The sequence below is a fragment of the Microbulbifer sp. S227A genome, assembly GCF_049800935.1.
On sequence record NZ_JBNAFZ010000002.1, the window covers coordinates 1 to 56,773 of the forward strand.

Consider the following 56,773-nt stretch of genomic DNA (forward strand, 5'->3'; position numbering starts at 1 on the left):
GAGAGACGCATATGAAGGTATTGGTGCCTGTCAAGCGCGTGATTGACTATAACGTCAAGGTTCGAGTGAAGGCGGACGGAAGCGGTGTTGATCTTGCGAATGTCAAGATGTCGATGAACCCGTTTGACGAGATTGCGGTGGAAGAGGCGATCCGTTTGAAGGAAGCGGGCCAGGCGGATGAGATCGTGGCGGTTTCGATCGGTGTCAAGCAGAGCCAGGAGACGCTGCGCACGGCGTTGGCGATGGGGGCGGACCGGGCGATCCTGGTGGTGGCCGCGGATGACGTTCACAGCGATATCGAGCCGCTGGCGGTGGCCAAGATCCTCAAGGCGATCGTGGATGAAGAGCAGCCCGGCCTGGTGCTCTGTGGCAAGCAGGCGATCGACAACGACATGAACGCCACCGGTCAGATGCTGTCGGCGCTGCTGGGCTGGAGCCAGGGCACCTTTGCCTCCGAGCTTGGCATCGATGGCGACAGCGCGGTGGTGACCCGCGAGGTGGATGGCGGCCTGCAGACCATCAAGGTCAGGATGCCGGCGATCATCACCGTGGACCTGCGCCTGAACGAGCCGCGCTATGCCAGCCTGCCCAACATCATGAAGGCCAAGAAAAAGCCGCTGGATGAAAAGACGGCGGCGGATTACGGCGTCGACGTGGCGCCGCGCCTGTCGATCGTCAAGACCGCCGAGCCCGAGGCCCGCGCCGCGGGGATCAAGGTGGGTTCGGTGGACGAGCTGGTTGCGAAACTCAAGGAAGTGGGGGCTGTATAATGGCTGTACTTTTGCTTGCCGAGGTTACGGATGGCGAACTGGCGCTGGACGCGACGGCAAAGGCGGTGACCGCCGCAACCATGCTGGGCGATGTGACCGCGCTGTGCTGTGGCGCCTCAGCCGCCGCCGCGGGTGAGGCCGCCGCGAAGATCGCGGGGGTATCCAGGGTTCTGGTGGCCGAGGATGCCAGCCTGGGCCACCGCCTGGCCGAATCGACGGCAGCGTTGATTGCCAGCTTGGCCGGAGAGTATGAACATATCGTTGCCCCGGCCACGACCGACGCCAAGAACGTGATGCCGCGGGTGGCCGCGCTGTTGGACGTGATGGTGATTTCCGACGTTTCCGGGGTTGTCGACGGCGACACGTTCGAGCGCCCGATCTATGCGGGCAACGCGATCCAGACGGTGAAATCGGGCGATGCGAAAAAGGTCGTGACGATCCGCACCTCGACCTTTGACGCGGCGGGTGACGGCGGGTCGGCCACGGTTGCGACCGTGTCGGCGGCGGCGGATCCGGGCCTGTCGGAATGGGTCGAGGACAAGGTTGCCGAGAGCGATCGCCCCGAGCTGACCTCGGCGGGGGTGGTGGTTTCCGGCGGCCGCGGCGTCGGCTCGCAAGAGGATTTCGCGCTGATCGAGAGCCTCGCCGACAAGCTGGGCGCCGCCGTCGGAGCCTCGCGCGCGGCGGTCGATTCGGGCTATGCGCCGAACGACTGGCAGGTGGGCCAGACCGGCAAGGTCGTCGCCCCCGATCTCTATGTCGCGATCGGCATCTCGGGCGCCATCCAGCACCTCGCCGGCATGAAAGACAGCAAGATCATCGTCGCCATCAACAAGGACGAAGAGGCCCCGATCTTCCAGGTCGCCGATTTCGGCCTCGTCGCCGACCTCTTCACAGCCGTCCCGGAACTCACCGGGAAACTTGGCTGAGCCCGGATTGCCGGCCCGACAGATCGCGGCTCGGCCCCCGCTCATCAAAGCCCCCGCCACCGGCGGGGGCTTTTTCATGAGAGCTCAGCCCGCGAGGCTGGCCCCCGGGCGGAATGCGCCAAGAGACTTGGCGAGGTCCACATAGCCATCGACGCTGCTGAAATAGGTCTTGAGGTTGCTGCCGACTGAACTGGATTTGTAGTATTTCGAGAACTCCTCGATTTTGACGCCGAACTCCTTCAACTCCTTGCACAGGCGCTCGCCCTTCGCGGCCACCGCGCTGGCTTTCTCGATCTTCTTGCCGATGCTTGCCGCTTCCTTGCGCAGGTTGGCGAATTCCGCGGCGCGCTTTTGGAACTCCTTGTTATTGAACAGTTCCTGCGTGCTCTTGTTGGCGGCGAGGTCGCGGCCCGCCTTGACCTGGGAATCCAGCATGACGATGGTTTTCTTCAACTCCATCCTCAGCCCCGCCAGTTCCGAATTGCGTTGCTTGACGATGGTTTCCAACTCCATGACATGCTTGCCGATCGAACTGCTGCCCAGCGGGTCGAGCGCCGAGGAAATCTGTTTCAAATCGCTTTCGACATTCTTGATCACCTTCTGTTCAAGATCGTTGTCGCGCACCACGGTCTTGGCAAAGCCGACCAGCCCCCCCGCCCCGGTCAGGGAGGCGGCGGCAATTCCGAGCCCCAACACCAGCGGCGTTGCGGTTCCGGCGCTGGCGACCAACGCAACAACCCCGACGGCGATTGCCGACACGAGCAATATGCCCTTGACCACCTTGCCCAGCACCATCCGGGTTTTCTTGTCTTTCAACAGCTTGGCACCGGCCTGTTTTTTCGCCATCACGATGGCGATCTCGGCCTGTTGATCCACGACGTTCTGCGCCCAGTTCTTTGACAGTTCCTCAAAGTCGCGCTCAAGCGTCGCGACGTAATCCTTGAGCTTGTCCAGCTTGTTGAGTTCGCCGCCCAGCTTCTTGAAATCCCCCTCGGTCTTGGGGGTCATTTTCTTGATCGCCTTTTGCAGCGCCTTTGCCTCGTCGATCTTTTGCTGCTTTTCCTTGAGCCATTTCTCGAAATGCGCAAGCTGACCGTTGATCAGTTTTTCATATTGCTTGGCAAAATTCTTCTCGATCTTCTTGGCAAGCGATGCCTCGGCCCCCTCCAGCGGAAAGGCGCAGTCGAGCTTGACATCCAGCGTCGGTGTCAGGTCGGCGGTTCCCTTGACCTTGAATTTCTTTTCGAATTTGAACGTGTGGTTGACCGTGGCCATGCCAATCTCCTGCCATGCATTTGCGATGCTTCAGGCGAGACTGTAGGACGGCCACGGTTGCGGTTCTATAAACTCGTTCACATAACGCGATAGTTGTGCGATCAGACCCCGAGGCACCAGCGCATCACTGCCTTTTGCGCGTGCAGGCGGTTCTCGGCCTCGTCGAAAATCACCGAATTGGGGCCATCCATGACCTCGGAGGTGACTTCTTCCTCGCGATGGGCCGGCAGGCAGTGCATGAAGAGCGCGTCAGGCTTGGCCTCGGCCATCAGCGCCGCATTGACCTGATAAGGGCGCAGCATGTTGTGCCGCCGTTCGCGCGCCGATTGCGCATCATGCATCGACACCCAGGTATCGGCAACCACGAGGTCCGCACCCTGCACCGCCGCGCGGGCATCGCGTTCGATGGTCACGCGGGAGCCCTTCTGGCGGGCAAAGCCGACAAACTCGGCCTCGGGATCAAGCTGTGGCGGGCCTGAAAAGGTGAAATCGAACCCGAACTGTCCGGCCGCATGCAAAAAAGAGGCGCAGACATTGTTGCCATCCCCGGTCCAGACCACCTTTTTTCCGGCAATCGGGCCGCGATGCTCTTCGTAGGTCATGATATCGGCCATGATCTGGCAGGGATGGGTGCGGTCTGTCAGCCCGTTGATCACCGGGACGTCGGCGTATTCCGCCATTTCGGTCAGCACCGATTCATCGAAGGTCCGGATCATGATCATGTCGACATAGCGGCTGAGGACGCGCGCGGTGTCGGCGATGGTTTCACCATGTCCAAGCTGCATGTCATTGCCAGACAGCACCATGGTTTGACCGCCCATCTGGCGCACCCCGACATCGAAGCTGACGCGGGTACGGGTCGAGGGTTTCTCGAAGATCAGCGCCACCATGCGCCCGGCCAGCGGTTGTTCGTCATCAGGCGCGCCCTTGGAGCGCCCGAGCCGCGCCTGTTTCATCTGGCCGGCCTTGTCGATCATCTGACGCAATGCGGCCGGATCGGTTTGGTGAATATCCAGGAAATGGTTCATGTCAGTTACTTTTTCTTCTGTGTTGCCGGGGGGAAAGCGGTGGGGGCCAGCCCCCACACCCCCGGAGTATTTCGCAAAGATGAAGGTCAGGCGGCATTGAGCGATGCCGCGGCGCGGTCAAGGCGGGCCACGGCCTGGGTGATTTCCTCGGCGGTGATGGTGAGGGGGGGCAGCAGGCGGATGACGTTATCTGCCGCCGGGACGGTGATGACCTCGGCCTCATAGGCGGCGTTCACCACATCGAGATTGCTCTTGCGGCATTTGAGGCCGAGCATCAGCCCGAGGCCACGCACCTCCTGGAAGGTATCGGGATGGGAGGCGACCAGACCTTCGAGTGCCTGGCGCAGCAAGCCCGCCTTGCGGTTGATCTCGGCAAGGAAATCGGGCGTGGCGACAATATCCATGACGGCGCAGCCCACGGCGCAGGCCAGCGGGTTGCCGCCATAGGTGGAGCCGTGGGTTCCGGCGGTCATGCCCGAAGCCGCGTCTTCGGTAGCCAGCACCGCGCCGAGCGGGAAGCCGCCGCCGATGCCCTTGGCGACCATCATGATGTCCGGGGTGATCCCGGCCCATTCATGGGCAAAGAGCCGCCCGGTCCGTCCGACGCCGCATTGCACCTCGTCCAGGATCAGCAACAGGTCATGGGCGTCACAGAGGGCGCGGATGTCCTTGAGTTGCTGATCGGACAAGGGGCGAATGCCGCCCTCGCCCTGCACCGGTTCGATCAGGATCGCGCCCACGGTATCGGTGATGGCCGCGCGCAGGGCATCGGCATCGCCCCAGGGCAGGTGCACGAAGCCGGGGAGCAGCGGACCGAAGCCCCGGGTCATCTTTTCCGAACCGGCGGCGGCGATGCCGGCGGCGGAGCGCCCATGGAAAGAGCCGTCGAACGTGATGATGTCGGTCTTTTGCGGCTGGCCTTTGTCGAACCAGTATTTGCGCGCCATCTTGACCGCAAGCTCGCAGGATTCCGTGCCGGAATTGGTAAAGAATACCGTGTCGGCAAAGCTGGTGGCGACCAGCTTGTCGGCCAGGGCCTGCTGTTCGGGGATCTGGTAGAGATTGGAAACGTGCCAGAGTTTCTGCGCCTGGCTGGTGACCGCCTCGACCAACGCCGGATGGGCATGCCCCAGGGCATTCACCGCGATGCCCGCGCCCAGGTCGAGAAAACGTCGCCCGTCCGCCTCGATCAGCCAGCTCCCTTCGCCTTTGACAAAGCTGAGGGGCGCGCGGTTATAGGTCGGCAGAACGGACGGGATCATGGGATCATCCTTATCAGGCAAGAAGCCCTGTGAGTGACTCACTTTGGGCGGTTTCGTCAACGATTTTATGGAGGGCGGCACCCGTTGGGGCGCACGGGAACAAACAGGCCGGTTACGCGAAAACGCGTCGGCGTCGCAAGCGGAGGATATCTGCGTGTTTGTTCATGGTTTGCCTGATAACGCAGGAGCGTGGGTTTGCCTAGCCCCGAAATCGCGCCGGGGCGGCACACCCGTCCCGTTGCGTCATCGGGGCATCGGCAGCGTTCCGCGATGCCGGGGTTTCTGCCATAGTCGGGCGGAATGCGACCGGGGAGACCGCCATGCCACCTCTGGGCACCATGTCTGCAACGCCGCCGGGGCCCGATCTTGATGTTGTGATCATCGGCGCGGGGATCTCGGGGATAGATGCCGCCTATCACCTTGTGACGACGCGGCCGGAGCATCGGTTTGCGGTGCTGGAAGCCAAGCCCGACATCGGCGGCACATGGCACACCCACCGGTTTCCGGGCATCCGTTCGGACAGTGACCTGTTCACATTTGGCTTTGGGTGGAAACCCTGGACCGGCGTTCCCATCGCCACCGCGCAAGAGATTCTCGCCTATCTGAACGAGGCGATCGACGAGAATGACCTGCGCCGGCACATGCGGTTCGATCACAGCGTCGAGCGGGCCGACTGGAACAGTGAAACGTCATTTTGGTCGCTGACGGTGCGGCGTGCGGGCGGCACCGAGACGCTGACCTGCCGGTTTCTCTGGGTCTGCGCGGGGTATTACCGTCACGCCGCCGGATACCAACCACGCTGGCCCGGGATGCGGGATTATGGCGGCAGGATCGTCCATCCCCAGCAATGGCCCGACGACCTGGACCATGCGGGCAAGCGCGTTGTTGTCATCGGCTCGGGCGCGACGGCGGCGACGCTGATCCCCGCGCTTGCGGAAACGGCGGCGCATGTGACCATGCTGCAACGCTCGCCGACCTATTACTATCCGCGCCCGGCGCGCGATGCGTTCATCGACACCCTGCGGGCGCTGGATTTGCCCGCGACGTGGGAACATGAAATCCTGCGGCGCAAGTTCCTGCATGAACAGCGTATCGTGACCCGCCGGTCCTTTGAAGAACCTGATGCGCTTGCCGCCGACCTGATCGCCATGGTGCGAAGCTGTCTGGGAGAGGATTTCGACATCGCCACCCATTTCACGCCGCGCTATCGCCCGTGGCGTCAACGGCTGGCGGTGGTGCCCGATGGCGACCTATTCGTTGCGATCCGGTCGGGGCGCGCGTCGGTTGTCACCGACGGCATCGTGCGGTTCACCCCCGGCGGACTTGAACTGGCCACGGGCGAAGCGCTGGAGGCGGATATCATCGTGACCGCGACGGGGTTGGTGTTGAACGTGCTTGGCGATATCTCGCTGCGCGTGGATGGCGCGCCGGTCGATGTGTCGCAATGCTGGACCCATCGCGGCGTCATGCTCAGCGGGGTGCCCAACCTGGCCATGGTCTTTGGCTATCTGCGATCCAGCTGGACCCTGCGGGCCGACCTGGTGTCGGCCTATGTCTGCCGCCTGCTGGCACATATGGCGGCGCGTCCGGCCACGTCGGTGGTTCCCCTGCTACGCGCCGGAGAGATCGGGATGCCCGCCCGCCCGTGGATCGACCCCGAGAATTTCAACGCGGGCTACATCCTGCGGGGGCTCGACATCATGCCCAAACAGGGCGACCGGCAGCCCTGGGTGATGACACAGGATTATTTCGACGACCGCGAGACCCTGCCAGCGGCCGACCTTGAGGACGGCACGCTGGTCTATGGGCAGAGCGCGATCAGAAACGGATCTTGAAGTTCAGTGCCCCGACGAATTGCCCTTCGGGCTGGCTGTCGAATTCGCGGCTGAGATAGGTCAGGCCATAGAACATCGAGGCGCGCTTGCCCTGCCACTGGCCACCGGCGCGAACCCGGTAGCGCCCTTCCTTGAACGCGAGGTCGCCGCTATTGGGCAGATAGATGCTGTCCGCGACATAGGCGGCATCGGCACCAACCACAAAGCTGAACCCCGCTGGACCGCTCGCCATGGCGCGGTAACGGTGACCGGTGGTGGTGTCGCGCACCAAGAGCTCCGAGCGCCCGACCATGCCAAAGGTCAGGTCGGCGCCGATCCGCACAAGGCTTTCATCACCGATCCGTGCCTCGGCAAAGGGGCGCAGACGGGTCGAGGGGCCGAGATCATAGTCGCGACCGACTTCGGCTATTACCGTCGGATAGAACCCGTCGTCGATCTGGTTCTCGCGCGTCAGATCGCTCACCCGCTTGGACCCGATCGCCTCGTGGAAAGCCGATTGCAGGCTTGCCACCCCGGTTTGCTGCCCCGTCGCGACCAGTTGGGCTCCAATTGCGTAATCCAGGTGGTTGCGGCTGAAATGGGTATGCAGGCCAAGACCGAGGATGCCTGCATAGTCGCGGTCATTCGGGCTTGGCGTGGTGATGTCCTGCGGCGAAATCGCAGCGAGATCGACGCGCACCTCCAGCAGTTCACCAAAGGTTGCGGGCAGATGCCCTTGCCAGTCGCGGCCAAACACCCAGGACATCGCCAGCGAGCCGGTGCGCCAGCGGTCGTAATCGTCGCCAAGCAGATCGTCGGTGAACAGCCAGCCAAACCCCAGCAGTTGGCGCGAGGTATCGGCGGCCCGGTCATCCTGGGCAATGGCGGGGGCGGCGCACAGCCATGCGGCAGCGGCGGTGATAAGAGCGAGAGAGCGTGTCATGTGAGCGTCAATTCATTGTTTGGGAATCAATCTGGGCGCCCGTCTATTGCCTGAAAAACGGGCGTACAACGAACTTTCTCCGAGACTTGCACGGGGCAGAACTCGGGTATGATCCCAGCGGATGTGATCCAGCAATGCGGCGCACCATGGCAGGCCACGCTGTGGGAGGGTTAAACCGGTCCACCCGGAACGTCCAGACACGAAAGCGCTTGCGCCGCCCGTCATTCGCCGCCAAGGCTGCGCCATGTTCGAGCCAAAGACACAGAACCCTGCGCTCGCCGCCCTGCTGATCCTGACCGCGACGGCCTTTATCGCGGCCACGACGCTGTTTGCCAAGGCGCTCGGAACCGATGCGCTTGGCCCGCCGCTGCATGTCCTGCAAATCAGCCATGGTCGTTTCCTGTTTGCCTTTGCCGCGCTGGCCAGCGTCGCGGCAATCCTGCGCCCGCGCCTGGGACGTCCGAACTGGGGCCTGCATATCGGGCGGACCAGTTTCGGCTGGCTCGGCGTGACCATGATGTTTGCCTCGGTCGCCTATATTCCGCTGGCCGATGCCACGGCGATTTCCTTTCTGAACCCCGTCTTCGCGATGGTCCTCGCAATACCGTTGCTGGGCGAACGGGTCGGCCCGGTCCGGTGGAGCGCCGCCGCCATCGCCCTTGTCGGAGCGATGATACTGCTGCGCCCGACTCCGGACAGTTTTCAGCCCGCCGCGCTGCTGGCCTTTGCCGCCGCGATGTTGATGGGGATGGAGCTGATTTTCATCAAGAAACTCTCGGGGCGGGAACCGATCTTTCAGATCCTGCTGATCAACAACATGATCGGTCTTGGCATCGCAACGCTTGCGGTGTTGCCAGTCTGGACACCTCCGACGCCCCTGCAATGGGCCGCGCTGGCGGGTCTGGGCACGCTGATGGCCTGTGCGCAGACCTTGTTCGTCAACGCCATGGCCCGCGCCGATGCAAGCTTTGTCGCGCCGTTCAGCTATGCCACGCTGATTGCCGCGGCGATTTATGATTTCATCGGCTTTGGCGTGGTGCCCGACGCGATTTCGCTGATCGGGGCAGCGACGATCATTGCCGGCGCCCTGCTGCTCGCCCTTCGCGAGGCCCGCGTGCGGCCGGTGGCTGCGCAAGACGCCTTGTAACTCGGGCCACAGTGATTAAAATAGAGCGGCAAGTGAGATCAAAAGCGGCCTGTCCAACGGAGGCCGCTTTTTAGCTGGAAAGGTTGCCAATGTCCTGGACTGACGAGCGCGTCGAAACACTCAAGAAAATGTGGGGGGAAGGCCAGTCGGCCAGCCAGATCGCAAAAGAGCTTGGTGGTGTGACCCGCAACGCGGTGATCGGCAAGGTGCATCGCCTTGGCCTGTCCAACCGCAATTCCGGCACCCCCGCCGCTGCTGCCGCCAAGCCCGAGGTCAAGGCCAAGCCGGCACCCGCCGCGCCCAAACCGGACCCCAAGCCGCGCCCGATGCCCAAGACCGAAGCGGCGAGACCCGCCCCCGAACCCGTGGCGGAAACCAAGCCGGTGGTGCCGGTTCGCAAGCAGATCATTCCCGCCGGTCAGCCGCTGCCGCCGCAGCCATCCGCCAACGAGATCAGCCCCGAGGCGCTCGCCAAGGTCAACGAAGTTGAGAAAAAAGCCAAGAAGATCAGCCTGATGGAACTGACCGAACGGACCTGCAAATGGCCGATCGGCGACCCCGCGACCGAGGATTTCTGGTTCTGCGGCCTACCGGTCCAGGCGGGCAAACCCTATTGCGAAGCGCATGTTGGCGTCGCCTTCCAGCCGATGAGCGCGCGCCGCGACCGCCGTCGCTAGCGGATGTGACGTTGCCACGTATCCCGTGGCAACGCCTTGTGCGGAATGCCGGCGAAATGGTTTGATCCCCTTTCCGACGCCGCTTCGAAAACAGACACCTGCCGCCCTTGCCGCCTGACCGCTTCTGCGCGACAGGCGGCAAGGGCTTTGGGTGATCCGATCAGTTCGTGGTCGGTGCCGAAGAGGTAAAGTTCGGGATCGGGTTTTCCGACGCGGCGTTCGGCTCGATCTCGGGCCAGTTGCCCTTGGCAAGGTTGAGATTACCCGGAATGTCCTCTTCCCAGAAGCCCACGACGTTCTCGGTGATGTTCAGGTACAGCTTGTCGTCAACGATCCGCCACAGGTTCGGATTGCCCGGCACCTTGCCGCCCTTGCTTACCCCATAGGCGCAATGCCCGTCATATTGCGGCGCGAATTTGGCGGGGTCGGTCAGGAACAGGTCGCGGTTCTCTTCGCTGGCAAAGGCAAAGGTGGCACCGTTGTAATCCGCCGTGATGTCCGCCCGCCCGGGAACGCCCGCGGGCTGCTTGGTGCCGACCGGGTTTTGGGTCAGGCTGCGATAGGCGACCACGTCATAACCGGATACCGCAAACCCGGTATTGTCCACATATTGCTCACCGGCAAAGGCCGGAAGCGCCAGGGTGGTGGCGGCGACAATGGCCAAGGCGAAACGTTTCATCGCAAGTCCTTTCATGCTTCGCGCCGGCCCAGTGCCATCCGCGTGAGGCCAACCTAAGCGGTAGGTTTCAGGTTGCGCAGCCCCCCTCGCGCGGGTGTGAGCAAACCGGATATGCCGTGAGCGCAACCCCGTGAAATGTTTCAACCGGCGCGCCGATCAACGCAAAATCGGCGGTTTGTCCGGGTCCGAGCCCGGGGCACGCAGCTCGATTGTTTCGGGTTCCGCCGGCACCGGCAGGTCAAACCTCAGGCCGAACCGGTCCAGTTTCGCGGCAATGCCATCGGTTTCCTCGAAAAACGCCACATCGATCGAACCTGCCTCGATGCCGGAAAAGGTCAGCGCCTCACCCGCGGCCTTGGCCAGGGCCGCCTGGGTTTCCGGGCGGGCCGCGACAAAACCCAGAAGATGCCCGCGCGATCCGTTTTCGTGCACCACGCCGACCAGATAGGCCGCCCGCGCATACCCCGCCGCCGTTGCGAGCTTGGCGTCCAGCGCCGTGATCACCGCCTCGGGCAGCCCCAGGGGCGCGGAAACCTCCGCGATCCGCGAGGTGATCTGATCCGGGGCATTGCCCAACGTATCGGACAGCCAGGCCAGCGCCTCGGCCGGGATCAGGATCGAGGATGGCGCGACATCCAGGTTGAGCCCCATGCCAACCCCCTGCCCGGCCAGCATCTGCGCCAGGACCCGCCCCGACAGCGCCGCATAGGGGGCCGGGCGTCCGGTGAACTGGGCAAGCCGGGTCTCGCGATCAAAGGCCAGCACGAACTGGCCGTCGGCCACATCGAACACTTCCGGCGACAGCGACTCGTCCTGCGCTTCTTCGGTCAGCAGCAGGAACAGCTCGTTGTCGCCCAACCGCTCGTAGAAACGCAGCCGCGCGGCATCGTCATCCGGGTTCGCCTCCATCGCGGCATGGGCGGTGTCCAGTGGGGTCGTCTCGTTCATTGCAGTACCTCGCGCACCCGGCTGCGCAGGACCGGCAGCAGGTCGGATTCAAACCAGGGGTTCCGTTTCAGCCATGCGCTATTGCGCCAGGACGGATGAGGCAAGGGAAAGGTCCGCGGCGCATGGTCTCGCCACCCCTGAACGAGTTCGGTCACCGGCTGGCGCGTGCCAAGGTGCCATTTCTGCGCATGCCCGCCCACGAGGATGGTCAGTTGCACTTCGTTCAGATGCGCCATCACCTCGTCCCGCCAGGTGCGCGCGCAGATTGGCGGCGGCGGCAGGTCGGCCTTGCGCGCGTTATAACCCGGAAAGCAGAAAGCCATCGGTACCACCGCGACCCGGTCGCGATCATAGAAGGTTTCGTCATCGATCCCCAACCAGTCCCGCAGGCGATCACCCGATGGGTCGGTAAACGGCCGCCCCGACGCATGAACCCGCGCGCCGGGAGCCTGCCCCGCGATCAGCATCCGCGCGCCCGGACGAAACCAGACCACGGGGCGCGGCCGATGGGCCGTGGCCGTGACGGCAAAGCGGTCGGCGCAGATGGTGCATCCCGCAATCCGCTCGGCAATCGGTGGTCTTTGGCCTGTGGAGTCCGTATCAGAGCGCATGCGCCATCCGGACGACCAGACAGCGCAATTGTCAACCGCATGACCAACGCACCCACCCATGCGTGAACAAGACATGGATAATTCTATCGCAGTTCGACATAAAATGGCCTAACTCGCACATATATGTCGTTAAGATTCCTCTGATACCCGAGAGGAAGGCGCGCAAATTCAGGCAGAACGCGGCGCGGGCCGCGACAACAACAAGGCACCGATGCTAGAGTTCGATAATGTCAGCAAGTCTTTCTGGACCGGCACCCGTCGCAAGGTGATCCTGGATCAGGCGACATTTCGTGTCGAACTTGGCAATTCCCTCGGCATCCTGGCACCTAACGGCACCGGCAAGACGACGCTGATCAACATGATGGCGGGGCTTGAAAAACCCGACGAGGGCGAGATTAGGCGCGGCTGCAAGGTATCGTTTCCGCTTGGCTACATGGGCGGGGTGGAAAAACGCGTGTCGGCGATGGCGAACTGCCGCTATATTGCGAAAATCTATGGCATCGACCCGGATTATGTCGAATCCTACTGCCGTTGGCTCTGTAATCTGGGCGAATATTTCGAGCAGCCGCTAGGCACCTATTCCTCGGGAATGCGCGCCCGACTGTCTTTTGCCCTGATGCTGGCGCTTGATTTCGATATATACCTGATCGACGAAGGCATGCCCGGCAGCACCGATGTGGAATTCAACAAGAAGGCGGGCGACATTCTGCGCGAACGGCTGGCCACCACCACGATTGTCATCGTTTCGCACCAACCCGCCGTGCTTGAGCAGTTTGCCCGCTCGGCGGCGGTGCTGAGCGACGGGCGGCTGCATATGTTTGAAACCTTGGAAGAGGCGAGACATCTTTATGACTACCAAACCCAAGGCTAGCAAATTCCGCATCCGGCGCGCCGCCGCCGGTGCAAAGGGGGCCGACACGGCCAATCCGGACGACCTGCCGCCGCCGGACCTCGCGGAGGCCGCCGCCAATGACGCGCCCCCCCAGACCGACGCCGCCAAAGACGAAACCTCGGCGGACCCCGGCTCGGCCGAGGCCGAGATCGAGGCAATCAAGGCCGAGGGGCTGACCGGCAGGCAATTGCGCATGGCGCGGCGGGTGGCGCAGAAACACAATCTGCAAGCCGCCAATGACCTGGATGCGGTGCGCCTGCTGCGGCAGAATGGCATCGATCCGTTCAAACGCTCGAACATGCTCGAACTTGTGGTGCCACGGGCCGAAGACGCACAGGACAACGACGCCGCGCCGCGGGTCCAGCTGCCGCAAACCGTACCAGGTGACGCACCCTCCCTGCCCTCGGTCGAGCTGAGCCCGGCCGAGCGGCGGGAATACGAGATCGGCAAGATCCAGCGGGACATGATGCGGCGCCGACGGCGCAAGCTGTTGTACCTGCTGGGCCGGCTCAGCTTTTTCGTGCTCTTGCCGACCCTCCTGGCGGGGGTTTATTACTTTCACTACGCGACGCCGATCTACGCGTCGAAATCCGAGTTCCTGATCCTCAAGGCCGACAATTCGGGTGGCTCGGGGCTTGGCGGCCTGCTTTCGGGTACCCAGTTTGCCACCAGCCAGGATTCCATCGCCGTTCAGTCCTATCTGCAATCCAAGGATGCGATGCTGCGGCTGGACCGCGAAATCGGCTTCAAGACACAATTCAACCAGGACTGGATCGACCCGATCCAGCGTCTGAGCCCGGACGCCACCAACGAAGAAGCCTATCGCACCTACAAGAAATACGTGAAGATCGGCTATGATCCGACCGAGGGCGTCATCCGGATGGAGGTTTCGTCGCCCGACCCGCAGGTCAGCACCGAATTCTCCACCCGCCTGATTTCCTATGCCGAAGCGCGGGTCAACAGCCTGTCCCAGCAAAAGCGCGGTGACCAGATGAAAGACGCCGTGGACGGGTTCGAGGCCGCGCAGGAGGAACGCCGCAAGGCGCAGGAGGCGCTGGTCCAGCTACAGCAACAGGGCTCCCTGCTCGATCCGGAAGGGGTGATCGCAAGTTTGCGCGGGCAGATCAACAACGTGGAAATCCAGTTGCAGGAAAAACAGTTGCAGCTGGCCGCCCTCATGGACAACGCCCGCCCGAACCAGGCCAAGGTCGATGGTACCAATGGCGACATCCGGCGGCTGGAAAACCTGCTCGCCTCGCTCAATGCCCGGATGATCGATGCGTCCAAGGGCGAAAACTCGCTGGCGCAGCTTTCGGTGAACATCCAGATGGCCCAGGCCGATCTCGCGGCGCGGGACATGATGTTGCAATCGGCACTGCAACAGGTCGAACAGACCCGGATGGAGGCCAACCGGCAGGTGCGTTACCTGACCGTCTCGGTCGACCCGGTGCCCAGCCAGGAACCCAGCTATCCCCGAGGCTTTGAGAATACGCTGCTTGCATTCCTGATATTCTCGGGCATCTATCTGATGGTATCACTTACAGCATCCATCTTGCGCGAACAGGTAGCATCCTAGACATGACCCAGATTGACATTGCCGGTTTGAATGTTGGCAACGATTGCCCGCTGACCATTATCGCCGGCCCCTGCCAGCTTGAAAGCGCGGATCACGCCCAGATGATCGCGGGCCGCATGAAAGAGGCCTGCGACGCGGCGGGCGCGCAATACGTGTTCAAGGCCAGCTATGACAAGGCCAACCGCACAAGCCTCGCGGGCAAGCGCGGGCTGGGCATGGATGCGGGTCTTGGGGTGCTTGCGGGCATTCGCAGCACGATCGGCGTGCCGGTCCTGACCGATGTACATACCGAAGCGCAATGCGCCCCCGCCGCCGAGGCGGTCGATATCCTGCAAATCCCGGCCTTTCTGTGCCGGCAGACCGACATGCTGCTTGCCGCCGGCAACACCGGCGCCGTGATCAACGTCAAGAAGGGGCAGTTTCTCGCGCCCTGGGACATGGCCAATGTCGTCGACAAGATCGAGAGCACCGGCAACAAGCGCATCCTGCTGACCGAACGGGGCGCGTCTTTCGGGTATAATACGCTGGTGGCCGATATGCGCAGCCTGCCGATCATGGCACAGACCGGCTATCCGGTGGTGATGGACGCCACCCACAGCGTCCAGCAGCCCGGCGGGCGCGGCGGCAGTTCCGGTGGCCAGCGTGAATTCGCGCCGGTCATGGCCCGCGCCGCCGCCGCCATCGGGGTCGCCGCCATCTTTATCGAAACCCACGAGGATCCCGACAATGCGCCCAGCGACGGGCCCAACATGATCCATCTTGACCAGATGCCGGCGCTGATTGACACGTTGATGCAGCTGGACAGGGTTGCTAAGGCAGACCCAGTTGTAATCTGAACCAGCATCCGGACCTTTTTCATGACCAAACCTGCAGCCACGGTGACGCCGAACACCTGGGACTTCCTGCGCGACCCGATGATCGCCCCCACCGGGTTTCGCGAATATGACGCCCGCTGGAAATTCCCGGACGAAATCAACCTGCCGGGCATGACCGCGCTTGGCCTGGGCCTGGGAACCCAGATGCAAAAGCGCGGGATCAAACCGGAAATCGCCGTCGGGAACGATTACCGCGACTATTCTCTCAGCATCAAGAACGCGCTGATCCTCGGGCTGATGCAGGCGGGAATCCAGGTCAAGGATATCGGTCCGGCGCTGTCGCCCATGGCCTATTTCAGCCAATTTCACCTGAACGTGCCCGCGGTTGCGATGGTCACCGCCAGCCACAACCCGAACGGCTGGACCGGGGTCAAGATGGGGTTTGACCGCCCGCTGACCCACGGCCCCGACGAAATGGCCGAGCTGCGCGACATCGTGCTTGGCGGTCTCGGCGAAGCCCGGCCCGGCGGCGGCTATGAATTCGTCGATGGCGTGCGCGAAGCCTATCTGGACGATCTGGTCGGGGATTTCCGCATGTCCCGCCCGCTCAAGGTGGTCTGCGCCACCGGCAATGGCACCGCCAGCGCCTTTGCGCCGGACCTGTTCGAACGGCTGGGAGTCGAGGTGGTGCCGAGCCACAACCGGCTCGACTATACGTTCCCCAACTACAACCCCAACCCGGAAGCGATGGAAATGCTCCATGACATGGCCGACACGGTCAAGGCATCGGGGGCGGATTTCGCGCTTGGGTTTGACGGTGACGGCGACCGCTGCGGCGTGGTCGACGACGAGGGCGAAGAGATTTTTGCCGACAAGGTCGGGGTGATCATGGCGCGCGACCTGGCCCGGCTGCATCCGGGGTCGACCATCGTTGCCGATGTGAAATCGACCGGATTGTTCGCCTCGGACCCGGAATTGCAAAGGCACGACATCAAGGCCGATTACTGGAAGACCGGCCATTCCCACATGAAACGGCGGGTCAAAGAGCTTGGCGCATTGGCCGGGTTCGAAAAATCGGGCCACTATTTCCTCGCCGAACCCATCGGCCGGGGCTATGATTGCGGCATGCGCGTCGCTGTGGAAATCTGCAAGCTGATGGACCGCAACCCGGGCAAATCCATGTCCGACCTGCGCAAGGCGCTGCCAAAAACCTTCTCGACCCCGACCATGTCGCCCTACTGTCCGGACACGGAAAAATACGCCGTGCTGGAGCGGATCGTTGCCAAGCTGACCGAAATGGCGGATGCGGGCACGCCGATCGCCGGGCGCAAAATCGACACCGTGGTCACCGTGAACGGCGCGCGCCTGATCCTTGACAACGGCGCCTGGGGCCTGGTTCGCGCCTCATCGAACACCCCCAACCTGGTGGTGGTTTGTGAAAGCCCCGAAAGCGACGAGGAATTGCGCGCGATCTTTGCCGATCTTGATGCGGTAATCCGTACGGAACCCTCGGTCGGGGATTACGATCAGACGATCTGAACCCGGCCCGATGCGCCAACCCACCCGCCGGAATCCCGGCGGGTCCTGGTGTTTGCCGCTCAGTTCCGGCCCAGCAGCTTGAAAAGCTGGTCCTTGACCTCATCCTCCAGCCGGTCCTTCAGAACTTCCTTGGCGTCCTGATCCTCCTGGATCTCGACATCCAGTTCTTCGGCGAGCTTCCGGGCCAGTTTCGCCTTGGCCTCGTCCTCGAGCTCTTCCAGCTTGGCATCGGCATTCGCCTTGGCGGCGGCTTCGAGATCCGCCCAGACACGCGGGCTTTCCCATGGCCCCCTTATCCGGATCGGCAAGGACAGCCCCTGACCGCCGCGCGCGCGCAGGGCGACGGGCGTGAAAGTATAGTCGATATCCCGCGCGCCAAGGCCAATCCGCCCTTTGCCATCGGCGCGATAATTGCTGAGCTGAAGCAGCAGGTCGTCGTTAAAGAGATTGCCACCGCCCATGGTGAAACTGGCCCCGAGGCTGTCGAAAACCGTGGTCCCGCCGCTTGCCGCATCGCCGCGCATCAACCGGTCAAGATCAAGGCCCAGGATCACCCCACGGCCCATGCGCAACCCGCCCTTTCCGGATAGCGACCGCATGATCGCTTCGACCGATTGCCCGACCCCGAGAAACTGCACCTCGCCCGCCGCCTTGCCGCGAATGCGCTCCATTCCCAGCAGATCGCGTTGCGCCAGCAGGATGTCGATATCCGCCGCCGTCAGGTTGCCGCCAACAGACAGGCCATTGCGATTATTTGCCACCAGCTGCCCGCGCAACCGGCCGTCAAACACCGACACGTCCTCAAGATGCAGCACCGCGCGCGACCGGTCGATTTCAAGCAGCAGCCGGGTTTCCCCGATGGTCAGATCCGGCGTCCTTATCCCTTCGGCGGTCACACGCACCGACCCGTTCACCCGCGCAAGGGCGCTGGCATCGATCGGTGCGCGGGACCAGCCATCGCCCGCAACTCCCGGAGCCGCGTCACCCCCGCCGCTGGCGCTGTCCCCCGAAGATGCCGGGAACGCCAGTACTCCGGCAGACAACTTGGCGGTGATCTGCGGGACATCCGACAACACCACATCGACAACCCCGTTCAGCCGGTTTTGCCCCAGCTCGCTGCGCAGATCGCGCAAGGCCAGACGGCCATCCGCCGTATAGGTGACATCCGCGATCACCCGCACCATGGGCCCCCATCCCGCCGGCAGGTCAACCGCCGACAGACCAAGGGCCGCCGCACTGGCCCCGAAATCGTCGCTGTCCAGGTCGGCACGCCCGGTCAATTCGCCCGCCGTGTTGACCCGCCCGTCGAACGCCAGCCTGCCCGACGGCATCTCGACCGCCAGCGATACCGGCGACGCGGCCCCCCGGATCAAACCCGCCGGATCGGAAATCTCCGCGTTCAGCACAATATCATGGCTGGCGGGGCGCAGGCTTGCCGCGATGGCCACAGGGCCAGCCGGATCAGGCCATCTGAGGTCGAGATCCACCCCGGACAAGGTGACGGGGCTGGTGCCGGCCTCGGCATAGATCAAGGTGCCGTTTCTCAGTTCCAGCAGGTCAAGCGCAACCGCGGTCTCCGCCTCCGCGGAGGATGCGACGGGCGCGGTCGCAGGGCTGGCCGCACCTGCGCTGGCCGTTTCGAACACCCAGTTCGCCCGCCCATCCGGAGCGGTCTGAAGCCGCAATACCGGATCATCGGCGACGATTCCCGTCACCCGCACCGATCCGGTCAGAAGATCGGTGGCCGACACCCCGATAGACAAGCCGCTGGCGCTCAGCATCGGTTCGGGTCCTGCCCAGTCGGCATTGCCCAGCGTCACCGGACCGGTCTTGACCCCCAGCACCGGCCAGATAGACAGCGACACGTCGCCCGACACGGTCAATTCCCGCCCGGTGCGTGCTTCGATCTGCTCGCTCGCGATCCGCACGATCCGTTCATCGGGCAGCAACAGCACCCCAATCACCCCCGCCACGACCGCGATCAGAAGCGCACCCACTATCCTGAATATCCACCGCATACACGCACCCTCCGTTGCTTGGAGGCGAGTCTATCACCCGTGTGGCGCGACGCAATCGTCGGGGCTAGGCATCGTGCCGCCGCATCTCTATATGCACGGGAATGAGCACCAACCCGCCCGATTTGCGCCCCGACCTCGCCCCGCGCGCCCGCCTGACCGACGCGCCCCGCCCCGGCCAACCCACCGTTGGCATGGTCAGCCTCGGTTGTCCCAAAGCGCTGGTCGACAGCGAGCGCATCCTGACCCGGCTGCGGGCCGAAGGCTATGGTATTTCGCCCGACTACACCGGCGCGGATGCGGTGATCGTGAACACCTGCGGCTTTCTGGACAGCGCCAAGGCCGAAAGCCTGGACGCGATTGGCGAGGCGCTGGCGGAAAACGGGCGGGTCATCGTGACCGGCTGTCTCGGGGCGGAACCCGACTATATCCGCGAGCATCACCCGCGCATCCTCGCGGTTACCGGGCCGCATCAATACGAGCAGGTGCTAGACGCGGTGCATGTGGCGGTGCCGCCCGATCCGGACCCGTTCATCGACCTGTTGCCCGCCAGCGGCGTGTCGCTGACGCCGCGCCATTACAGCTATCTCAAGATTTCCGAAGGCTGCAATCACAAGTGCAAGTTCTGCATCATTCCCGACATGCGCGGCAAGCTGGCCAGCCGCCCGGCCCATGCGGTGCTGCGCGAGGCGGAAAAGCTGGTTGAGAATGGCGTGCGTGAACTGCTGGTGATCTCGCAGGATACGTCGGCCTATGGCACCGATACGCGGGACCGGGAGTACAAGCATCCGATCATCCCGCTGGCCCGCGATCTGGGGTCGCTGGGGGCCTGGGTGCGTCTGCATTATGTCTATCCCTACCCGTTCGTGCGCGATTTGATCCCGTTGATGGCCGATCCGGAAAACGGTGTGCTGCCCTATCTCGACATCCCGTTCCAACACGCCCACCCGGACACGCTCCGGCGCATGGCGCGCCCCGCCGCCGCCAGCCGCACGCTTGATGAAATCGCCGCCTGGCGGGCGATCTGCCCGGAAATCACCCTGCGCAGCACCTTTATCGTCGGCTATCCCGGCGAGACCGAGGCCGAGTTTCAGACCCTGCTTGACTGGATGGACGAGGCCCAGCTCGACCGGGTTGGCTGTTTTCAATACGAAAACGTCGACGGCGCGCGCAGCAATGCACTGCCCGACCACGTGCCCGAAGAGGTCAAGCAGGACCGGTGGAACCGGTTCATGCAAAAGGCCCAGGCGATATCCGAGGCCAAGCTCGCCGCCAGGGTCGGGCAGACCATGCAGGTCATCGTCGACGAGGTTGACGACGAGGCCGCGACCTGTCGCACCATGTCCGACGCCCCCGAGATCGATGGCAACCTGTTCATCGACGAGGGCTTCAAGGCGTTGAAACCCGGCGATATCGTGCAGGTCACCGTTGACGAGGCCGGTGAATATGACCTTTGGGGGCAACTGGTTCCAAGGTGACGCCCCGCTTGTGTCCCGCGCGGTTCCGGCGCTATCCTTGGCTGACACAGCCAGGGAGACCCAGCCATGTCGGACGCACCAACCATCGCCCAGAAAGCCCCCTATCCGATCGAAGTCACCGCCGGGAAAACCTATTTCTGGTGCGCCTGCGGACGCTCGCAGAACCAGCCCTTTTGCGATGGCAGCCACAAGGACACCGGTTTTGCCCCGGTCAAATACACTGCCAAAGCCGACAAGAAGGTCTTTTTCTGCGGGTGCAAACATACCGGCAACGCGCCGCTCTGTGACGGAACCCATTCCAAGCTGCCGGATTGACGGGTTTGCCCGCGACCCCTGCGGCCCCGGTACCCGCTGGCGGTCATGCCCGGTTATCAAGGTAATAGCGCACGGCGTCCTGCACCCGCCGAAACCTGTCGCCACCCAGTTTCTTGCCGCCATACCAGCGGGTCACCACCACGATATGGTCGCGCAATTCGGCGCGTTCGAGCATGCGCAGGATCACCATTCCGGCCCCGCTCTCGCCATCGTCGTTCTTGACCGGCCCCCCGACTTCCAGAACGACGCCCCAGGTATTGTGGGTGGCCTTGGCGAATTTCCGGTCCTTGCACAGGGCCTTGATAAATGCCTGCGCCTCGGCCCGGCAGGACACAGGACCGCCCGAAACGGCGTATTTGCTGCCGCGATCGCTTACCACACCATCGAAAATCTGCACGTTCAACCACCTGTCATTCACGATGCGCCGCCTGGAGTGCCCTGTCTGACAGGTCGGCCCCGCAATGCCAACGGGTTGGCGCGCTATCCGCCCAGTGACCGCACCGTGCTGGCCACCAGGTCCATGCGCGCCTTGTTGGGCGGGTGGCTGGCCAGGAACTTGTCACCGGGATCGGGCAGGCGGGTAAAGAACTGCGCCCCGACCAGCGGGTCATACCCGGCACGCCAGGTTATGACGGTGCCCAGCTTGTCGGCCTCAAGCTCGAACTCCTTGGCATAGCTGCGTGCCCCCACGACCGCGCCGATTTCCCGCGCCCGCTCGACATCGCCCGAGCCGCCGCCTGTCAGCGTTGCCAGCCCGCCGAATATCTCGGCTGCATCGGCCGAGTTCCGGCGCTGCCGTTCCAGATGGTTGGCGATGTGATGCGCCGCCTCGTGCCCCATCACAAAGGCCAGCTCATCCGCGTTATGCACGCTGCCGATCAGCGACGCGGTAAAGGTCAGAACCGGGCGGCCCTGCTCATCCACGCTTTGAAACGCGTTTGGTTGGGCGCGCGGGTTCGGATCAACCGCGATCAGGAAATCGCAATTGCGCACCGTTCCGTACCGCCGGCATTCGCGCTCGGCGACGGGTTCGACCGCCCGCACCACCTCGGTAAAGCCCTGCGCCGCCTCTTCGGGGGTCAGCACCCATTCGCCAGCCCCACCGCCGACCGGCGACGGCAGGTCACAGCCGGCCAGCAACAGCGCGGGCGCAAGCAGCAGAACGGTTATGCGCATGGTCGGAACCAATCCTTTGTCGCGGCGGCGAAACGATACCTGCCCCAACATAGCCACCGGGGCGCGCCCCTGCCAGTGGCGGATGCGGCGCACCGGCAAAGCGGCGCTTGCAAACCCCCGATTGCCGCGTCAGGGTACGCATATGTTTACGATAGAGCATGAATTTGACGCCACCGTGATCACCCTTGTCGACGAGGGCGATGCGCCGTTGCAGGAAGACATCACGATCAACAGTTTTGCGGAATGTGTCACGCTCGAACAGCTCGACCCGCGCACGGATCGTGTCCAGAAAATCACCCTGTCCCCCGAACAGTTGCGCGATCTGGCGGCGGCGCTCGATCTGCCCGAGGGGGTCTATCAACTGCGCGAAGTTCCGGAAGCGGAATAGGCAAAAACCTTGACCCTTGCAGATTGACCACGCAGCAGCGCGAGGTCAGAGGGCGCAACCCCCATCGCGCTCGCCAGCAGGGCGCGCACCGCCGCATTGGCCTTGCCGTTTTCCGGCGGCGCGGTGACGGCGGCCCGCAGCTCCGCGCCCTCACGCATCAATCGGTTGTTCGCGGCCCTGGGGCTGACCCGCACGGTGATCTGCCGCCCCGGCTGTGCCAGGTCGGTCAGGTCGGGCAGGTCTCTGGATTTCGCTCGCGCCATGTGTACAGTCTGCGCCAAAGGTCACAGCAGATGCCATAGGCAAGTGGCAATCAACGGCAAGAGGGAGGCAAGCGCATGGCTACGGGTTTTTTCTGGGACGAACGGTGTTTCTGGCATGCTGGCGGCAACTATGTATTTACCCTGCCCGTCGGCGGATTGGTGCAGCCGCAGGTTGCCGGAGGATTGCCCGAGAACCCCGAGACCAAGCGGCGGCTCAAGAACCTGATGGACGTAACCGGGCTGACGGGCGAGTTGGCGGCACAAAGCGCGGCCCCCGCCGACTGGACCGATCTGCTGCGGGTTCATCCGGAAAGTTACCTGAACGAATTCAAGCGCCTGTCCGATGCCGGTGGCGGCGAGCTTGGCCGCCGCACCCCCTTTGCCGCCGGTGGGTTCGAGATTGCGGCGCTGTCGGCGGGGCTGTCGGTTGCGGCGGTCGATGCGGTATTGACCAACCGTCTGGACAATGCCTATGCCCTGTCGCGCCCGCCGGGGCATCATTGTCTGCCGGACTTTCCCAACGGTTTCTGCCTGCTTGCGAATATCGCCGTCGCCATCGAAACCGCCAAGGCCCGTCACGGGCTGGGCAAGGTTGCGGTGCTGGATTGGGATGTCCATCATGGCAACGGCACCGAGGCGATCTATTACGAGCGCGACGACGTACTGACGATCTCGATGCATCAAGAGGGCAATTATCCGCTGGATACCGGCGCAATCGGCGACCGTGGGCGCGGGGCCGGCGAGGGTTTTAACCTGAACGTGCCGCTCCCTGCCGGCGCGGGGCATACCGCCTATCTTGCGGTCATGGACGAAATCGTGCGCCCGGCGCTGGAGGCATTCAAACCGGACATGATCATCGTCGCCTGCGGATTTGATGCCTCGGCCTGTGATCCCCTGGCGCGAATGCTGGCCACCGCCGATACCTTCCGGCAGATGACCCACCGCATCAAGGACGCCGCGCGCGATCTGTGCGGTGGCAGGCTGGTGCTGGTTCACGAGGGGGGATATTCGGAAATGTATGTTCCGTTCTGCGGCCATGCCACGCTCGAGGCGCTCTCGGGCAGCCATATCACCGCCCCCGATCCGATGGCCGAGACCTTTGCCATTCGCCAGCCCTCCCCCCGGTTCGATGCCTTCCTGCGCGACGTGGTGCGCGATGCGGCCGCGGCCCTGCGCGTCCCGGCGGGTTAGGTAAGTCTCGGTTTTCGGGTTGAAACCCGGGGCTTGAACGCCGACATGTCAGGCAGATTTCAAGACAAGGTTCCGACTATGCCCGATCCCAATTCCGCTGCGCTCGATTTCCTGTTGTCCCGCCGCTCCCGTCCGGCCAAGACCCTGGTGCCGCCGGTTCCCACCCGCGAGCAGCTGCGCCCCATCCTGACAGCGGCGGCCCGCACGCCCGATCACGGCAAGATGGAACCCTGGCGCTTTATCGTGGTCGAGGGCGCGGCAATGGCGCGTCTGGCGGACCTGGCGCAGGCGCGCGGAACCGCCCTCGGCAAGGCGGCGCAAGACATTGAAAAGGCGCGCGGGCAGTTCGACCAGGGGCATCTCGCGGTGGCGGTAATCGAGGTACAGAAACCGTCGGACAAGATCCCGCCGGTGGAACAGACCTATTCAGCGGGGGCTGTCTGTCTGGCGCTGCTGAACGCGGCGCTGGCGTCGGGCTGGGGGGCCAACTGGCTGAGCGGCTGGGTCAGCCATGATCGCACCTTCTGCGAGCAGGGGTTCGGGCTCGCGGCGAATGAATCCATCGCCGGCCTGATCCATATCGGCACCCAGGGCTCGGTGCCCCCGGAGCGGCCCCGCCCCGAGATCGACAGCATCACGGAATGGCGCGACGCATGATTTTTCAATCGTTTTCTTTGGCGCTCGGCCAACTTGGCGACCCGCGTTTTCGGCGGGTCCTGCTGCTTGGGCTGGCGCTGACCATTCTGCTGCTCATCGGGGCCAGCGCCGGATTTGTCTGGCTGATCGGGGCATTGGTGGGCGATGACGCCTCCCTGCCCTTTATCGGTGAGGTCACCTGGCTCGGGGACCTGGCCAGCTGGACGTCGATCCTGCTGATGATGGTGCTGTCGGTGTTCCTGATGGTGCCCGTGGCCTCTGCGATCACCTCGATGTTCCTGGACGAGGTCGCGCAGGCGGTCGAGGACAAACACTATCCCGGCCTGCCCGAGGTGCCCGGCGTGCCCTTTGGCGATGCCCTGCGCGATACGGTGAATTTTCTCGGGGTGCTGATCGGGGCCAATATCGTGGCGCTGCTGCTCTACGTCATGTTTGCGCCGATGGCGCCGTTCATCTTCTGGGCGCTGAACGGGTTCCTGCTGGGCCGTGAATATTTCATGCTCGCCGCCATGCGCCGGGTCGGGCGGGTTCGGGCGAAACAACTGCGCGCGAAATACAGCACGACGGTCTGGATCGCCGGCACGCTGATGGCGATTCCGCTGTCGATCCCGCTGGTCAACCTGCTGATCCCGATCCTTGGGGCCGCGACCTTTACCCATATCTTTCACCAGGTCCAGGCGCGCACCCGGGGTGTTGCAACCTAGCGCCTATTGCAGCAATGCCAGCGCGCGACCGTTCCAATACCAGGTGAACTCGCAATTCGCGCGGCGCTGACAGGTCGGCGCCGTGCCGATGGTGACGACCCCCATATTGCCATTGCTGAGGGGTTGCATCCTGACCCCCTGTGTCAGCAGTTCCTTGGGCTGCACGCCCCGTGCGTGCAGCGAGCTGACAAAGAATTCGGCCGAGCAGGACGATGCCCCGCAGAACGGGCGCGGATAGCCCGCCGAACAGGTGATCCCGTTCCAATACACCACCACGTCCTCGAGCCCGTCACCATCAATGTCACCGCTATGCAGGGCCGTCGGCTCCATCCGGGCCGGGCCACCACAGCCTGACCGGATCGAGGCCTGGGCCACATCGCGCATCGACACCACAGGGGCGGCGGCGGCGGGCACCGATGACCATGGTTTGCCAATAGCCGTGAACATCGTCTGGCAATGGCCGGTCAACGCGCCATGCGCCGTCTGAAAGCCGCGCGCGGTCACTGTCCGCGACCCGGTGCTGCTTCGGATTTCGAACTCCGGCTGGGCCGCGATTGCCGCAAAGACCGCATCCGTCGCGGGCAGATCGGCCTCCCACGAGGAATAAAGTTCGTTCCGCTGCACCACGGGCAGGCGGTAACCGGTTGCCCCGACAACCAACAGCACATCCTGTCGCTGTTGCGTGACGCCGTCATATGCCCCGAGCACGCCCTCGCCAAGATGCAGCCGCAGGCTGTCGCGCCGGGTGATGTCCGGCTCCATGTTGCCGACCTGCTCTCCGCTCAGCCCCCGGGCAGAACGCTCTCCGCACAGGAGTTTCACATCCCGGTCACTGGTGACAGAGATCGCGCCGCTGAAATACGCCCCGTCATCATAGGTCTGGAGCCGCCATTCCGGCGTCTGCGCCCCGGCCTGCCCCCCCAGGACGAGCGCAATCAACCCGATGAACGCACGCAGCATGATGCCCCCCTATGGCGCGAGCAGCCAACGCCCATCCGCAGATTTGCACATTTGCGGCTTCAACTGCACCGGCTTGACTGCGTCCCTGGGATAGACCGAATGCTCGATAAACACGCACTCCCCGCGCACCGCCGCCAGCTTGACATCGCCATGTGCCCCCGTCGCCGGATTGGACCAGGACAGCGTGGTGCCGCTTGCGCGCACCCTGGGCGTGTAGAGTTGTTTTTCCGTGGCCTGCATCATGTCGAAATCCTGCGGGCTGAGCCCGGACCCCGCGAGCAACTTGCTCAGCGGTTTGGCGATCCCCGCCGCCGGAGCGGTCAGCGCGATGACCAGAACCAGCGTCAGTTTCAGTGAAAGTCTCGTGATCGATCTGAGCAATATTCCACACTCCGGTTTCGGGCGGGATGCCCGCTGTTGTCCAACCTTGCCAAAGCAGGCGCGCCCGTGTCCATGGCGAAACCGGCCCGCGGCCGCCAATCTTCAAAAAAACACGATATATCCTACTTGGCCTTGCACGGTTGGTTTGCCCTGCCGCCTGCCGCATTCTGACCGCAACCATTCAGTGAGGAGCCGGATGCCCAATTCCAACTATTTCGCCCCGACCGGTGGGCACCCGCCACAAGAGCAGCTCTTGACCGACCGCGCGATGTTCACCGATGCCTATGCGGTGATCCCCAGGGGAACCATGCGCGACATCACCACCAGCTTTCTGCCCCATTGGACAGCAACGCGGCTCTGGGTGATCGCACGCCCGATGACCGGATTTGCGGAAACCTTTTCGCATTACATCATGGAGGTCGCCGCCGGCGGCGGCAGCGATACACCAGAGAGCGACCCCGAAGCCGAAGGCGTTATTTTCGTCGTTGGGGGGGCGGTTACGCTGACCATCTCCGGAAAGCGGCACGTGATGAATGCCGGTGGCTTTGCCTTTTTGCCCGCGGGCTGCGCGTGGACGCTGTACAACCATGCGGGGGGCGAGGCGCGGTTTCACTGGATCCGCAAGGCGTACCAGCCCGCGCCGGGCATCGATGCCCCCGAACCCCTGGTAACGAGCGACGCGGATGTGCCCCCCACACCGATGCCGGGCACCGAGGGACGCTGGGCCACGACGCGATTTGTCGATCCCGCCGACATGCGCCACGACATGCATGTCACCATCGTCACCTTTCAGCCCGGCGGCGTGATCCCGTTTCTGGAAACCCATGTGATGGAGCACGGGCTCTACGTGCTCGAAGGCAAGGCGGTCTATCGGCTCAACCAGGACTGGGTCGAGGTCGAGGCCGGTGACTACATGTGGTTGCGCGCCTTCTGCCCGCAGGCCTGTTATGCCGGCGGCCCCGGGGCTTTCCGCTACCTGCTCTACAAGGACGTCAACCGCCACATGCCCCTGCGCCTGTCACAACGCTGACGGGCTTGCCCCGGCGGGCGGATTGCGCCAGAGTTGCATCAGGGTGCCACGCATTCCTTGCAGGTTGCCGCGCGCCCGGACCCGAGACCGGAGGCCGATGATGAAACGCGGTGCGTTCCCCCCGATGATGCTTTCCCTGGCGCTGGTCGTGACCGGATGCGCAGATATGCCGCTCATGGCCGAACCCGAGGTGAAACAGGTCGAGGTGCTTGGGCGCACCTGGACCGTGTCCGGCGTGCCCGACCGGCCAAACGCCTTTGTTGCGGCGCGTGACAACAACAACCTGAACCCGTTTGGCCGCCCCGCCGCGCTGCGCACGCCACAGGCGGTTCGGGCGCTTGAATCCGCCACCGGATGCAAGGTCGTGGCGGGCCGCCTGTGGCAGGATACCATGGCGCGCTATCATGCCGACATGGCCTGCCCCGGCTAGGCGCGTTTTGGCCGCGCCGCGATGGTTGAGCTTGGCGCGCAACCCTGCAATACCTCGCCCATGCGTATCGCGATCAATGGATTCGGCCGGATCGGCCGCACGATTCTCCGGCAGGTTCTGAACCTTCCGAACCCCGATGATGTGCAGGTGGCGCTGATCAACGATATCGCGCCCGCGGACATGCTCGGCTACCTGTTCCAGTATGACAGCACCTTTGGCCCGCTGCCCCACGCGGTCGATACCGCGAACGATGTCTTGTCCGTCGCAGGGCGGCATATCCCGCTGACCCGGCAAGGCGACCTGTCGCGGCTGGACCTGTCGGGGGTCGATGTGGTTCTGGAATGCACCGGGATCGCGCGGGAAACCGATGTGGCCCGCCGCGGCTTGCAGGCCGGGGCGCGGTCGGTGCTGATTTCCGGCCCGTCGCCGGCCGCCGAAGTGACACTGGTTCTGGGCGCGAACGAGGACCGGCTGGGCCGCGCGCGGATCGTCTCGAACGCCTCCTGCACCACCAACGCGCTGGCTCCGCTGCTGGGTTTGCTGGACGACCTCTGTGGTGTCGAAACCGCCCACATGACAACGATCCATTGCTATACCAACAGCCAGCCGATGGTCGACGCCCCGCGCGGCGACATGGCGCGCAGCCGGGCAGGTGCCTTGTCGATGGTGCCCACAACCACAAGTGCCACGCATCTGATCGACGAAGTGTTGCCCCAGCTCGCCGGCCGGATCAGCGGCGCGGCGTTGCGTGTTCCGACCGCCAGCGTGTCGGCGGTCGATCTCGTTCTGACCATGCGGCAGGCGATGGGTGCCGACGCCTTTGCCGATGCGCTGCGGGCGAAGGTGGGCAAACAGGCGGTGCTTGGCTGGACCGATCACCCGCTGGTGTCCTCCGATCTGCGCAGCCGCCCGGAATCGCTTGTCATTGCCGGGCCGGAAACCCGTATCGTGAATGACCGGCAGGCGCGGGTCTTTGGGTGGTATGACAATGAATGGGGATTCTCGGCGCGCATGCTGGATGTCGCGGCCCTGATGGCAGACCGGGAAACCGTCTAGCCCCCCGGCCCCGCCATACTCAGGCGTGGTCATCCTTTGGCAGCGATCCGCGGCCATGCCCGGACAACCCGCCCGAAACCTCTTCGGTGGCTTCATCCGCCAGTTCCTCGGGCAGCACGAGGTTCAGGACGATCGCGATCAGGGCGGCGGGCAGGATGCCGGACGCGCCCAGAATACGCAGGGAATCCGGCAGGTTCTGAAGCGCGTTGGCAGCCCCCGGCGCGACATTCATCACCTCGAGTTGCAAGCCCAGCCCAAAGGAAATCGCAACCGCAAAGATCACCATGTTGCGCCGGTTCCAGTTCACGTCGGACAGCATCGAAATACCCGCCGCGACCACCATGCCGAACATCACGATCACGCCACCGCCCAGAACCTCGATGGGAACCGTGCGGATCAATGCCCCGACCTTTGGCACGAGGCCGCAGAAGATCAAGAACAGCGCGCCAAAGGTGACGACGTGGCGGCTCATCACCCCGGTCATCGCGATCAGGCCGACATTCTGGCTGAACGAGGTGTTGGGGAATCCGCCAAAAAGCCCCGCCAGCGCCGAGCCAAGCCCGTCGGCATAGGTCGCGCCGGTGATTTCCTTGTCGGTGGCTTCGCGCCCCGCGCCGCCCTTGGTGATGCCCGAGACGTCGCCCACGGTTTCAACCGCCGAGACAAATGCCATCAGACAAAAGCCGATCACGGCGGCGGCGCTGAACTCGAACCCGTATTTCAGGGGCTGTGGCAGGGCAAAGGCGGCGGCGTTGCTCCAGCTGCTGCCGATGGCCTCGAAGGTCAGCATCCCGGTCAGAAGTGCATAGAAATAGCCGACGATGATGCCGATCAGGACCGCCGAGACCGCCAGCATGCCGCGTGCAAAGAACTTGAGTCCCAGCGTGACGATAATCACCACAAACGCCGCCGACCAGTTCAACATGCTGCCATATTCCGGCAGGTTGCGCGCCTTGGCGGGGACACCCCCGGCGGCGTATTCGATGCCCACCTTGACCAGCGCCAGGCCGATCATCGTCACCACGAGACCGGTTACCAGCGGCGGCAATGCAAAGCGGATCTTGCCGATGAAGGTACCAAGGATCGTATGGAAAACGCCGCCGATGATGATCCCGCCAAACAGCGCGGCCAGCCCGTCAACGCCCTTGCCCGCAACCAACGGGATCATGATCGGGATGAACGCAAACGAGGTGCCCTGAACAATCGGCAGCGCCGCCCCGACCGGTCCGATGGTGATGGTCTGTAACAGGGTCGCGATGCCCGCGAACAACATCGACATCTGGATCAGGTAAAGCAGTTCCGGGAAATCCGGCGAGTTCGATCCAAACCCGAACCCCGCCGCGCCGGCCACGATGATGGCCGGGGTCACGTTGGACACGAACATCGCCAATACGTGCTGAATCCCCAGCGGGATCGCCTTGTAGATGGCGGGTGTGTAATTCGGGTCGCGCAGTTGTTCGGCGGTCCCTAGGGAAGTGTCAGCCATGTTTCTCTCCGATTGGTCATGGGGGTCTTGCCGCTTCTTGTGGCGGCTTCAGGTGTCTTGTGGTCCCTGCCCCGCGCCGCGCGTGGGGTGTGCCGGGCTTCCGGGCCGCGCCCCGGCGCCAGGGGGGCGTCGAGGCGGGGCCGGTCGGTGGTTCATGCTCCCATTCTGCGCGCGGCACCGCGGGATGCACGACATATTCCGCCCGCGTCCGCGCCGGGCCGGCAACAGGGGCGCAACTGCCCGGGATTTGGTCACGGGCCGTGCTGCCTTGTGAAAAGACTAGCGACGCCAGATTTTTCGGGAACTCGGGAAAACGGAAAAGCAGTTTCAAATATTTCCGATGACGGCTGGCAAACCGGCAAGTTCACGGCGCGGTGACAGGTTTGTCGGTGGCGAGAATCCTGTAACTCTCGGCAAACCAATGCTCTTGCAGGTTGGCCCCCGTGCCGATCCGGTCAACCACCGCGAACAGGCCCGGCGCGTGCAGCGGGGTCAGAACCCCGTGCCACGTGCCCTTGTGATAATTCACCGCCTGTCCCGGTTCGGTGCGAAACGCCACGGGCCGCCCGGGCGCGCCGTCCTGGTCCGGGGCGACCACCACCAGAAACGGCACATGGGTCATCGGTACAAAGGCCTGGCTGCCATCCGGGTGGCGTTCGACCATGTCCAGCACCAGCGGCAGGGCGCGCGGATTGGCGTTGAACAGGCTGAGCCCCGCCCGCCCATCGGAAAAATCCAGCCGCGCCCGATCGTGATACCGACCGCATTGGCCCTGGTTGATGATCTTGTCCGGATCACCGGCGCAATCGATCAGGTCGCCAAACGGAGCAAATGCCCCGACGGTGATGGGCTGGATCGTGATGTCACGGCTCATGACGGCAGCATGTCGCGCAGGCGCAGTTCCGCGATGCGTTCAACCTGTCGGCAGGCTTCGGCAAATTCCGTATCCCGGTCATTGCCGATACGCCGTTCAAACGCCGCGCGGATCGACGCCTTGTCATTGTCGCGCACCGCGATGATGAAGGGGAAACCGTGTTTTTCGACATAGGATGCGTTCAGCCGGGTAAAACCCGCGCGTTCTTGGTCGGTCAGCAGGTCGAGACCGGCGCCTGCCTGCTCTGCGGTGCTCTCGGCGGTCAGCTTGCCCGCCGCCGCCAGCTTGCCGGCCAGGTCCGGGTGGGCCCGCAGCACGCCCAGCCGCTCGGCCGCGCTCGCGGACCGGAACATCCGCGCCAGGGCATTGTGCAACCCACCCGCCGTGTCATGCGCCGCGCCCAGCTCCAGCTCATGGGCCCGCTCGGCGATCCACGGCGAATGCTCGAACACGCTGCCATAGGCGGCGACAAAGGCCGCGCGGTCCATGTCCGACGGGCGCAAACGGGGTTGCGGCGGGTGGGTCGCGGCCCAGTGCTGCGCGATCTGCAAGCGGGTGGCGAACCACACATCTTCGTGGCCACGGGCGTAATCCAGAAACCGCTTGAGCGCCATGATCCGGCCCGGTCGGCCGATCAGCCGGCAATGCAGCCCGATCGACAGCATCTTGGGCGCACCCTCTGCCCCTTCGGCATAGAGCGCATCGAAACTGTCCTTGAGATAGGCAAAAAACTGGTCGCCCGAGTTGAACCCCTGCGGCGTGGCAAAGCGCATGTCGTTGCAATCCAGCGTATAGGGCACCAACAGCTGGTCGCGCCCGCCAACGCGCACATAATAGGGCAAATCATCGGCATAGACATCGGCGACATAGTCAAAACCGCCCTCTTCGGCGGCGAGCCGCACGGTGTTTTCCGAGCATCGCCCGGTATACCAGCCGCGCGGGCGTTCCCCGACAACCTCGGTGTGCAGGCGGATCGCCTCGGCCATGTCGGCGCGTTCCTCGGCCTCGGGCGCGTCCTTGTACTCGATCCATTTCAGCCCGTGGCTGGCGATTTCCCAGCCCGCGTCCTTCATCGCCGCCACCTGGTCGGGCGAACGCGCCAGCGCGGTCGCAACACCGTACACCGTGATCGGCACATCCCTGAGCAACCGATGCAACCGCCAGAACCCGGCGCGGGCACCGTATTCATAGATCGATTCCATGTTCCAATGCCGCTGTCCCGGCCATTGCGCCGCGCCTACGATTTCCGACAGGAACGCTTCGGACGCCGCATCCCCGTGCAACACACAGTTTTCGCCGCCCTCCTCGTAATTCATCACGATCTGCACCGCGATCCTGGCCCCACCGGGCCATTGTGCATCCGGAGGGTTCGCTCCGTAGCCGATCATGTCGCGCGGGTATCGATTCATCATGGCCCTCCGAAATTTCTCTCCTTGTAATTCAGAACAATGACAGTGTTTTTCAAAAAAATCGAACAACACTATCTGACAGGCCGGGTTTGCACAGAATCAAACCCTGCGGCACACCGGAACCAGCGACAGGAGACATTTGATGACCGGATATCTGACCACCCATGTTCTGGACACGGCCCGGGGCTGCCCGGCCCGGGGTATCCGGATCGAACTGTTTCGTATCGACGGGGCCGAGCGCACGCATTTGAGGACCCTGACGACCAATGATGACGGGCGCACCGACGAGCAGATCCTGCCGGCCAGCGATTTTGCCCTTGGTGAATACGAGCTGGTGTTTCATGCCGGCGAATACCTGGATGCCACCGGCACCCCGCCCGAGTCGCCGCGTTTCCTCGATGTCATTCCGTTGCGCTTTGGCATGTCGGAACCGGCGCATTACCACGTTCCGTTGCTGCTCTCGCCGTTTGGCTATTCCACCTATCGCGGCAGCTGAACCTGTGCCTCGGCACCGGTCACGGCCTCGCCGACACGCCCGGCGATAAATTCCATGAACAACCGGGTCTTGGGATCCTGGTGGCGGCGGTGGGTATATAGACAGGCCATCTGCACGGGCACCGGCGGAGTGGTTTGCGCCACCGGCACCAGCGCGCCGGAGCGCAGATGTTCCGCGACCTCGAAAACCGGTTTCATGGCAATGCCCTGCCCGCCAAGCGCCCAATCGGTCAACACGTCGCCATCGTCACATTCATAACGCCCGGAAACCGCGAACCGTTGCGGCCCATCCGCGGTCACGAGCCGCCATTGAAACTCGGTTGCGCCGGGAAACCGCAGGTTCAGGCATTCATGTTTGTCATTTACCAGGTCGGCTCCCGAGACCGGATGCCCACGCGCCGCGATATAGGACGGGGCCGCCACCATCACGCGCTGGCAATCGGCGATCTTACGAATGCGCAGATTGCTGTCCTCGGGTTGTCCGAGGAAGAACGCGAGATCGAGACCCTCGGTCGTCAGGTCGACCGAACGATCAGTCAGCCGCAACCGCATGTCGATCTGGGGGTATTGTTCGAGAAACTCCGGCACCTGCGGCGCGACCAGCCGCCGCCCCACCCCCAGCGGTGCCGCGACGAACAATGAACCGCGCGGATTTTCCGTCAGGTTGATCACCCGCGCCTCGGCCTGTTCGACCGTGTCGAGCACCTGGCACGCACCGTCGTAAAATGCTCTGCCCTGTTCCGTGGGCGTCAGGTTGCGGGTGGTGCGCTGGAACAGCCGCACATTCAGATGATCCTCGAGCTGCGAAATCCGCGCCGATGTAACCGCCGGAGAAATACGCAGATCGCGCCCGGCGGCCGACATGCTGCCCAATTCATAGACACGGACAAAGGTTCGGATGTTGTCGAGATAGGACATTGTTCCAGAATTTTTGATACAGCTTGGTACTATATCGGAATACCGAACAAAGGCGGGTTTGCATAGGCTGTCCGCAATTCTATCGGGAGACGTGGCATGTATGATTTTCTGGCCTTCTGGGATTGGGCGGCGTTTGCCCTGCGCTGGCTGCACGTGATCACGGCGATGGCCTGGATCGGGTCGTCCTTTTACTTCATCGCGCTTGACCTCGGGCTGCGCAAGGCGCCCGACCTGCCGCCCGGCGCGCATGGCGAGGAATGGCAGGTGCATGGCGGCGGGTTCTATCATATCCGCAAGTACCTGGTGGCGCCGGAGCAGATGCCCGAACACCTGATCTGGTTCAAATGGGAGAGCTATACCACCTGGCTGAGCGGCGCGGCGCTCTTGATGGTGGTCTACTGGGCCGGGGCCGAACTGTATCTCATCGACGCCGCCAAGGCGGATCTGGCGGTCTGGCAGGCGGTCCTGATCTCTGCCGCCTCGCTGACTGTTGGCTGGATAGTCTATGATTTCCTGTGCAAGTCACCGCTGGCGGAACGTCCGACGCTTTTGATGGTGCTGCTTTTCGGGATGCTGGTGATCATGGGCTGGGGCTATGATCAGGTGTTCACCGGCCGCGCGATGATGCTGCACCTTGGGGCATTCACCGCGACGATCATGACCGCGAACGTGTTCTTCATCATCATGCCCAACCAGCGGGTCGTGGTGGCCGATCTCAAGGCCGGACGCACGCCCGATCCGAAATACGGCAAGATCGCCAAGCTGCGCTCGACCCACAACAATTACCTGACATTGCCGGTCATCTTCCTGATGCTGTCCAATCACTACCCGCTGGCCTTTGCCACCGAGTATAACTGGATCATCGCCGCGCTGGTGTTCCTGATGGGCGTGACCATCCGCCACTACTTCAACACCCGTCACGCGGGCACCGGCAATCCGACATGGACCTGGCTGGTGACGGCGCTTCTGTTCATCGCGATCATCTGGCTGTCGACCGCGCCCATGCATCGGGATGTCGACACCGCCGAGGCGCAACCGCTGACCGCCTATGAAACCCGCATGGCGGCGGCGGACGGGTTTCAGGCGGCCCATGACGTGGTGATGGGGCGCTGTTCGATGTGTCATGCCCGCGAGCCGGTCTGGGAGGGCATGCTCTGGGCACCCAAGGGTGTGTTGCTGGAAACCGAGGCCGACATCGCGCGCAATGCCAAGGCGATCTACCTTCAGGCCGGCATAAGCCACGCCATGCCCCCCGCCAATGTCACTTTCATGGCACCCGAGGATCGCGCCGCCATCGTGAACTGGTATCGCACCGCAGAACGGGATGCCCGGCAATAGCCCGCGCCGGCCCGTAGCGGCAGTGCAGTTTCCGGTTTTCTTGCGACGGGTTCATGCTAGGTATTGGTCAAGAGCGCGCGGAGGTCGCATAGGGTAGCCGCGTCAGTCAGAATGACGATCCGGAGACTTGCCATGCAGAATGCCCGCCGGAGGACCGGCCTCAGCCAAGCCCTGCTTGCCGCCTGTTTTGTGCTGGCGCCCGGAATTGCCGCCGCCCTGACCACCAGCCTGACCGCCCCCGGAGCGTCCGACGAGCTGCGCAAGCGATTGACCGAAGCCTCTTCGATCATGAACGCGGAAACCAACGGGCTCAGCGATGCGCAGGAATTGCTGGCCGCGTCGCTCTCGGACTACACGACGCTGGTGCAAATCCTGTATGACGAGGGCTATTTCAGCCCGGTGGTCAACATCCGCGTCAATGGGCGCGAAGCGGCGAATATCCCGCTGCTCGACCCGCCCGCCACGGTCAGGACCGTCGCGATTTCGGTACAGACCGGGCGTGCCTTTACCTTTGGGCAGGCGCGGGTTGCCCCTCTGACACAGGGCACCGAGCTCCCCGAGCGATTTGCCCCCGGCAAGACGGCGACCACCGGGGCGATCCGCGATGCCGCTTCGGCCGGGGTCCAGGCCTGGCGCAATGCCGGCCACGCCAAGGCCAATGTCGGCCAGCAGCGCATCGTCGCCAACAACCGGCAGGCGGTTCTGGATGCGGATATCACGCTGGCACCGGGGCCAAAGCTGCGCTTTGGCAAGCTGCACATCCCGCGGGATTCAACCGTGCGCCCCGAAGCCATCGGCAGGATTGCCGGCTTTCCCACCGGCGAGGTCTATGACCCGGAAAAGGTGCAAACGGTCGGCACCCGACTGCGCCGGACCGGGTCGTTTTCCTCGGTCACGCTGAACGAGGCGGAAACTCCCAACCCGGATGGCACGCTGGATTTCGATGCGGTAGTGGTCGACCAGGTGCCGCGCCGCGTGTCTTTTGGCGCCTCGGTCTCGTCAAGCCAGGGCATGGAATTGTCGGCAAGCTGGATGCATCGCAACCTGTTCGGCAACGCGGAACGTTTCCAGATCGAAGGCAATGTCAGCAATATCGGCGGCGATGAACCCATCGATGGCGGCCTGTCAATCCGGTTGGATCAACCTGCCAAGCTCGGCCCGGATGACAGCATTTTCTATCTTGGCCAGATCGGTACGGACAACCAGGAGCATTACAAGCTGACCCGGTTCTATCTGGGCGGCGGTGTGCGCCGCGTCTTTTCGGACAACCTGTATGCGGAACTGGGCGTCAATGCCGGTCTCAGCCGGTCGGACGATGTGTTCGGCGAGCGCGATTTCTACATGATGACCTTCCCGCTGCGGGTGAACTGGGACAGGCGCGACAGCAAGGTCAGCGCCACGCGGGGCTTTTTCCTCGACTCCTTTGTCACCCCCTATCTCGGGCTGAAAGACACCGAATCCGGGCTGTCCGGCTATTTCGACGCGCGTGGCTATCTGAGCCTGACCTCCACCGCCTCGGTTGTTCTGGCCGGGCGCGTCCAGCTGGGAACGGTGATCGGTCCAAGCCTTGCGGATGTGTCGCCGGAATTCCTGTTCTACTCGGGCGGGGCGGGCACGGTGCGTGGCCAACCTTATGAATCGCTGGGTGTGCCGGTGAATGGCGGCATCTCGGGGGGGCGGTCGCTGCTTGCCGTTTCCGCCGAGGTGCGCGGACGCATCACCGATACGATCTCGCTGGTCGGGTTCTTTGACATCGCCGCCGTCGGTCGCGATCAATTCGTGAGCTCCGGCTCGCCCTATCATTCCGGTGCCGGGCTGGGGGTGCGGTACGATCTGGGCGGACTTGGTCCCCTGCGGCTTGATCTGGCGCTGCCGGTCGAGGGCTCCACCGATGACGGGCTGCAATTCTATCTTGGCATCGGGCAGGCCTTCTGATGGGTATCCGGAGCTATGCCCTGGTGGCGTTCACCTGCTGCGCCACGCTCGTCCACGCGCAGGACGATGCTGAAAGCGGCGGTTTCCTGGTCGACCTGTTGCAGGACAACCTGTCAGGCGACAACCGCTATATCAAGGTTACCGGGCTGGATGGTGCGTTCAGTTCACGGGCCAGCATCGAAAAGCTGACCGTATCGGATGATGACGGCGTCTGGCTGACGGTTTCTGACGTGGTGCTCGACTGGAACCGGCTGGCGCTCATTCGCGGGCGGTTTTCGGTCAATACGCTGAGCGCGGGCGATATCATCGTCGCGCGCACGCCCAAACCAACCGAAACCGCCGAGCCGCTGCCCGAGGCCGAGGCGACTCCGTTCCAATTGCCGGAACTGCCAGTCGCCATCGAGCTGGGCGAGCTCAAGATCGACCGCGTCGAACTGGGCGAGCCGCTCCTGGGCATTGCCGCAGAACTGTCGGTGGCCGGCGCGCTCAGCCTTGCGGATGGCAGCCTCAAGACCAATCTCGGGGTCATCCGGCTTGACCGGAACACCGACAAGCTCGACCTGGTTGCGGGGTTCGAAAACGAAACCAGCCAGATTACCCTGGACCTGACGCTGGCCGAGGATCAGGGCGGGCTGGTGTCGCAATTGCTGTCCATCCCCGAACGGCCGTCACTCCTGTTGACCGCGAAGGGTCAGGGGCCGGTGAGCGATTTCACCGCCGACATCACGCTGGCCTCGGATGAAATCGAACGGCTGGGCGGCCAGGTCCGGTTGCAGAGCGTGGCCGGCCCCGAGGCGGGCGCGCAACCCGGCACCGGCTTTGACGCCACGCTTGCCGGAGACATCACCCCGCTGCTTGCCGCGCAGTATCGCGATTTCTTTGGCGCCGATACCCAGCTGAACCTGTCCGGACAATCCGGCCCCGACGGGCGGCTTGCGGTGCGGCGTTTCAACATGCTGTCGGACGCGTTGATGATGAACGGCGCGCTGGACATTGCCGGGTCGGGCCAGCTTGGGCGGGTCGAGCTTGAAGGGCGCATTTCACCGCCCAATGGCGATGAGGTCGTCCTGCCCATGGGCGCGCCCCGCACCGCGATCAAGGGGGCCACGTTTTCGGCGCAATTCGATGCCGAACGCGACAACCGCTGGTCCCTGTTGCTGGGTGTTGACGGCGTGAACCGCCCCGACCTGAATGTATCGCGCGCCCAGATCAACGCCGGCGGCGTGCTGCAACAGGATGGGGGCATGGCGCTTGACGGCAGGCTCAGCGCGGCGATCCGGGGGATCGATTTTGCCGATGACCGGCTTGACGATGCGGTGGGGAGCGATGTGGAACTGCTCGGTGACTTTGCCACCGAAACCGGCTCGGTCCTGACACTCAGCGAATTTGCCCTGAATGGCACCGATTACGCGGCGGCCGTCGATGCCGAGATCGACGGGCTGGAGAGCGGGTTTCAGGTGGATGGCACGGCACGGCTGACGGCGTCGGACCTGTCGCGATTTTCGGCGATTTCCGGCCAGGATCTGAGCGGCTCCGTCGCCGCAACGGTGACCGGGACCGGCGCACCGCTCAGCGGCATGTTCGATTTTGACCTGAATGTCGAGGCACAGGATCTGGCCAGCGGCATCGCGCAGCTCGATCCGCTGATCACCGGGCAGACCACCATCGCCCTGCGGGCCGAACGCGACGAAGACGGGTTGGATATCGAGCATTTTGACCTGAGCGGCAGCGCCCTGACTGCGGAGGCATCCGGGAATCTGCGCAGCGGTGAAGCCAAACTCGACTTCAGCGCCGAACTGGATGATCTGGCCCGCGTGGTGCCCGACCTGAGCGGCCCGGTTGTCATCACCGGCGATATGACCCAGAGCGGCAAGACCGCCAATGGCAAACTGCGCCTCACCGGCCCGCTGGAGTCATTCGCCGATCTGGACGGTCAGCTTGCCTCTGACGGATCGGTTGATGTCGACTATGCCGCCGTGCTGAACGGTGTCGAGAATTTCGTGCCGCAGATCGTCGGCAGCATTCGCGCCGAGGGGCGAGCCACGCGCGCCGAAGACCTCTGGCAGGTGAGCAGCGACATGACCGGCCCCCAGGGTTCCTTTGCCAGGCTCACGGTCGACATGTCTCCGGATGGCGCGATTGACGGGCGATATGATGCCAAGATCGCACAGGTCGAACGGTTCGTTCCCCAGATCGTCGGGGGGATCACCGCAAACGGCACCGCCCGGCGCGTTGACGATGCCTGGGACGTGGCCAGCGACGTAACGGGGCCAAGCGGTTCGCACGCCCGGCTGCGCGGCAACATGACCGCCGCGGGGGACATCGACGCGCGCTACGACGCGACCTTTGCCCGGATCGAACGGTTCGTGCCCCAGATCGTCGGGGCGGTGACCGCCGAAGGTACGGCCACGCGGATCTCTGAAAACTGGCAGGTGGCGAGCGACCTCAAGGGACCGACCGGTTCGGCGGCAAAACTGCGCGGCAGCATGACCCCCGAAGGCGAGATTGACGCCGATTTCGACGCCACCCTTGCCAAGCTCGAACGGTTTGTCCCGCAGCTTGTCGGTGCGCTCCGCCTTGAAGGGAACGCAAAACGCGCCGATGACACATGGCAGGTCGCAACCGATGCAAAGGGGCCGTCGGGGTCGGTCGCAACGCTGAGCGGCAGCATGGACCCAGCCGGCAAGATCGATGCCACCTATGACGCGACCTTCGTGCGCATCGAGCGTTTCGCACCCGACTTTCCGGGACAGCTCACCGCCAGGGGCACCGCATCACGCGACGCCGATCTCTGGACCATCGCCAGCGATGCCACCGGGCCGGGCGGGTTGACCGCCAAACTTGGCGGCACGGTGAACCAGAGCACGCTGGTTTCGGACGTGACCGCCAAGGGGCAATTGCAACTGGGCATCGTGAACCGGATCATCCAGCCGAATTCCCTGAGAGGCGGAGCAAGCTTTGATCTCGCGCTCAGGGGGGAGCCCAAGCCCGAATCCCTGAGCGGACGCATCAGCACCAGCAACACCACCGTGGCGATTCCGTCGGTGCGCCAGGCCATCGACGATCTGGATGCCGATATCGTGCTGGCAGATGGCAGCGCCAATCTCAGCGTATCGGCGGCGGCGCGCGCGGGCGGGCGGATGGTCATCAGCGGACCGGTCAGCCTGACACCGCCCTTCAACGCCTCGATCGTCACCGAGTTGCAGCAGCTGATCCTGACCGACAACGTGATCTTTGACTCTTCGGCCAATGGGCGCATCGCCTATACCGGGGCCCTCGCGGGCAGCGGGCGGCTGGCAGGCGACATCCGCTTTGGCGAAACCAACATCGATATCAATTCCATGTCCGGCTCGTTGGGTGCGGCCCCGATCCCCGAGATCAGCCATACCGGTGAAACAGCGGCGCAGCGGGCAACACGCGCCCGGGCGGGGCTGATCAAGCCCGCGAGCGGCGGCGGCGACGGCGGCGGACCCGATATCACGCTCGACATCCGGCTTGTTGCCGAGAACAAGGTCTTTGTGCGCGGCCGCGGCCTGCAAGCCGAACTGGGCGGTGACATCCTGGTGCGGGGCACCGCCACCAGCCCTGCCCCCGCCGGCCAGATCGGCCTGATCCGGGGCAATCTCGAATTGCTGGGACGGCGGCTCAAGCTGTCCAAGGGGCTTGTGACCCTGCAAGGCAACCTGGAACCCTACATGGAGTTTGCCGCCACCACGACAACATCGGATGGCGATGCGACGCTGGAAATATCCGGTCCGCTGACCAAGCCCAAGGTCAAGGTCGACTCGGACCCGGAACGCCCCAGCGAAGAGGCGCTGGCGATGCTGCTGTTCGGCAACCAGTATTCCGAGCTCTCGCCGATCAAGGTCGCGCAGCTGGCGGCGTCGCTTGCCACGCTCAGCGGTGCGGGCGGGGGAGCCAATGCCAAGGCGCGCGACGGGCTGGGTGTGGATACGTTCGATATCGGCACCGATGATGACGGCAAGGCCCAGTTCGGCGCGGGCAAGTACCTGGCCGACGGGGTCTATACCGACATCACCGTGAACACCCAGGGCGATACCGAGCTCAACCTCAATCTCGATGTATCCGAGAACCTGACGGTCAAGGGCACGGTGGATCGCGAGGGCGATACCGGCATCGGCCTGTTCTTTGAGCGCGACTATTAGGACGGCGCGACGACCTGCGCGGCCCCTGTCAGGGCGGCGGCATCATCGACAATAAGCCGGACCGGAACCCGCGCGATGTGGTCGTCAAACCGCCCCGGTGCCTCGAAATGCGCCAGGAATGTTGCCCGCGCGGCAGACCCGAGGATGCCACGGGCAACCCCGCCAGCAAAATGGATACCGCCAAATGGCTGGTACATATAGACCAGTTCGCGCGCCATATGACCCAGCAGACCGGCGATCAGGTCAACCGTTTTCGCCGTGGGTCCGGGGATGCCCCGGTCATATTCGGCCAAAATGTCCTGTCCGGCACGTCGGGTTTCGCCCGACAAGACCCCATGGAGCCGTGACAGGCCACGCCCCGCAAACAGCTCTTCGACGGTTGGAAAGGCCGCCACCTGCGCGCCGATGGCCGCGCGCAGCGGGTCCGATACGCTCAGGGGCAGGCTGGCATGGCCAAGCTCGGCCTCGATCACGACATGCCCGGCACCGGTGGCCCTGGTCAGGCAGATATTGACCCCGGTGCCCAGCCCCATGACGACCGCCTGCCCGTTCCCGGCACCCGTCGCCTGCCCATCCCGGATGTCCCGCAATTGCGCCGGCGCAAGAGCCGGCAGCGCATGGCCCAAAGCCGCGAGATCATTGATCAACCGCACGGACCCGGCGGTCAGCCCGGGCAGGCAAGCCGCAATCTCGGCCCTGTCAAAATGCCAGTCCCGGTTGGTCAGCCGCGCGCTGTCCGACGTGACCGGGCCGGCAATGGCGATACAGCACCCGGCCAGGTCGGGCAGCGCCCTGCCCTCCGCATAGGCCGCGAGCAACGCCTCGAAAGTGGCAAACCCGTCATTGGCAAAGCGTGCGGTTTTTCCGAGTGGACCTGCCCCGTCCACAAGCGCGAGCCGGGTGTTGGTGCCGCCGACATCGGCAACGAGAAGTGTCATCTGCGCGGCCCGATCATGATCTAGTCCGGGGCTGCGCCCGGGTGTTTGCCCAGGATGATCATACCCAGCAGATCGTCATCCGTCACCTGCCCCACATCAACCGTTCCCACCAGCTTGCCATTCTTCATCACGCTGGCCCTGTCGCACAGGTTCATCACATCGTGAATGTCGTGGCTGATCAGGAATATCCCGATGCCTTCGGCCTTGAGCTGGGTGATCAGCTCGGCCACCATCTGGGTTTCATGCGGGCCAAGGGCGGCGGTCGGCTCGTCCATGATCAGGATCTGCGCATCGAAATAGACCGCCCGCGCAATGGCCACCGATTGCCGCTGTCCGCCGGACAGGGCCGAAACCGGATCGCTGAATTTCTGAAAGTTCGGATTGAGCCGCGCCATGATCTTGCGGGTCTCGGCCTCCATCGCATCTTCATCGACCAGCCCCAGCGGGGTGACAAGTTCCCGCCCCAGAAACAGGTTGCTGGCCGCATCCAGATTGTCCGCCAGCGCCAGCGTCTGGTAGATGGTTTCGATCTTGTAACGGCGCGCGTCGCGCGGGTTGTTGATCTGTGCCCGCTCGCCCTTGATCAGGATCTCGCCGGAATCCGCCTGATAGGCCCCCGAGAGGATCTTGATCAGGGTCGATTTGCCCGCCCCGTTGTGACCAAGCAGGCCCACGACTTCTCCGGGTTTGAGATCAACGCTCACGTGATCGACAGCATGGACGCCGCCAAAGCTGATGCAGATATCCCGCATTTCGACCAGGGATGTATCGGCCATCACGCGCCTCCCGTCCGTTTACGATAGATGATGTCGATCAGCACAGCGAGCACCAGCACCCCGCCAACGACGATGTTTTGCAACGGCGCATCCACCCCGACCATGGCCATGCCCGATTGCAGCGACTGCATGATGAGCGCGCCAAGGATCGCGCCGTGGATCGTCCCCAGACCACCGGCCAGCGCCGTGCCGCCAATGACCGCGGCGGCGATCACCCGCAATTCATCCAGCGTGCCGATATCGTTGGAATGGTTGGTCAGCCGCGCCGAGGCCACCACCGCCGAAATCGCGCAGAGCGCCCCCATCAGGGCAAACACCTTGACCGTCAGCCACCGCGTGTTGATGCCGCTGAGTTCGGCCGCGTCCGGGTTGCCACCGGTGGCAAAGATGTACCGGCCAAAACGGGTGCGCCGGGCGGTGATCGTCATGGCGATTGCGATGAAGATCAGCAACAGGACCGAAATCGGGATGCCGTAAGACTGGGTAAACCCGTCGGGCATGGTCAGCCCCTGTTCCTGGAACATGCGTTCCAGGCGGCGGGTGGGAACCTTGTAGGCGTTGAGGATGGCCACGAAGCCAAGGATCGCAACCGAACAAAGCAGCGCCAGAACACCCTCGGCCCAGAGCGGTTTGACCGAAAACCCATGGCGCATCTTGTTGCGCCGCGCCGCGTATAATCCATAGAGCGCCCCGGCCAGCGCAAGCCCCCCGACGATCCAGGACCCGGTCGCGCCAAGGGTGCCGTTGATGCCGCCGAATTTCTCGAACGTGGGATCCAGCGGGCCGATTGTCTTGCCGCTGGTCAGGTACCAGCCGACATTGCGCCAGATCAGCAACCCGCCAAGCGTCACGATAAAGGCGGGAATGGTCAGATACCCCACGAGCCACCCCTGGAATGCCCCGACCAGCGTGCCCACCACGAGCCCGAACCCGATCGTCACCCAGGGGATCAGCGGATTGCCAAGACCAAGCCCCAACAGGTTCGGCAGCCAGTCGGTCTGGGTCATCGCCATCACCGCCGAGCAGGTCGCCAACAGCGCCCCGACGCTCAGGTCGATATGCCGGGTGACGATGATGAACACCATGCCCGTCGCCATGATCGCAACCGAAACGGTCTGGATCGTCAGGTTGAAGATGTTGCGCGGTGTCAGAAAGCGGCCGCCCGTCATCAGGTCAAAGGCGATGCACAGCACCGCAAAGGCACCAACCATGCCGAGCAGGCGAAGATCGATGTCGAGCATCTGGATGAACGTCTTGCGCGGGCGGGCCGGTTCGGTGTCGGGCTGTGCCATGTCCTGTCCTTTGGCAAAGGGAATCCCGCCCCGGTGCAAGACCGGGAGGGGACATCATGAACGTGAGTGGGTGGCGTGCCTCAGTTACAGGGCGCGGGGCCGTCTGTAACACCCTGGCACAGGGCGTCTTGCGTGATCCATTGCGCATCGACAACGGCGCTCAGGTTGTCCTGGGTGATCGGCAGCGGCTCAAGGAACACCGCGTTCATCTCGGTCCCGCCGGGCGAAGTCCAGAGTTCGGAATCCTGGATGCCGTTCATCTGCGTGCCATCGGCCAGCGACACCGCGATACGCGCCGCCGCACGGCCCAGATCGCGCGCGTCCTTCCAGACGGAAACGGTCTGCGTGCCCTTGGCAACCCGGTTCAGCGCCGCATGGTCGCCATCCTGTCCCGAGACCGGGATGCCATCCATGCCCTGCGCCGTCAGCGCCGCGACCACACCGCCCGCGGTACCGTCATTGGACGCCACGACCGCATCGACGCCATTGTCGGTGGCGGTCAGGATCTGCTCCATGTTGCGCTGTGCATTGGCGGGCAGCCAGCCGTCGGTATAGGCCTCGCCGACGATCTCGATGTCACCGGCATCAATCGCCGCTTGCAAGATCTCTTGCTGGCCACCGCGCAGGAAATCGGCATTCGGATCGGTGGGCGAGCCCTTGATCATCACGTAACGCCCGGTGGGCGCGGCCTCGAACACGGCGCGGGCCTGCATCCGGCCAACCTCGACATTGTCAAAGGTCAGGTAGAACGCCCGCGGGTCCTCGATCAGGCGGTCATAGCCGACCACCGGGATGCCTTCATCCGCCGCCGCCTGCACCGCCGGGCCGATGGCCTGGGCGTCCTGCGCCAGGATGATCAGCGCGGTTGCCCCCTGCGCGATCAGGCTCTCGACATCGGACAATTGTTTGGCGGACGAGCTTTGTGCATCAGCCGAGATATAGGTCGCGCCATGCCGATCGAGCTCGGCCTTGATCGCCGCCTCGTCGGTTTTCCACCGCTCTTCCTGAAAATTCGACCAGCTGACGCCGACGACGACATCTTCGGCGAAGGCTGCGGTGCCGAAGACGGCCCCGGTGATCACCGCCGTCGCGGCTGCAAAGATTTTCATATGTCCTCCTCCAGACTGTTGTGGCGTGGCGCGGTTCGAGCCGATCCGCGCAGCAGCACGCAAATGGTGCTGCATTTTAATTTGAAAATCAAATTAATTCGTCTAGGCTGGGGAAATTACCTTGTTGCGTTTGGCTGGCATGGGGTGCGACCCTGTCGATCACGCACCGCCGAAACCACAGGGCACAGAATGGGGATGACACCATAAATGGTTGTTTTGCCAAGAGAGTACGGACGCCGCCGGTTGCTGCGGCAAATCCGGCTGGCCGGACGGGTGCCACGGATCGAGCTGGCCAGTCAAACCGGGATGAGCCGTGCCACGGTCACCACCATCACCGCCGAATTTCTGAATGCCGGGCTGATCGAAGAGATTGCCCGTCCCGACAACACCCCCGATACCCGCCGGGGCCGGCCACGTGTCGATCTCAAGATTCGCGGGGCCGCCCATGCGCTTGTCGGGGCCAAGATCTCGTACCGGCAACTGTCGCTGATCCTGCTCGATTTCGAGGGTGAAGAGCTGGGCGAACTTGAGATGCAATTGCCCGCCGAAACCTTCTCCCCCGACCGACTCGCCGATCTGTTTGCCGATGCTGTGGACAGGCTGGCGCGGAATGCGGGGCTGACATCGGATGATGTGTCGGGCGTTGGCCTTGGCATCGCCGGGATCGTGCAGGCCGCCGAGGGGGTCGTCTATTGGTCTCCTTCCCTCAGCGAGCGCAATGTCGCGCTTGGCGAGGTCCTGACGCGCCGCCTTGGACGTCCGGTCTTTGTCGACAACGATGCCAATCTCGTGGCGCTGGCGGAACAGACCTTTGGCCTTGGGCAGTCACATTCCGATTTCATCGTGGTGACCATCGAGAGCGGTGTTGGCATGGGCATCGTGATCGGCGGCGAACTCTATCGCGGCACCCGCGGTTGCGGGGCCGAGTTCGGACATACCAAGGTGCATCTGGACGGTGCGCTCTGTCGATGCGGGCAACGCGGCTGTCTCGAAGCCTATGTCGCCGACTATGCGCTCCTGCGCGAGGCATTGACCGTACCGGGCGACGACCCCACGGCCCCCCCGGCGGCGCGGATCGAAACCCTGTTGAACGCCGCCCGCGCGGGGGACGCCACGGCGCGCAGCATTGTCGACCGGGCTGGCCGGATGTTTGCCCTGGGCCTTGCCAACCTGGTCAATATCTTCGACCCCGAACTGATCATCCTCGCGGGTGAGCAGATGCAGTTTGACCATCTCTTTGCCGACGAGGTCATCGCGGCAATCCGGACTTCGATCGTGCAGATCGACAAGCCCCCGCCCGAGGTGGTGATCCACAAATGGGGCAACCTGATGTGGGCAAAAGGCGCCGCCGCCTATGCGCTCGATCATGTGACCGACCTTGCGCTGGCCGGGCTGAGCGACAATGCGGCCTGACCTTGCCGCGCTGCTGGCGATGGCGATGGTGATGGCAACCGCCCTGCCCGCGCCTGCCGATCCGCGCTTTCAGGCGGTGGAGGTTGCCGAACATGTCTATTCCGGCGGATGGGAGCATTATGTCGGCGGCGGGCTGGCCGCGTTCGATTGCAATGGCGACCGGCTTCCCGAGCTTTTTGCCGCCGGGGGCAGCGCGCCCGCGACCCTGCTGGTGAACCGCTCCAAGGCCGGTGGCCCCCTGCGCCTGCCCGACGAAACACCCGACACGCTGCGGATCACCGGCGTCACCGGCAGCTATCCCCTGGATATTGACAGTGACGGCATCCTCGATCTCGTGATCCTGCGCGTGGGCGAAAACATGCTGCTGCGGGGCGGTGACAACTGTTCGTTTGCGCCCTTTGCATCGCTCGGCTTCCTGTCCGCCAACCGCTGGACCACGGCATTCAGCGCCACCTGGGAAGCCGGGCAAACCCTGCCGACGCTGGCCTTTGGCAACTACGTCGACCGCACCGATCCCGATGGCCCCTTCCGGTCCTGCGATGACACTGTGCTCTATCGCCCCGACGCGAGCCGCTATGCGCCGCCACAGACCCTGCAACCGGGGCATTGCGCGCTTTCGATGCTGTTCAGCGATTGGGCAAGGCACGGTCGCGCCGACCTGCGGATCAGCAATGACAGGCATTACTACGTCGATGACGGACAGGAACAGCTCTGGGCGATGGAGCCTGTCCCGCGCCTCTATGACGCCGCCGACGGCTGGCAGACCCATCGCCTCTGGGGCATGGGCATCGCGTCGCGCGATCTGACCCGCGATGGCCTGCCCGAGGTGTTCCTGACATCGATGGGCGATCAGCGCCTGCAAATGCCCGCCGGCAACGGACGCCCGGACTACCGCGATGCGCCCTATGCGCTCGGCACTACGGCACAGCGGCCCTATCTGGGCGATGACGGTCGCCCCTCGACCGGCTGGCACGTTGCCTTTGGCGATGTGCAGAACGATCGCCGTGACGATATCTTTATCAGCAAGGGCAATGTGGAACAGATGCCCGACGCCGCCATGCAGGATCCCAACAACCTGTTGGTTCAGGCCCCTGACGGCAGGTTTTCCGAGCGCGGAGCCGAGGCCGGCATTGCCAGCCTGCATCGCGGACGCGGCGCGGCGCTGGTCGATCTGAACCGGGACGGGTTGCTTGACCTGGCGGTGGTCAATCGCCGCGCTCCGCTTGAAGTCTGGCAGAACGTCACGCCCGATCCCGGAAATGCGCTGTTGGTGTCGGTGCGGCAGACCGCGGCAAACACCAATGCCGTGGGGGCATGGATCGAGGTCATGGCCAACGGCACGACCCAGTCGCGCGAGATAACGGTGGGCGGCGGCCATGCCGGAGGCAGCGCGGGCCCCGAGCATTTCGGCCTCGGCACAGCCTCGGTCATCCGGGTGCGGGTGATCTGGCCTGATGGCAACGCCGACCCATGGTCCGAGCATCACGTGACCGGAGTGCTGGAACTTGATCTGAGACCGCCGGTCTCATCCCGCTGAACGCGGGCATGAACTTGGGCACATCACTGATCCACGGGCAAACCGCTAGGCACGGTTTGCGGCACGCCCAGACGGCCATGCAGGCCGCGCGCATCGGTCAGCGCCTCCAAAAAAGCCAGCAGATCGGCAACCTCCCTTTCGCCCAACACCATCGGTGCCAGTTCGTTCGCCGCCGCGATCCGCGCGATTTCGTCTGGGTCGTTGATGATCGCCAGGTCATCGTCAAACGCCGCCCCGGGCAAGATCGCCTGCGTCGCGTCATAAGACATCAGGCTCGCCACCGGATCGAGATGATGGCGCAGCACCGCCTCGAGCGTGGCATGGGACCCCGCGTGACCATAGGGCGCGGTATGGGCAATGTTGCGCAGCGACGGGGTGCGGAAACGATAGGCATCCCCGGCCCTGCCGGTCACCCGCATCCGGCCGAGATCGCGATTGTGGCGTTCAAACCGCGCGGCTTTGCCCGGCCCGATCTGGGGCATGCCGATGGCGTGAAACCCATGATCGGTCTGGAACTGTCCCGCATGGCAGCGCGCACAGCCCGCATCGCCGTAAAACAACCGCATGCCCCGCGCCGCCGCATCCGGCAGCGGCACCCCCTCGCGCAGAAAGGCATCGAACGGGCTGTCATCGGCCCGCCATTCAAACGCGACAAAGGCGGCAATCATGTTGGCGATATCGGCAAAACGGATTGGCCGCGTTCCGATTGTCGCATCGAACTGGGCGCGGTAGTCCGGAATCGCCTCGATCCGTTGCGACAGGATGGACCACGCGCCGCCCTCGCCGGTCAGAACGCCCTGTCGGACCGCCTGCGCCACGTCGTTTTCCGAATAATGCCCGGCCATCTCATCGCCCGACAACACCGGGAACATCGCCTGCGCCGCCAGTGCCGAGGCAAATCCACGCTCCATATCCGCGCCCAGCGGGGTACGCAGCCCGGTCGGGCGGCTGGCATCCGCCTCGAGCCGGCCATCATGAAAGAACCGTGTGAATTCCCGTGCGCCTAGGTTGAACATGGCCGGCGCGTTGCGGGGGATGCGTTGCTCGGGCGGGTTGTCCGGGTCTGCGATGCGCGCAAGCCCCAGCCCGTGCCCACCATCGCCAAGCCCCAGCGACACCCCGTCCGAGGTTGCAAAACGCGGGTGATGGCAGGTGGCGCAAGAGACCGTCCTGCTGCCGCTCAGGATCGAGTCGTAGTAAAGCTGCCGCCCCAGAACGATCTCTTCCAGCGGGTGCTGCGCAAACTGTGCATCCGCGGTGGGCAACGGCCCGCCCCCCGCCGCGCCAACCGACAGCCCGGCACAGGTAACAGCCCCCCAAACGCAACGGATCAACCGGTCAGACAAAGCGATTGACGTAGTTCTCAAGCCGTTCCTGTTGGCCCGACCGGGGTTCGGCGCGGATATCGCCCGACAGGACCGACTGGAAGATCGTGTCGAAATCGCTGTCCAGCATCGCCTGCGCCGAGGCGGTGTCCCAGCCAGCATAACGCGCGTTCAGCGCCGCTTCGAGCCCGCCATCCTCGATCATCGCCGCCGCCGCCTTGAGGCCGCGCGCGCAGACATCCATCGCGCCCACATGCGCCGCGATCAGGTCCTCGGGTGCCAGCGATTGCCGCCGCAGCTTGGCATCGAAATTGGTGCCCCCCGTCCCCAGCCCCCCGGCCTTGAGAATGTGATAATAGGTCAGCGCCACCTCGGGCACATTGTTGGGAAACTGGTCGGTATCCCAGCCCGATTGATAATCATTGCGGTTCATGTCGATACTGCCCAGCATGCCCTCGGCGGCGGCAACGGCGATTTCATGTTCGAACGTATGCCCCGCTAGAATGGCGTGGCCCTGTTCAAGGTTCAGCTTTACCTCGCCCTCAAGCCCGTATTTGCGCAGGAACCCGATGCAGGTTGCCGCGTCGAAATCATATTGGTGCTTGGACGGCTCCTGTGGTTTCGGCTCGACCAGTATGGTGCCCTGAAACCCGATCTTGTGCTTGTAATCCACCACCATGTTCAGGAACCGGCCCATATGGTCCAGCTCGCGCGACAGATCCGTGTTCAACAGCGTTTCGTACCCCTCGCGCCCGCCCCAGAGTACATAGTTCTGACCGCCCAGGCGATGGGTGGCATCCATGCAGGTTTTGACCGTTGCCGCCGACCAGGCAAAGACATTCGGATCGGGATTGGTCGATGCCCCCGCCATCCAGCGCCGGTGGCTGAACATGTTGGCGGTGCCCCAGAGCAGCGCCACCTTGCGGCTCTCCATCTTTGCGGCAAAATAATCGATGATCTCTTCGAAATTGCACAGCGACTCGGCAAAGCTCGCTCCCTCGGGGCGGATATCGGCATCGTGCCAACAGAAATAGGGCACGCCCAGAATGTCGAACATGTCAAACGCCGCATCGGCCTTGATCTTGGCACGCGCCATTTCGTCTTGCGGATGCCAGGGGCGTTCGAATGTCTGCCCGCCGAACGGATCGCCGCCTTCCCATGCAAAGGAATGCCAATAGGCCACGGCGAAACGCAGGTGGTCTTCCATCCGCTTGCCCAGGATCATCTCGTCAGGGTCATAATGGCGATAGGCCAGCGGGTTGCTGCTGTTGATGCCTTCATGGCGCACGGGCTGAATGTCGGCAAAAAACGATTGGGTCATGGCATGGCTTTCAGGGTTGGATATGAGGCCGCATAGGCGGCATATGCCCGCTCATAGGCGGCGCAAAGCTCTGCGCGGGGCAGGATCGTTTCGGCGATTGCGGGCTTGGTCATGACATCCGCCGGGGCGGCACCGGTCACACCGCAGATCGCCAGCCGCGCCGCCCCGAGGGCCGCGCCGAACTCGCCCTTTTGCGTCAGGTCGACCGGCATGTTCAGCACCGTCGCCAGCAATTCGACCCAGTATCGCGATCGCGCCCCGCCGCCGATCGCCAGCACCCGCGACAGGTCGGCCCCGGTCAGGCGCAGCGCCGCGAGGCTGTCGCGCAGCGCAAAGCTCACCCCTTCGACAACCGCGCGGGTCAGGTCGATACGCCCGGATGCTATGTCCAGCCCGATGAAAGCCCCGCGCACATCGCTGTCGTTATGCGGTGTCCGCTCGCCCGAAAGATAGGGCAGAAAACGCACGCGCCCCGGCGTGGTGATCGCCTGGCCCAGTTCGCCGGTCAGATCGGCAGGCGACGCCCCGGAAATCCGCGACAACCAGTTCAGGCTGTCCGTCGCCGCCAGGATCACCCCCATCTGATACCATGCGCCGGGAATGGCGTGACAAAACGTGTGCACGGCGCTTTCGGCGCGTGGCGCGAACCCGTCGCGCGCGGCGAGCAAGACCCCGGAGGTGCCCAGAGAAATGAACCCGTCCCCCTCGGCCAGCGCCCCGACGCCACAGGCCGAAGCCGCGTTGTCACCGCCACCGGCCACCACCTGCACGGTTCCGGGCAAGCCGAGATCTCTCGCCACCCCGGACGCGAGCCGCCCGATAACGTCGCTGCCCTCGTGCAGGGCCGGCATCTGGTCGGGTCGCATACCGGTCGCGGCCAGCAACTCGGGAGACCACGCCCGCGCCCCGACATCCAGCCAGGAGGTGCCGGCGCTGTCGGACATGTCGGACACCATCTGCCCGGTCAGCCAGTAGGTCAGGTAATCCTTGGGCAACAGCACCTTTGCAACACGCGCAAAAATCTCGGGTTCATGCTCTGCCACCCACGCCACCTTGGGCGCGGTAAAGCCGGGGAACACGATATTGCCCGACAGCTCACGCAGCCCCGCAAGCGCATCCAGCCTCCGGGCCTGTTCGCTGCTGCGGGTGTCATTCCACAACATGCAGGGGCGCAGCACATCGCCATGCCGGTCCAGCAGCGTCGCCCCGTGCATATGCCCCGACAACCCGATTCCGCGCAGCCGCGCCATGTCATCCGGCCTGTCCGCAGCCAGACGGCGCAGCGCCGTGCGCGCGGCGGCAATCCAGTCTGCCGGATCCTGCTCGCTCCAACCGGGATGCGGGTGCGACACGCTGAGTGCCGCTTCGGCGCTGTGAACCGCGCGTCCCTTGCCATCCACCAGCAAGGCGCGCACGCCCGACGTGCCCAGATCAAGGCCGATAAACATCTGCTCCCCCCGAAAAACCCTTGTTGCAGAGTGTTTCGATATTTAATTCTCGTGTCAAACTAAATCGAACAAAATCGCAAACCGGCACGGATCAGAAGAGTGGCGGATCAGGGATGCCACGCAAGAAACCCGGGCGCACGGGCACCCGGGTGTTGTCAGTGTGTCAGGGGATCACCCGTCGGCGGTTCAGCAGCCGGTGCGGCGCAGCACGACGCTGATCGTCTTGAAAATAAGCGTCACGTCGGTTTTCAGCGACACCGTGCGGCGGTATTCGGCATCGATCGTGGCGCGATGGGAAAAATGGCTCTCGTTGCGGGTCGACACCTGCCAGATACCCGTGATCCCCGGCAGCAGCGCGACATAATCCTTGCTGTCACCGTATAGGGAGAGCTGTTCAGGCATCATCGGGCGCGGTCCAACAAGGCTCATTTCACCGATCAGCACGTTCCAGAGCTGCGGCAGCTCGTCAAGCGAGGTCTGGCGCAGCGTTGCCCCCAGCCGGGTGATCCGCGGATCGTTGCGCAGCTTTTGCGTGGTTTCCCATTCCGCGCGCATTTCGGGATCGCTGGCCAGAACACGCTCCAGCCGCGCATCGGCATCCTTGACCATGCTGCGCAGTTTGAGCATCGAGAATTCCTTGCCGTCCTTGCCGATGCGCGCCTGCCGGTAGAACGGGCTGCCGCCTTCGAACCAGAGCAACAATGCGAAAAACAGAACCAGCGGCAGCACGAGCGGCAGAGACAGGACAACCAGAGCCACGTCAAGCGCCCGCTTGCCCCAGCTCATATAGCTTCCGCCCCGCGGCCCGCGAACGCCGCGGATTTGCGACGGCCCCTGATAACCGCCCGCGACCGGGCCGGACAAGAATACAGAGTCAGGCTTCATCAAAATCTCTTTCCGGGAAAATCCGCGCTTTTCGACCGTGCAAACCGTTGCTGTCGCCATACGCATCTCAAATGGGTTTTGCATTCGTTACTCCAACATTCGCACTCAACACTGCCGCCTGGTCCAAACCGCCAGACAACGTCCCCGAGCGCCCTCCGACAGCCACGACAAACACCGTGACCAATCGGTGAAAGGAGCCCCAACGGGTTCCTTTCACCAGGCCGAACTCACACGCAAAACAACACACTCACTGTTACCAACAACACTAGCCGTGGGAGGGTGGATATCACCGTCAGCAACATCCGCTCGGGTTTTTATAAAAGACACTTTGTTTAAGACTAAAATTGGGCAGATTTGGTTCGATTTCACGAAGCAGCCCGAAACAATGAAATGGGAACTGGCGCATTGTCCCGGTAAATCCGGGAGCATGGCGGCGCGCAGACACTCCGCGCGCCGCAGATTCGATCAGGTCAAGCCAGGGTTGCCTGCATCGTCTTGGCGGTATCGAGCATCCGGTTGGAAAAGCCCCATTCGTTGTCATACCAGCTGAGCACCCGCACCATGCCGCCTTCGCCCACATGGGTCTGCGCGGTGGCAAGAATCGACGACAGCGGGTTGTGGTTGAAATCCGACGACACCAGAGGCAGATCGCTGACCCCCAGGATCCCCTTGAGCGGCCCCGATTCCGCCGCCGCGCGGATCGCGTCGTTGACCGCATCGGCCGTCGCCACCCGTTCCGGCATGAAGCTGAGATCAACCACCGACACGTTCGGTGTGGGCACCCGGATCGCCGAGCCGTCGAGCTTGCCCTTGAGCTGCGGCAACACCAGCCCGACCGCGCGCGCCGCGCCGGTCGAGGTGGGAATCATCGACAGCCCCGCCGCGCGGGCCCGGTACAGGTCGCGGTGCGCGGTATCCAGCGTCGGCTGATCGCCGGTATAGGAATGGATCGTGGTCATGTACCCGGTGCGGATACCAAAGGCATCATCCAGCACCTTGGCCACCGGCGACAGGCAATTGGTGGTGCAGGAGGCGTTCGACACGATCCGGTCATCCGCGGTCAGTCCGTCATGGTTGACGCCATACACGATGGTCTTGTCCGCGCCATCCCCGGGCGCCGAAATCAATACCCGGCCCGCGCCGTTTTCAAGATAGGCCGCCGCCTTGTCCCGCTTGGTGAACACGCCCGTGCATTCCAGCGCGACATCGACGTCGCCCCACGGCAGGTCCGCCGGGTTGCGCTCCTGGGTCACGCGGATGCGATGGCCGTTGACCACCAACGCATCATCCTCGACGCGCACATCCGCATGCAGCGGCCCATGCACCGAGTCGAATTGCAGCAGGTGCGCATTGGCCTCGATCGGGGCCAGATCATTGATGGCAACGATTTCAACATCGGTACGGCCGGATTCGATCCAGGCCCTCAGAACGCAGCGACCGATACGACCGAACCCGTTGATTGCGAGTTTCGCAGACATGTTCCTCTTCCTTCCTACAGGAGCTTTTCCCATGGTTAAGATTGATGATAGCGCTAACAGGGCAATAGCACCGGTTTCCCCGTCTGACCAGATCCAATTGCCGGTCAGGTCACGACCGGGCATGCCAACCCCGGTTGTGCTCAGGATGTCAGCGGTCTGCTGTCGCCCGGAAACGGCCCGGGCTCATCCCGACCCAGCGTTTGAAGGCATCCGCAAAGCTGCTCAGGTTGGAATAGCCCAGCAGATAAGCGATTTCCCCAAGGCCCAGATCGCTGTTCCTGAGATAGCTGACGGCAAGGCTCTGGCGCAGGTCGCTCAGCGTGCGGAAATAGGTGGTGTCTTCCTGCGCCAGCCGTCGCGCCAGGGTGCGAGAGCTGAGCCCAAGATCGCGCGCCACGACATCCTGCCGCGCCTCGCCCGCCGCCAGCCGCGCGGTGATCGCGCGCTCGACATCCACGATCAGCGGCGAACCGTTCGCGCGGTCGCGCTCCAGCACCTCTTCCGCGTATTGCCGCAGGATCGCGTAAAGCTCGTGATCCGCGGTTGCCAACGGCAAATCAAGCGTGGCGGGTTCGAAAAAGAATGCATTGTTCCTGGCCCCGAATTCCACGCGGCACCCCAGGTAACGTTCGATCACGTCGATATGCGTCTTGCGCAAATGCCGAAAACAGACCCGCCGCAATCGCAATTTCTGACAAGCGGCCTTTTCCAGCCCCGACAGAATACCCGTGGCCCCGAATTCGACCAATTGCCGACGGTCGACCCTGGCCGGAACCCGGAAATACCAGGACAGGACGCCGGATTGCTCAAGCCGTGTTTCGTCGAGCTCGACCACATCCGTAAACACCCGGCGATACCGCGCGAAATTCTTGATGAAATCGCGCACGGTGGGCGACGAAAGCCCGACATAGCTGAGCAACCCGGTGCGGCGCATGTCGCGCCGGATGCCCTGTTCGAACCCAAGAAGATCATTCCCGGTCAACCGCGCGGCATGTTCGAAAAACTCCGCAATATCCGGGAATTCCGCAAATGGTTTGTCCTGCGCCAGCAGATCGGCACCAAAGGCCGTGCCCGCAAAGACCCGGCCCCGGTCGTACCCCTGGTCCAGCAGGTATTCCGCCAGCGACCTGGCATAGACGGCACCATGACGATACTGCTGCGCTGGCATCCCCTCAGCCCCTCGGGCCTGCGCGGCAGATCGACAAATCAAAATCCTGCACCAACATGCCCCATATCAATCCCGTTATGACAAATACCCTGCGTTCAATTTAAGCGCGAATAGCCAGTTTTACTCAAGAGGATTAAGTCCCCAAACGAGCGCCAGGCCACATCCCCCGGGGCCAGCGGAAAGATCAGGTTTTGACAGCGCATCCCCAGAACCGCTTAATGCGCGGCACCACAGCACAACAACTGGAGCCTTATTATGTCCGTATCCCTTCAGGTCATCTATCCGATCACGGATGGCACACGGTTCGACTACGACTATTACCTGTCAACGCATATGGGTCTGGTCGCGCAGCATATGGGGCCGCATATCGAGCGCACGCTGGTCACCCGAGGCATGGCGGGCGGACCCGACACGCCCCCCTCGATCTACGCGATTGCAACCATCGTGTTTGCCGACCAGAACGCCATGAGCGCGGCGATGAAGCTCTCCGGGCCGGTGATGGCCGACATTGCA

General features: G+C 63.7%; 52 protein-coding genes (1 of these 52 cut by a window edge). 25 read left to right on the top strand and 27 right to left on the bottom strand.

The annotated features are described in order from the left end of the window. The first annotated feature begins 11 nt into the window (after positions 1-11). Together ACP15R_RS04810 and ACP15R_RS04815 are read left to right on the top strand one after the other, a co-directional pair. On the top strand, positions 12-770 hold the full coding sequence (locus ACP15R_RS04810) for an electron transfer flavoprotein subunit beta/FixA family protein (RefSeq protein ID WP_424985798.1): 759 nt from the start codon (positions 12-14) through the stop codon (positions 768-770). After that, entirely contained in the window at positions 770-1,699 is a 930-nt protein-coding gene (locus ACP15R_RS04815) for an electron transfer flavoprotein subunit alpha/FixB family protein (RefSeq protein ID WP_424985251.1), read from the top strand. The genes ACP15R_RS04810 and ACP15R_RS04815 overlap by 1 nt, the downstream gene beginning before the upstream one ends. 84 nt (positions 1,700-1,783) lie before the next feature. On the opposite strand, the gene ACP15R_RS04820 is transcribed toward ACP15R_RS04815, so the two are convergent. From ACP15R_RS04820 to ACP15R_RS04830, 3 genes are all read right to left on the bottom strand, one after another. Further along, the gene (locus tag ACP15R_RS04820) at positions 1,784-2,974 is read right to left on the bottom strand and encodes a hypothetical protein (protein ID WP_424985252.1); all 1,191 of its coding nucleotides are present in this window, start codon (positions 2,972-2,974) and stop codon (positions 1,784-1,786) included. A gap of 101 nt (positions 2,975-3,075) precedes the next feature. Further along, positions 3,076-4,002 (bottom strand): ornithine carbamoyltransferase, encoded by a 927-nt coding sequence (gene argF, locus ACP15R_RS04825; protein ID WP_424985253.1) that lies wholly within the window; start codon positions 4,000-4,002, stop codon positions 3,076-3,078. A gap of 86 nt (positions 4,003-4,088) precedes the next feature. After that, the gene (locus ACP15R_RS04830) at positions 4,089-5,264 is read right to left on the bottom strand and encodes an aspartate aminotransferase family protein (protein WP_424985254.1); all 1,176 of its coding nucleotides are present in this window, start codon (positions 5,262-5,264) and stop codon (positions 4,089-4,091) included. 320 nt (positions 5,265-5,584) lie between these two features. Between ACP15R_RS04830 and ACP15R_RS04835 the strand changes: the two genes are divergently transcribed. Beyond that, on the top strand, positions 5,585-7,099 hold the full coding sequence (locus ACP15R_RS04835) for a flavin-containing monooxygenase (protein ID WP_424985255.1): 1,515 nt from the start codon (positions 5,585-5,587) through the stop codon (positions 7,097-7,099). On the opposite strand, the gene ACP15R_RS04840 is transcribed toward ACP15R_RS04835, so the two are convergent. Then, complete coding sequence (locus ACP15R_RS04840; protein ID WP_424985256.1) at positions 7,083-8,021, bottom strand: lipid A-modifier LpxR family protein; 939 nt, start codon at positions 8,019-8,021, stop codon at positions 7,083-7,085. The genes ACP15R_RS04835 and ACP15R_RS04840 overlap by 17 nt on opposite strands. Before the next feature lie 244 nt (positions 8,022-8,265). Between ACP15R_RS04840 and ACP15R_RS04845 the strand changes: the two genes are divergently transcribed. Then, on the top strand, positions 8,266-9,168 hold the full coding sequence (locus ACP15R_RS04845) for a DMT family transporter (protein WP_424985257.1): 903 nt from the start codon (positions 8,266-8,268) through the stop codon (positions 9,166-9,168). Positions 9,169-9,257: 89 nt separating this feature from the next. Further along, on the top strand, positions 9,258-9,845 hold the full coding sequence (locus ACP15R_RS04850; RefSeq protein ID WP_424985258.1) for a GcrA family cell cycle regulator: 588 nt from the start codon (positions 9,258-9,260) through the stop codon (positions 9,843-9,845). Positions 9,846-10,005: 160 nt separating this feature from the next. Here the strand turns inward: ACP15R_RS04850 and ACP15R_RS04855 are convergent, their stop codons facing one another. The 3 genes from ACP15R_RS04855 to ACP15R_RS04865 form a co-directional block, all read right to left on the bottom strand. Then, positions 10,006-10,524: a YHS domain-containing (seleno)protein gene (locus tag ACP15R_RS04855; protein WP_424985259.1), complete on the bottom strand. Its 519-nt coding sequence runs from the start codon at positions 10,522-10,524 to the stop codon at positions 10,006-10,008. Positions 10,525-10,680: 156 nt separating this feature from the next. After that, positions 10,681-11,472: an SseB family protein gene (locus ACP15R_RS04860; protein WP_424985260.1), complete on the bottom strand. Its 792-nt coding sequence runs from the start codon at positions 11,470-11,472 to the stop codon at positions 10,681-10,683. Next, a complete protein-coding gene (locus ACP15R_RS04865; protein WP_424985261.1) occupies positions 11,469-12,083 on the bottom strand; it encodes a uracil-DNA glycosylase family protein in 615 nt (204 codons plus the stop codon). Before ACP15R_RS04865 ends, ACP15R_RS04860 begins: the two co-directional genes overlap by 4 nt. A 211-nt stretch (positions 12,084-12,294) precedes the next feature. Between ACP15R_RS04865 and ACP15R_RS04870 the strand changes: the two genes are divergently transcribed. From ACP15R_RS04870 to ACP15R_RS04885, 4 genes are read left to right on the top strand one after another with little or no spacing between them, the layout of a single operon-like run. Beyond that, positions 12,295-12,954 carry an ABC transporter ATP-binding protein gene (locus ACP15R_RS04870; RefSeq protein ID WP_424985262.1) on the top strand — a complete coding sequence of 220 codons (660 nt, stop codon included), beginning with the start codon at positions 12,295-12,297 and terminating at the stop codon, positions 12,952-12,954. After that, a complete protein-coding gene (locus ACP15R_RS04875) occupies positions 12,932-14,551 on the top strand; it encodes a hypothetical protein (protein WP_424985263.1) in 1,620 nt (539 codons plus the stop codon). The genes ACP15R_RS04870 and ACP15R_RS04875 overlap by 23 nt, the downstream gene beginning before the upstream one ends. A 2-nt stretch (positions 14,552-14,553) precedes the next feature. Beyond that, positions 14,554-15,387, top strand: a complete 834-nt coding sequence (gene kdsA, locus ACP15R_RS04880) for a 3-deoxy-8-phosphooctulonate synthase (protein WP_424985264.1) — start codon at positions 14,554-14,556, stop codon at positions 15,385-15,387. A 21-nt stretch (positions 15,388-15,408) separates the two neighbouring features. Beyond that, on the top strand, positions 15,409-16,905 hold the full coding sequence (locus ACP15R_RS04885; RefSeq protein WP_424985265.1) for a phosphomannomutase/phosphoglucomutase: 1,497 nt from the start codon (positions 15,409-15,411) through the stop codon (positions 16,903-16,905). A 59-nt stretch (positions 16,906-16,964) separates the two neighbouring features. Here the strand turns inward: ACP15R_RS04885 and ACP15R_RS04890 are convergent, their stop codons facing one another. Continuing rightward, positions 16,965-18,923, bottom strand: coding sequence for an AsmA family protein (locus tag ACP15R_RS04890; RefSeq protein WP_424985266.1), 1,959 nt, complete (start codon positions 18,921-18,923; stop codon positions 16,965-16,967). A 191-nt stretch (positions 18,924-19,114) separates the two neighbouring features. Here ACP15R_RS04890 and rimO point away from each other — a divergent pair, with 191 nt between their 5' ends. Together rimO and ACP15R_RS04900 are read left to right on the top strand one after the other, a co-directional pair. Further along, a complete protein-coding gene (rimO, locus tag ACP15R_RS04895; protein WP_424985799.1) occupies positions 19,115-20,398 on the top strand; it encodes a 30S ribosomal protein S12 methylthiotransferase RimO in 1,284 nt (427 codons plus the stop codon). 66 nt (positions 20,399-20,464) lie between these two features. Then, on the top strand, positions 20,465-20,713 hold the full coding sequence (locus ACP15R_RS04900) for a CDGSH iron-sulfur domain-containing protein (protein WP_424985267.1): 249 nt from the start codon (positions 20,465-20,467) through the stop codon (positions 20,711-20,713). Between the two features lie 43 nt (positions 20,714-20,756). Here ACP15R_RS04900 and ACP15R_RS04905 read toward each other — a convergent pair whose 3' ends face one another. Beyond that, complete coding sequence (locus ACP15R_RS04905; RefSeq protein WP_424985268.1) at positions 20,757-21,131, bottom strand: YigZ family protein; 375 nt, start codon at positions 21,129-21,131, stop codon at positions 20,757-20,759. 62 nt (positions 21,132-21,193) lie between these two features. Continuing rightward, positions 21,194-21,889 (bottom strand): M48 family metalloprotease, encoded by a 696-nt coding sequence (locus ACP15R_RS04910; RefSeq protein WP_424985269.1) that lies wholly within the window; start codon positions 21,887-21,889, stop codon positions 21,194-21,196. Between the two features lie 142 nt (positions 21,890-22,031). Between ACP15R_RS04910 and ACP15R_RS04915 the strand changes: the two genes are divergently transcribed. After that, complete coding sequence (locus tag ACP15R_RS04915; protein WP_424985270.1) at positions 22,032-22,277, top strand: hypothetical protein; 246 nt, start codon at positions 22,032-22,034, stop codon at positions 22,275-22,277. On the opposite strand, the gene ACP15R_RS04920 is transcribed toward ACP15R_RS04915, so the two are convergent. Next, a complete protein-coding gene (locus ACP15R_RS04920) occupies positions 22,247-22,540 on the bottom strand; it encodes a DUF167 domain-containing protein (protein ID WP_424985271.1) in 294 nt (97 codons plus the stop codon). The two genes, ACP15R_RS04915 and ACP15R_RS04920, sit on opposite strands and share 31 nt — an antisense overlap. A gap of 75 nt (positions 22,541-22,615) precedes the next feature. Between ACP15R_RS04920 and ACP15R_RS04925 the strand changes: the two genes are divergently transcribed. The 3 genes from ACP15R_RS04925 to ACP15R_RS04935 all read left to right on the top strand — a co-directional run bounded on the left by ACP15R_RS04925 (position 22,616) and on the right by ACP15R_RS04935 (position 25,092). Then, a complete protein-coding gene (locus tag ACP15R_RS04925) occupies positions 22,616-23,731 on the top strand; it encodes a class II histone deacetylase (RefSeq protein ID WP_424985272.1) in 1,116 nt (371 codons plus the stop codon). Between the two features lie 78 nt (positions 23,732-23,809). Continuing rightward, complete coding sequence (locus tag ACP15R_RS04930) at positions 23,810-24,388, top strand: nitroreductase family protein (RefSeq protein WP_424985273.1); 579 nt, start codon at positions 23,810-23,812, stop codon at positions 24,386-24,388. Beyond that, positions 24,385-25,092, top strand: a complete 708-nt coding sequence (locus ACP15R_RS04935) for an EI24 domain-containing protein (protein ID WP_424985274.1) — start codon at positions 24,385-24,387, stop codon at positions 25,090-25,092. The genes ACP15R_RS04930 and ACP15R_RS04935 overlap by 4 nt, the downstream gene beginning before the upstream one ends. Positions 25,093-25,095: 3 nt before the next feature. Here ACP15R_RS04935 and ACP15R_RS04940 read toward each other — a convergent pair whose 3' ends face one another. Further along, entirely contained in the window at positions 25,096-26,052 is a 957-nt protein-coding gene (locus ACP15R_RS04940; RefSeq protein WP_424985275.1) for a hypothetical protein, read from the bottom strand. Between the two features lie 9 nt (positions 26,053-26,061). Further along, the gene (locus ACP15R_RS04945) at positions 26,062-26,433 is read right to left on the bottom strand and encodes a hypothetical protein (RefSeq protein ID WP_424985276.1); all 372 of its coding nucleotides are present in this window, start codon (positions 26,431-26,433) and stop codon (positions 26,062-26,064) included. 196 nt (positions 26,434-26,629) lie between these two features. Here ACP15R_RS04945 and ACP15R_RS04950 point away from each other — a divergent pair, with 196 nt between their 5' ends. The 3 genes from ACP15R_RS04950 to ACP15R_RS04960 all read left to right on the top strand — a co-directional run bounded on the left by ACP15R_RS04950 (position 26,630) and on the right by ACP15R_RS04960 (position 28,949). Next, entirely contained in the window at positions 26,630-27,463 is an 834-nt protein-coding gene (locus tag ACP15R_RS04950) for a bifunctional allantoicase/(S)-ureidoglycine aminohydrolase (RefSeq protein ID WP_424985277.1), read from the top strand. A 100-nt stretch (positions 27,464-27,563) separates the two neighbouring features. Beyond that, complete coding sequence (locus tag ACP15R_RS04955; RefSeq protein ID WP_424985278.1) at positions 27,564-27,893, top strand: hypothetical protein; 330 nt, start codon at positions 27,564-27,566, stop codon at positions 27,891-27,893. Positions 27,894-27,914: 21 nt separating this feature from the next. Beyond that, positions 27,915-28,949 carry a type I glyceraldehyde-3-phosphate dehydrogenase gene (locus ACP15R_RS04960; RefSeq protein ID WP_424985279.1) on the top strand — a complete coding sequence of 345 codons (1,035 nt, stop codon included), beginning with the start codon at positions 27,915-27,917 and terminating at the stop codon, positions 28,947-28,949. A gap of 19 nt (positions 28,950-28,968) precedes the next feature. Here ACP15R_RS04960 and ACP15R_RS04965 read toward each other — a convergent pair whose 3' ends face one another. From ACP15R_RS04965 to puuE, 3 genes are all read right to left on the bottom strand, one after another. Continuing rightward, on the bottom strand, positions 28,969-30,435 hold the full coding sequence (locus ACP15R_RS04965) for a uracil-xanthine permease family protein (RefSeq protein ID WP_424985280.1): 1,467 nt from the start codon (positions 30,433-30,435) through the stop codon (positions 28,969-28,971). 364 nt (positions 30,436-30,799) lie between these two features. After that, positions 30,800-31,309 carry an ureidoglycolate lyase gene (locus ACP15R_RS04970; RefSeq protein WP_424985281.1) on the bottom strand — a complete coding sequence of 170 codons (510 nt, stop codon included), beginning with the start codon at positions 31,307-31,309 and terminating at the stop codon, positions 30,800-30,802. Then, positions 31,306-32,718 carry an allantoinase PuuE gene (puuE, locus tag ACP15R_RS04975; protein ID WP_424985282.1) on the bottom strand — a complete coding sequence of 471 codons (1,413 nt, stop codon included), beginning with the start codon at positions 32,716-32,718 and terminating at the stop codon, positions 31,306-31,308. Before puuE ends, ACP15R_RS04970 begins: the two co-directional genes overlap by 4 nt. Positions 32,719-32,860: 142 nt before the next feature. Between puuE and uraH the strand changes: the two genes are divergently transcribed. After that, positions 32,861-33,214 (top strand): hydroxyisourate hydrolase, encoded by a 354-nt coding sequence (uraH, locus tag ACP15R_RS04980; protein ID WP_424985283.1) that lies wholly within the window; start codon positions 32,861-32,863, stop codon positions 33,212-33,214. On the opposite strand, the gene ACP15R_RS04985 is transcribed toward uraH, so the two are convergent. Next, a complete protein-coding gene (locus ACP15R_RS04985) occupies positions 33,199-34,131 on the bottom strand; it encodes a LysR family transcriptional regulator (RefSeq protein ID WP_424985284.1) in 933 nt (310 codons plus the stop codon). The genes uraH and ACP15R_RS04985 overlap by 16 nt on opposite strands. Before the next feature lie 96 nt (positions 34,132-34,227). Here ACP15R_RS04985 and ACP15R_RS04990 point away from each other — a divergent pair, with 96 nt between their 5' ends. From ACP15R_RS04990 to ACP15R_RS05000, 3 genes are all read left to right on the top strand, one after another. After that, positions 34,228-35,469 (top strand): urate hydroxylase PuuD, encoded by a 1,242-nt coding sequence (locus ACP15R_RS04990; protein WP_424985285.1) that lies wholly within the window; start codon positions 34,228-34,230, stop codon positions 35,467-35,469. 132 nt (positions 35,470-35,601) lie between these two features. Further along, the gene (locus ACP15R_RS04995; RefSeq protein ID WP_424985286.1) at positions 35,602-37,404 is read left to right on the top strand and encodes an autotransporter assembly complex protein TamA; all 1,803 of its coding nucleotides are present in this window, start codon (positions 35,602-35,604) and stop codon (positions 37,402-37,404) included. After that, positions 37,404-41,570: a translocation/assembly module TamB domain-containing protein gene (locus tag ACP15R_RS05000; protein WP_424985287.1), complete on the top strand. Its 4,167-nt coding sequence runs from the start codon at positions 37,404-37,406 to the stop codon at positions 41,568-41,570. The genes ACP15R_RS04995 and ACP15R_RS05000 overlap by 1 nt, the downstream gene beginning before the upstream one ends. Here ACP15R_RS05000 and ACP15R_RS05005 read toward each other — a convergent pair. The 4 genes from ACP15R_RS05005 to xylF all read right to left on the bottom strand — a co-directional run bounded on the left by ACP15R_RS05005 (position 41,567) and on the right by xylF (position 45,685). Further along, the gene (locus ACP15R_RS05005; protein WP_424985288.1) at positions 41,567-42,508 is read right to left on the bottom strand and encodes a glucokinase; all 942 of its coding nucleotides are present in this window, start codon (positions 42,506-42,508) and stop codon (positions 41,567-41,569) included. The genes ACP15R_RS05000 and ACP15R_RS05005 overlap by 4 nt on opposite strands. A 20-nt stretch (positions 42,509-42,528) precedes the next feature. Then, on the bottom strand, positions 42,529-43,284 hold the full coding sequence (locus ACP15R_RS05010) for an ATP-binding cassette domain-containing protein (RefSeq protein WP_424985289.1): 756 nt from the start codon (positions 43,282-43,284) through the stop codon (positions 42,529-42,531). Further along, positions 43,284-44,576, bottom strand: coding sequence for a sugar ABC transporter permease (locus ACP15R_RS05015; RefSeq protein WP_424985290.1), 1,293 nt, complete (start codon positions 44,574-44,576; stop codon positions 43,284-43,286). Before ACP15R_RS05015 ends, ACP15R_RS05010 begins: the two co-directional genes overlap by 1 nt. Positions 44,577-44,656: 80 nt before the next feature. Continuing rightward, entirely contained in the window at positions 44,657-45,685 is a 1,029-nt protein-coding gene (gene xylF / locus ACP15R_RS05020) for a D-xylose ABC transporter substrate-binding protein (protein ID WP_424985291.1), read from the bottom strand. Between the two features lie 243 nt (positions 45,686-45,928). On the opposite strand from xylF, the gene ACP15R_RS05025 reads away from it, so the two are divergent. After that, positions 45,929-47,098 (top strand): ROK family protein, encoded by a 1,170-nt coding sequence (locus ACP15R_RS05025; RefSeq protein WP_424985292.1) that lies wholly within the window; start codon positions 45,929-45,931, stop codon positions 47,096-47,098. Further along, positions 47,088-48,635: a CRTAC1 family protein gene (locus ACP15R_RS05030; protein WP_424985293.1), complete on the top strand. Its 1,548-nt coding sequence runs from the start codon at positions 47,088-47,090 to the stop codon at positions 48,633-48,635. Before ACP15R_RS05025 ends, ACP15R_RS05030 begins: the two co-directional genes overlap by 11 nt. Positions 48,636-48,658: 23 nt before the next feature. On the opposite strand, the gene ACP15R_RS05035 is transcribed toward ACP15R_RS05030, so the two are convergent. From ACP15R_RS05035 to ACP15R_RS05060, 6 genes are all read right to left on the bottom strand, one after another. Further along, a complete protein-coding gene (locus ACP15R_RS05035; protein ID WP_424985294.1) occupies positions 48,659-49,900 on the bottom strand; it encodes a cytochrome-c peroxidase in 1,242 nt (413 codons plus the stop codon). Positions 49,901-49,973: 73 nt separating this feature from the next. Continuing rightward, on the bottom strand, positions 49,974-51,281 hold the full coding sequence (gene xylA, locus ACP15R_RS05040) for a xylose isomerase (protein WP_424985295.1): 1,308 nt from the start codon (positions 51,279-51,281) through the stop codon (positions 49,974-49,976). Continuing rightward, positions 51,278-52,729 carry a xylulokinase gene (xylB, locus tag ACP15R_RS05045; RefSeq protein WP_424985296.1) on the bottom strand — a complete coding sequence of 484 codons (1,452 nt, stop codon included), beginning with the start codon at positions 52,727-52,729 and terminating at the stop codon, positions 51,278-51,280. Before xylB ends, xylA begins: the two co-directional genes overlap by 4 nt. 186 nt (positions 52,730-52,915) lie before the next feature. Further along, positions 52,916-53,614, bottom strand: coding sequence for a sugar transferase (locus ACP15R_RS05050; protein ID WP_424985297.1), 699 nt, complete (start codon positions 53,612-53,614; stop codon positions 52,916-52,918). A gap of 470 nt (positions 53,615-54,084) precedes the next feature. Continuing rightward, the gene (gene gap, locus ACP15R_RS05055) at positions 54,085-55,092 is read right to left on the bottom strand and encodes a type I glyceraldehyde-3-phosphate dehydrogenase (protein ID WP_424985298.1); all 1,008 of its coding nucleotides are present in this window, start codon (positions 55,090-55,092) and stop codon (positions 54,085-54,087) included. Between the two features lie 148 nt (positions 55,093-55,240). Continuing rightward, positions 55,241-56,260, bottom strand: a complete 1,020-nt coding sequence (locus ACP15R_RS05060) for an AraC family transcriptional regulator ligand-binding domain-containing protein (RefSeq protein ID WP_424985299.1) — start codon at positions 56,258-56,260, stop codon at positions 55,241-55,243. A 255-nt stretch (positions 56,261-56,515) separates the two neighbouring features. Here ACP15R_RS05060 and ACP15R_RS05065 point away from each other — a divergent pair, with 255 nt between their 5' ends. After that, positions 56,516-56,773, top strand: the 5' portion of a protein-coding gene (locus ACP15R_RS05065) for an EthD family reductase (protein ID WP_424985300.1). The gene runs 51 nt beyond the window's last position; 258 of the gene's 309 nt are visible here — the first part of the coding sequence; it begins with the start codon at positions 56,516-56,518; its stop codon lies beyond the right edge, outside the window.

Bases quoted from the DNA above. Each gene is read 5' to 3' on its own strand.
- uraH (WP_424985283.1), top strand. From the start codon at position 32,861: ATGACCGGATATCTGACCACCCATGTTCTGGACACGGCCCGGGGCTGC.
- ACP15R_RS04875 (WP_424985263.1), top strand. From the start codon at position 12,932: ATGACTACCAAACCCAAGGCTAGCAAATTCCGCATCCGGCGCGCCGCC.
- ACP15R_RS04920 (WP_424985271.1), bottom strand. From the start codon at position 22,540: ATGGCGCGAGCGAAATCCAGAGACCTGCCCGACCTGACCGACCTGGCA.
- puuE (WP_424985282.1), bottom strand. From the start codon at position 32,718: ATGAATCGATACCCGCGCGACATGATCGGCTACGGAGCGAACCCTCCG.
- ACP15R_RS04815 (WP_424985251.1), top strand. From the start codon at position 770: ATGGCTGTACTTTTGCTTGCCGAGGTTACGGATGGCGAACTGGCGCTG.
- ACP15R_RS05000 (WP_424985287.1), top strand. From the start codon at position 37,404: ATGGGTATCCGGAGCTATGCCCTGGTGGCGTTCACCTGCTGCGCCACG.
- argF (WP_424985253.1), bottom strand. From the start codon at position 4,002: ATGAACCATTTCCTGGATATTCACCAAACCGATCCGGCCGCATTGCGT.
- ACP15R_RS04870 (WP_424985262.1), top strand. From the start codon at position 12,295: ATGCTAGAGTTCGATAATGTCAGCAAGTCTTTCTGGACCGGCACCCGT.
- ACP15R_RS04960 (WP_424985279.1), top strand. From the start codon at position 27,915: ATGGTTGAGCTTGGCGCGCAACCCTGCAATACCTCGCCCATGCGTATC.
- ACP15R_RS04930 (WP_424985273.1), top strand. From the start codon at position 23,810: ATGCCCGATCCCAATTCCGCTGCGCTCGATTTCCTGTTGTCCCGCCGC.
- ACP15R_RS04820 (WP_424985252.1), bottom strand. From the start codon at position 2,974: ATGGCCACGGTCAACCACACGTTCAAATTCGAAAAGAAATTCAAGGTC.
- ACP15R_RS05050 (WP_424985297.1), bottom strand. From the start codon at position 53,614: ATGAAGCCTGACTCTGTATTCTTGTCCGGCCCGGTCGCGGGCGGTTAT.
- rimO (WP_424985799.1), top strand. From the start codon at position 19,115: ATGGTCAGCCTCGGTTGTCCCAAAGCGCTGGTCGACAGCGAGCGCATC.
- ACP15R_RS04865 (WP_424985261.1), bottom strand. From the start codon at position 12,083: ATGCGCTCTGATACGGACTCCACAGGCCAAAGACCACCGATTGCCGAG.
- ACP15R_RS04990 (WP_424985285.1), top strand. From the start codon at position 34,228: ATGTATGATTTTCTGGCCTTCTGGGATTGGGCGGCGTTTGCCCTGCGC.
- ACP15R_RS04840 (WP_424985256.1), bottom strand. From the start codon at position 8,021: ATGACACGCTCTCTCGCTCTTATCACCGCCGCTGCCGCATGGCTGTGC.
- ACP15R_RS04885 (WP_424985265.1), top strand. From the start codon at position 15,409: ATGACCAAACCTGCAGCCACGGTGACGCCGAACACCTGGGACTTCCTG.
- ACP15R_RS04935 (WP_424985274.1), top strand. From the start codon at position 24,385: ATGATTTTTCAATCGTTTTCTTTGGCGCTCGGCCAACTTGGCGACCCG.
- ACP15R_RS04950 (WP_424985277.1), top strand. From the start codon at position 26,630: ATGCCCAATTCCAACTATTTCGCCCCGACCGGTGGGCACCCGCCACAA.
- ACP15R_RS04860 (WP_424985260.1), bottom strand. From the start codon at position 11,472: ATGAACGAGACGACCCCACTGGACACCGCCCATGCCGCGATGGAGGCG.
- ACP15R_RS04845 (WP_424985257.1), top strand. From the start codon at position 8,266: ATGTTCGAGCCAAAGACACAGAACCCTGCGCTCGCCGCCCTGCTGATC.
- kdsA (WP_424985264.1), top strand. From the start codon at position 14,554: ATGACCCAGATTGACATTGCCGGTTTGAATGTTGGCAACGATTGCCCG.
- ACP15R_RS05015 (WP_424985290.1), bottom strand. From the start codon at position 44,576: ATGGCACAGCCCGACACCGAACCGGCCCGCCCGCGCAAGACGTTCATC.
- ACP15R_RS04915 (WP_424985270.1), top strand. From the start codon at position 22,032: ATGTTTACGATAGAGCATGAATTTGACGCCACCGTGATCACCCTTGTC.
- gap (WP_424985298.1), bottom strand. From the start codon at position 55,092: ATGTCTGCGAAACTCGCAATCAACGGGTTCGGTCGTATCGGTCGCTGC.
- ACP15R_RS04995 (WP_424985286.1), top strand. From the start codon at position 35,602: ATGCAGAATGCCCGCCGGAGGACCGGCCTCAGCCAAGCCCTGCTTGCC.
- xylA (WP_424985295.1), bottom strand. From the start codon at position 51,281: ATGACCCAATCGTTTTTTGCCGACATTCAGCCCGTGCGCCATGAAGGC.
- ACP15R_RS04850 (WP_424985258.1), top strand. From the start codon at position 9,258: ATGTCCTGGACTGACGAGCGCGTCGAAACACTCAAGAAAATGTGGGGG.
- ACP15R_RS04910 (WP_424985269.1), bottom strand. From the start codon at position 21,889: ATGCGCATAACCGTTCTGCTGCTTGCGCCCGCGCTGTTGCTGGCCGGC.
- ACP15R_RS04810 (WP_424985798.1), top strand. From the start codon at position 12: ATGAAGGTATTGGTGCCTGTCAAGCGCGTGATTGACTATAACGTCAAG.
- ACP15R_RS05010 (WP_424985289.1), bottom strand. From the start codon at position 43,284: ATGGCCGATACATCCCTGGTCGAAATGCGGGATATCTGCATCAGCTTT.
- xylF (WP_424985291.1), bottom strand. From the start codon at position 45,685: ATGAAAATCTTTGCAGCCGCGACGGCGGTGATCACCGGGGCCGTCTTC.
- ACP15R_RS04925 (WP_424985272.1), top strand. From the start codon at position 22,616: ATGGCTACGGGTTTTTTCTGGGACGAACGGTGTTTCTGGCATGCTGGC.
- ACP15R_RS04830 (WP_424985254.1), bottom strand. From the start codon at position 5,264: ATGATCCCGTCCGTTCTGCCGACCTATAACCGCGCGCCCCTCAGCTTT.
- ACP15R_RS04970 (WP_424985281.1), bottom strand. From the start codon at position 31,309: ATGAGCCGTGACATCACGATCCAGCCCATCACCGTCGGGGCATTTGCT.
- ACP15R_RS05030 (WP_424985293.1), top strand. From the start codon at position 47,088: ATGCGGCCTGACCTTGCCGCGCTGCTGGCGATGGCGATGGTGATGGCA.
- ACP15R_RS05060 (WP_424985299.1), bottom strand. From the start codon at position 56,260: ATGCCAGCGCAGCAGTATCGTCATGGTGCCGTCTATGCCAGGTCGCTG.
- ACP15R_RS04855 (WP_424985259.1), bottom strand. From the start codon at position 10,524: ATGAAACGTTTCGCCTTGGCCATTGTCGCCGCCACCACCCTGGCGCTT.
- ACP15R_RS04890 (WP_424985266.1), bottom strand. From the start codon at position 18,923: ATGCGGTGGATATTCAGGATAGTGGGTGCGCTTCTGATCGCGGTCGTG.
- ACP15R_RS04940 (WP_424985275.1), bottom strand. From the start codon at position 26,052: ATGCTGCGTGCGTTCATCGGGTTGATTGCGCTCGTCCTGGGGGGGCAG.
- ACP15R_RS04835 (WP_424985255.1), top strand. From the start codon at position 5,585: ATGCCACCTCTGGGCACCATGTCTGCAACGCCGCCGGGGCCCGATCTT.
- ACP15R_RS05005 (WP_424985288.1), bottom strand. From the start codon at position 42,508: ATGACACTTCTCGTTGCCGATGTCGGCGGCACCAACACCCGGCTCGCG.
- ACP15R_RS04900 (WP_424985267.1), top strand. From the start codon at position 20,465: ATGTCGGACGCACCAACCATCGCCCAGAAAGCCCCCTATCCGATCGAA.
- xylB (WP_424985296.1), bottom strand. From the start codon at position 52,729: ATGTTTATCGGCCTTGATCTGGGCACGTCGGGCGTGCGCGCCTTGCTG.
- ACP15R_RS04955 (WP_424985278.1), top strand. From the start codon at position 27,564: ATGAAACGCGGTGCGTTCCCCCCGATGATGCTTTCCCTGGCGCTGGTC.
- ACP15R_RS04985 (WP_424985284.1), bottom strand. From the start codon at position 34,131: ATGTCCTATCTCGACAACATCCGAACCTTTGTCCGTGTCTATGAATTG.
- ACP15R_RS04965 (WP_424985280.1), bottom strand. From the start codon at position 30,435: ATGGCTGACACTTCCCTAGGGACCGCCGAACAACTGCGCGACCCGAAT.